The organism is Frankia torreyi (genome assembly GCF_000948395.1).
In the GTDB taxonomy this organism is placed as follows: Bacteria; Actinomycetota; Actinomycetes; order Frankiales; family Frankiaceae; genus Frankia; species Frankia torreyi.
The window spans coordinates 1-57671 of sequence record NZ_JYFN01000013.1 but is presented as its reverse complement, the minus strand read 5'-3'; the positions used below and the strand labels follow the sequence as shown (position 1 = coordinate 57671).

At 72.7% G+C, this 57671-nt stretch carries 52 protein-coding genes (1 of these 52 running past the window's edge); 26 read left to right on the top strand and 26 right to left on the bottom strand.

Annotated elements, in window-relative coordinates:
* The 6 genes from FF36_RS10525 to FF36_RS10500 form a co-directional block, all read right to left on the bottom strand.
* A protein-coding gene (locus tag FF36_RS10525) for an acyl-CoA dehydrogenase family protein (RefSeq protein ID WP_044884829.1) crosses the window boundary here: on the bottom strand, positions 1-217 show its 5' portion. Its footprint begins 1013 nt before the window's first position; the window shows 217 of its 1230 coding nt (coding positions 1-217); its start codon is at positions 215-217; the stop codon falls past the left edge of the window.
* A gap of 148 nt (positions 218-365) precedes the next feature.
* Positions 366-1577, bottom strand: coding sequence for a phosphotransferase family protein (locus FF36_RS10520; protein ID WP_044884828.1), 1212 nt, complete (start codon positions 1575-1577; stop codon positions 366-368).
* The gene (locus FF36_RS10515; RefSeq protein WP_063870381.1) at positions 1574-2482 is read right to left on the bottom strand and encodes an enoyl-CoA hydratase; all 909 of its coding nucleotides are present in this window, start codon (positions 2480-2482) and stop codon (positions 1574-1576) included. Before FF36_RS10515 ends, FF36_RS10520 begins: the two co-directional genes overlap by 4 nt.
* 49 nt (positions 2483-2531) lie before the next feature.
* Positions 2532-3362 carry an enoyl-CoA hydratase-related protein gene (locus FF36_RS10510; protein ID WP_044884827.1) on the bottom strand — a complete coding sequence of 277 codons (831 nt, stop codon included), beginning with the start codon at positions 3360-3362 and terminating at the stop codon, positions 2532-2534.
* A gap of 331 nt (positions 3363-3693) precedes the next feature.
* Positions 3694-4503: an SDR family NAD(P)-dependent oxidoreductase gene (locus tag FF36_RS10505; protein WP_044884826.1), complete on the bottom strand. Its 810-nt coding sequence runs from the start codon at positions 4501-4503 to the stop codon at positions 3694-3696.
* Positions 4500-5507, bottom strand: coding sequence for a TIGR03617 family F420-dependent LLM class oxidoreductase (locus tag FF36_RS10500; RefSeq protein WP_044884825.1), 1008 nt, complete (start codon positions 5505-5507; stop codon positions 4500-4502). The genes FF36_RS10505 and FF36_RS10500 overlap by 4 nt, the downstream gene beginning before the upstream one ends.
* A gap of 905 nt (positions 5508-6412) precedes the next feature.
* On the opposite strand from FF36_RS10500, the gene FF36_RS10495 reads away from it, so the two are divergent.
* Positions 6413-7087: a nuclear transport factor 2 family protein gene (locus FF36_RS10495; protein WP_044884824.1), complete on the top strand. Its 675-nt coding sequence runs from the start codon at positions 6413-6415 to the stop codon at positions 7085-7087.
* Positions 7088-7182: 95 nt separating this feature from the next.
* Here FF36_RS10495 and FF36_RS10490 read toward each other — a convergent pair whose 3' ends face one another.
* Positions 7183-8136 (bottom strand): aldo/keto reductase, encoded by a 954-nt coding sequence (locus tag FF36_RS10490; protein ID WP_044884823.1) that lies wholly within the window; start codon positions 8134-8136, stop codon positions 7183-7185.
* 439 nt (positions 8137-8575) lie between these two features.
* Between FF36_RS10490 and FF36_RS10485 the strand changes: the two genes are divergently transcribed.
* A complete protein-coding gene (locus FF36_RS10485) occupies positions 8576-9337 on the top strand; it encodes a 3-hydroxyacyl-CoA dehydrogenase (RefSeq protein ID WP_044884822.1) in 762 nt (253 codons plus the stop codon).
* Between the two features lie 116 nt (positions 9338-9453).
* Here FF36_RS10485 and FF36_RS10480 read toward each other — a convergent pair whose 3' ends face one another.
* Positions 9454-10587, bottom strand: coding sequence for an acyltransferase family protein (locus FF36_RS10480; protein ID WP_242422424.1), 1134 nt, complete (start codon positions 10585-10587; stop codon positions 9454-9456).
* A gap of 458 nt (positions 10588-11045) precedes the next feature.
* Between FF36_RS10480 and FF36_RS10475 the strand changes: the two genes are divergently transcribed.
* The 3 genes from FF36_RS10475 (at position 11046) to FF36_RS10465 (ending at position 13632) form a co-directional block, all read left to right on the top strand.
* Positions 11046-11651: a PaaI family thioesterase gene (locus tag FF36_RS10475; RefSeq protein WP_044884897.1), complete on the top strand. Its 606-nt coding sequence runs from the start codon at positions 11046-11048 to the stop codon at positions 11649-11651.
* Positions 11652-11739: 88 nt separating this feature from the next.
* Positions 11740-12345, top strand: coding sequence for a PaaI family thioesterase (locus FF36_RS10470; RefSeq protein ID WP_236705370.1), 606 nt, complete (start codon positions 11740-11742; stop codon positions 12343-12345).
* Positions 12346-12510: 165 nt separating this feature from the next.
* Complete coding sequence (locus tag FF36_RS10465; protein ID WP_082121814.1) at positions 12511-13632, top strand: PP2C family protein-serine/threonine phosphatase; 1122 nt, start codon at positions 12511-12513, stop codon at positions 13630-13632.
* A 48-nt stretch (positions 13633-13680) separates the two neighbouring features.
* On the opposite strand, the gene FF36_RS10460 is transcribed toward FF36_RS10465, so the two are convergent.
* Positions 13681-14217, bottom strand: a complete 537-nt coding sequence (locus tag FF36_RS10460; protein WP_044884818.1) for a MerR family transcriptional regulator — start codon at positions 14215-14217, stop codon at positions 13681-13683.
* Positions 14218-14301: 84 nt separating this feature from the next.
* On the bottom strand, positions 14302-16143 hold the full coding sequence (locus FF36_RS10455; protein ID WP_044884817.1) for an MFS transporter: 1842 nt from the start codon (positions 16141-16143) through the stop codon (positions 14302-14304).
* A 165-nt stretch (positions 16144-16308) separates the two neighbouring features.
* Here FF36_RS10455 and FF36_RS10450 point away from each other — a divergent pair, with 165 nt between their 5' ends.
* Positions 16309-16968, top strand: a complete 660-nt coding sequence (locus FF36_RS10450; RefSeq protein ID WP_339325602.1) for a TetR family transcriptional regulator — start codon at positions 16309-16311, stop codon at positions 16966-16968.
* 243 nt (positions 16969-17211) lie between these two features.
* Complete coding sequence (locus FF36_RS40360; RefSeq protein ID WP_044884815.1) at positions 17212-18573, top strand: nucleotide disphospho-sugar-binding domain-containing protein; 1362 nt, start codon at positions 17212-17214, stop codon at positions 18571-18573.
* A 43-nt stretch (positions 18574-18616) separates the two neighbouring features.
* Here FF36_RS40360 and FF36_RS10440 read toward each other — a convergent pair whose 3' ends face one another.
* From FF36_RS10440 to FF36_RS10400, 9 genes are all read right to left on the bottom strand, one after another.
* Positions 18617-19720, bottom strand: a complete 1104-nt coding sequence (locus FF36_RS10440) for an LLM class flavin-dependent oxidoreductase (protein ID WP_044884814.1) — start codon at positions 19718-19720, stop codon at positions 18617-18619.
* 11 nt (positions 19721-19731) lie between these two features.
* Positions 19732-21570 carry an FAD-dependent oxidoreductase gene (locus FF36_RS10435; RefSeq protein WP_082121813.1) on the bottom strand — a complete coding sequence of 613 codons (1839 nt, stop codon included), beginning with the start codon at positions 21568-21570 and terminating at the stop codon, positions 19732-19734.
* Positions 21571-21581: 11 nt separating this feature from the next.
* On the bottom strand, positions 21582-22928 hold the full coding sequence (locus tag FF36_RS10430) for an NtaA/DmoA family FMN-dependent monooxygenase (RefSeq protein ID WP_044884813.1): 1347 nt from the start codon (positions 22926-22928) through the stop codon (positions 21582-21584).
* Positions 22929-22987: 59 nt separating this feature from the next.
* Positions 22988-23821 carry an ABC transporter ATP-binding protein gene (locus tag FF36_RS10425; protein WP_044884812.1) on the bottom strand — a complete coding sequence of 278 codons (834 nt, stop codon included), beginning with the start codon at positions 23819-23821 and terminating at the stop codon, positions 22988-22990.
* Entirely contained in the window at positions 23811-24821 is a 1011-nt protein-coding gene (locus tag FF36_RS10420; protein ID WP_095212130.1) for an ABC transporter ATP-binding protein, read from the bottom strand. The genes FF36_RS10425 and FF36_RS10420 overlap by 11 nt, the downstream gene beginning before the upstream one ends.
* Positions 24818-25711, bottom strand: a complete 894-nt coding sequence (locus FF36_RS10415) for an ABC transporter permease (protein WP_044884811.1) — start codon at positions 25709-25711, stop codon at positions 24818-24820. The genes FF36_RS10420 and FF36_RS10415 overlap by 4 nt, the downstream gene beginning before the upstream one ends.
* A 1-nt stretch (position 25712) precedes the next feature.
* Positions 25713-26747 carry an ABC transporter permease gene (locus tag FF36_RS10410; protein ID WP_044884810.1) on the bottom strand — a complete coding sequence of 345 codons (1035 nt, stop codon included), beginning with the start codon at positions 26745-26747 and terminating at the stop codon, positions 25713-25715.
* A 103-nt stretch (positions 26748-26850) separates the two neighbouring features.
* Positions 26851-28425: an ABC transporter substrate-binding protein gene (locus tag FF36_RS10405; RefSeq protein ID WP_044884809.1), complete on the bottom strand. Its 1575-nt coding sequence runs from the start codon at positions 28423-28425 to the stop codon at positions 26851-26853.
* Positions 28426-28486: 61 nt separating this feature from the next.
* Positions 28487-29908, bottom strand: a complete 1422-nt coding sequence (locus FF36_RS10400) for an NtaA/DmoA family FMN-dependent monooxygenase (protein WP_044884894.1) — start codon at positions 29906-29908, stop codon at positions 28487-28489.
* Between the two features lie 373 nt (positions 29909-30281).
* Here FF36_RS10400 and FF36_RS10395 point away from each other — a divergent pair, with 373 nt between their 5' ends.
* Positions 30282-31202 carry a LysR family transcriptional regulator gene (locus FF36_RS10395; protein ID WP_082121812.1) on the top strand — a complete coding sequence of 307 codons (921 nt, stop codon included), beginning with the start codon at positions 30282-30284 and terminating at the stop codon, positions 31200-31202.
* Positions 31203-31248: 46 nt separating this feature from the next.
* Here the strand turns inward: FF36_RS10395 and FF36_RS10390 are convergent, their stop codons facing one another.
* The gene (locus tag FF36_RS10390) at positions 31249-32184 is read right to left on the bottom strand and encodes an LLM class F420-dependent oxidoreductase (RefSeq protein ID WP_044884808.1); all 936 of its coding nucleotides are present in this window, start codon (positions 32182-32184) and stop codon (positions 31249-31251) included.
* Positions 32185-32370: 186 nt separating this feature from the next.
* On the opposite strand from FF36_RS10390, the gene FF36_RS10385 reads away from it, so the two are divergent.
* Both FF36_RS10385 and FF36_RS10380 read left to right on the top strand, forming a co-directional pair.
* Positions 32371-32994 (top strand): TetR/AcrR family transcriptional regulator, encoded by a 624-nt coding sequence (locus FF36_RS10385; protein WP_082121811.1) that lies wholly within the window; start codon positions 32371-32373, stop codon positions 32992-32994.
* 220 nt (positions 32995-33214) lie between these two features.
* A complete protein-coding gene (locus FF36_RS10380) occupies positions 33215-34294 on the top strand; it encodes a DUF2889 domain-containing protein (protein ID WP_044884891.1) in 1080 nt (359 codons plus the stop codon).
* Positions 34295-34438: 144 nt separating this feature from the next.
* Here the strand turns inward: FF36_RS10380 and FF36_RS10375 are convergent, their stop codons facing one another.
* Positions 34439-36988 (bottom strand): CaiB/BaiF CoA transferase family protein, encoded by a 2550-nt coding sequence (locus tag FF36_RS10375; RefSeq protein WP_044884807.1) that lies wholly within the window; start codon positions 36986-36988, stop codon positions 34439-34441.
* A 185-nt stretch (positions 36989-37173) separates the two neighbouring features.
* Between FF36_RS10375 and FF36_RS10370 the strand changes: the two genes are divergently transcribed.
* The 8 genes from FF36_RS10370 to mctP all read left to right on the top strand — a co-directional run bounded on the left by FF36_RS10370 (position 37174) and on the right by mctP (position 46734).
* The gene (locus FF36_RS10370) at positions 37174-38133 is read left to right on the top strand and encodes an ABC transporter ATP-binding protein (protein WP_044884806.1); all 960 of its coding nucleotides are present in this window, start codon (positions 37174-37176) and stop codon (positions 38131-38133) included.
* Positions 38130-39026 (top strand): ABC transporter permease, encoded by an 897-nt coding sequence (locus FF36_RS10365; protein WP_082121810.1) that lies wholly within the window; start codon positions 38130-38132, stop codon positions 39024-39026. Before FF36_RS10370 ends, FF36_RS10365 begins: the two co-directional genes overlap by 4 nt.
* Before the next feature lie 218 nt (positions 39027-39244).
* A complete protein-coding gene (gene helR / locus FF36_RS10360; protein ID WP_044884805.1) occupies positions 39245-41551 on the top strand; it encodes an RNA polymerase recycling motor ATPase HelR in 2307 nt (768 codons plus the stop codon).
* Positions 41548-42924, top strand: a complete 1377-nt coding sequence (locus tag FF36_RS10355; protein ID WP_052681038.1) for a sensor histidine kinase — start codon at positions 41548-41550, stop codon at positions 42922-42924. The genes helR and FF36_RS10355 overlap by 4 nt, the downstream gene beginning before the upstream one ends.
* Positions 42921-43526: a response regulator transcription factor gene (locus FF36_RS10350; RefSeq protein ID WP_044884804.1), complete on the top strand. Its 606-nt coding sequence runs from the start codon at positions 42921-42923 to the stop codon at positions 43524-43526. Before FF36_RS10355 ends, FF36_RS10350 begins: the two co-directional genes overlap by 4 nt.
* 170 nt (positions 43527-43696) lie before the next feature.
* Positions 43697-44359 carry a GOLPH3/VPS74 family protein gene (locus FF36_RS10345; RefSeq protein ID WP_044884803.1) on the top strand — a complete coding sequence of 221 codons (663 nt, stop codon included), beginning with the start codon at positions 43697-43699 and terminating at the stop codon, positions 44357-44359.
* A gap of 159 nt (positions 44360-44518) precedes the next feature.
* A complete protein-coding gene (locus FF36_RS10340) occupies positions 44519-44959 on the top strand; it encodes a DUF3311 domain-containing protein (protein WP_082121809.1) in 441 nt (146 codons plus the stop codon).
* Complete coding sequence (gene mctP, locus FF36_RS10335) at positions 44956-46734, top strand: monocarboxylate uptake permease MctP (RefSeq protein ID WP_052681037.1); 1779 nt, start codon at positions 44956-44958, stop codon at positions 46732-46734. Before FF36_RS10340 ends, mctP begins: the two co-directional genes overlap by 4 nt.
* A gap of 102 nt (positions 46735-46836) precedes the next feature.
* Here mctP and FF36_RS10330 read toward each other — a convergent pair whose 3' ends face one another.
* Both FF36_RS10330 and FF36_RS10325 read right to left on the bottom strand, forming a co-directional pair.
* On the bottom strand, positions 46837-47232 hold the full coding sequence (locus tag FF36_RS10330; RefSeq protein ID WP_044884801.1) for a type II toxin-antitoxin system VapC family toxin: 396 nt from the start codon (positions 47230-47232) through the stop codon (positions 46837-46839).
* An 11-nt stretch (positions 47233-47243) separates the two neighbouring features.
* On the bottom strand, positions 47244-47474 hold the full coding sequence (locus FF36_RS10325) for a FitA-like ribbon-helix-helix domain-containing protein (RefSeq protein WP_044884887.1): 231 nt from the start codon (positions 47472-47474) through the stop codon (positions 47244-47246).
* A gap of 253 nt (positions 47475-47727) precedes the next feature.
* On the opposite strand from FF36_RS10325, the gene FF36_RS10320 reads away from it, so the two are divergent.
* From FF36_RS10320 to FF36_RS10310, 3 genes are all read left to right on the top strand, one after another.
* Positions 47728-48984 (top strand): M20 metallopeptidase family protein, encoded by a 1257-nt coding sequence (locus tag FF36_RS10320; protein WP_044884800.1) that lies wholly within the window; start codon positions 47728-47730, stop codon positions 48982-48984.
* Between the two features lie 130 nt (positions 48985-49114).
* Complete coding sequence (locus FF36_RS10315; RefSeq protein ID WP_044884886.1) at positions 49115-49732, top strand: helix-turn-helix domain-containing protein; 618 nt, start codon at positions 49115-49117, stop codon at positions 49730-49732.
* 267 nt (positions 49733-49999) lie between these two features.
* Positions 50000-50566, top strand: a complete 567-nt coding sequence (locus FF36_RS10310) for an NUDIX hydrolase (protein WP_242422419.1) — start codon at positions 50000-50002, stop codon at positions 50564-50566.
* A gap of 1 nt (position 50567) precedes the next feature.
* Here the strand turns inward: FF36_RS10310 and FF36_RS10305 are convergent, their stop codons facing one another.
* Positions 50568-51305, bottom strand: a complete 738-nt coding sequence (locus FF36_RS10305) for a DedA family protein (protein WP_236705376.1) — start codon at positions 51303-51305, stop codon at positions 50568-50570.
* Between the two features lie 51 nt (positions 51306-51356).
* Positions 51357-52211: an NAD(P)H-binding protein gene (locus FF36_RS10300; RefSeq protein ID WP_044884799.1), complete on the bottom strand. Its 855-nt coding sequence runs from the start codon at positions 52209-52211 to the stop codon at positions 51357-51359.
* Between the two features lie 206 nt (positions 52212-52417).
* Between FF36_RS10300 and FF36_RS10295 the strand changes: the two genes are divergently transcribed.
* A complete protein-coding gene (locus tag FF36_RS10295) occupies positions 52418-52690 on the top strand; it encodes a hypothetical protein (protein ID WP_052681036.1) in 273 nt (90 codons plus the stop codon).
* 94 nt (positions 52691-52784) lie between these two features.
* Complete coding sequence (locus FF36_RS10290; protein WP_242418657.1) at positions 52785-53075, top strand: cupin domain-containing protein; 291 nt, start codon at positions 52785-52787, stop codon at positions 53073-53075.
* Between the two features lie 29 nt (positions 53076-53104).
* On the opposite strand, the gene FF36_RS10285 is transcribed toward FF36_RS10290, so the two are convergent.
* Positions 53105-53692, bottom strand: a complete 588-nt coding sequence (locus FF36_RS10285; protein ID WP_044884797.1) for a pyridoxamine 5'-phosphate oxidase family protein — start codon at positions 53690-53692, stop codon at positions 53105-53107.
* Between the two features lie 158 nt (positions 53693-53850).
* Here FF36_RS10285 and FF36_RS10280 point away from each other — a divergent pair, with 158 nt between their 5' ends.
* The 3 genes from FF36_RS10280 to FF36_RS10270 all read left to right on the top strand — a co-directional run bounded on the left by FF36_RS10280 (position 53851) and on the right by FF36_RS10270 (position 57461).
* Positions 53851-54891 (top strand): zinc-dependent alcohol dehydrogenase family protein, encoded by a 1041-nt coding sequence (locus FF36_RS10280; RefSeq protein ID WP_044884796.1) that lies wholly within the window; start codon positions 53851-53853, stop codon positions 54889-54891.
* A 398-nt stretch (positions 54892-55289) separates the two neighbouring features.
* Positions 55290-56423, top strand: coding sequence for an LLM class flavin-dependent oxidoreductase (locus FF36_RS10275; protein ID WP_044884795.1), 1134 nt, complete (start codon positions 55290-55292; stop codon positions 56421-56423).
* Between the two features lie 129 nt (positions 56424-56552).
* Positions 56553-57461, top strand: coding sequence for an SAM-dependent methyltransferase (locus tag FF36_RS10270; RefSeq protein WP_044884794.1), 909 nt, complete (start codon positions 56553-56555; stop codon positions 57459-57461).
* Positions 57462-57671 lie beyond the last annotated feature (210 nt).

Genomic DNA, 57671 nt, shown 5'->3' with positions numbered 1-57671 from the left:
CGTGGGTGAGCTCCCGGCCGCCGAACCTCCTTGGTGCCTGGATGGTCAGCAGGCCGGCCTTGCGCGCCAGCCCCACGAGGTCCTGGCGCAGCTCGTCGGTGGGGCCGTGCGCGGTCAGCCGCGGATCGCGCTCGAACGGCACGATCTCGTTGTCGACGAACGACCGCACCCGCTCGCGGAGATCCACCAGTTCCTGCGGCAGACTGAAATCGATCATGATTCTTCCCTGCGGTCTCGTCGGAATGTTCCTGGTGCGCCAGGACGGCCGGGGCCAGGCGCGGCGGGGCAGGCCCCGGGCGGCTCAGGTGCAAGGCAGGTCAGGTGCAAGGCGGCTCAGGTGCAAGGCAGGTCAGGTGCAAGGCGGCTCAGGTGCGGGTGGCGGTGAGGTCCGCAGTCCAGCCGAGCACGGCGTCGGCGATCCGCGCGAACCCGGCGTAGCGCGGGCCGGCCACCGGATCGTCGGCGAAGCGCCGGTGGAGCTGCATCCAGGCGATCGCCAGCCGCAGCCGGGCCAGCGCCAGGTGGAAGCCGAGGTCGGCCGGCGGTCGGCCCGCCGCGGCGAAGTAGGCCGCGGCGACCTGCTCGCGCCGCGGGAAGCCGGGTTCGAGCGAGGGCACCTGGCGCAGCTCGTGCAGGGCCGGTGGGTCATCCGGCTCGATCCAGTAGGACAGCAGCACCGCCAGGTCGAACAGGGGGTCGCCGCGGGTCGCCATGTCCCAGTCGAGGACGGCGACCGGGGCGAGGGTCACCGGGTCGACGAGCATGTTGTCGAACTTGAGGTCGCAGTGGATCAGCCGCACCTCGCCCGCCGGCACGTCGGCGACGGCGTCGCGCAGCCAGCCGATCACCGCCGTGGCGGCGGCCGGCAGGCCCTCGGGGTACACCGCGGCCGCCCGCCGCGCCCAGCCCTCCACCTGCCGGCCGAGGAACCCCCCGGGCCGACCGAGCTCCCCAAGCCCGACCGACGCCGGGTCCAGGGCATGCAGGGCGGCCATCGCCGCCAGCAGGGTCGCGGTCAGCCGCCCGGGGACCGAGCCGGCGCCGGGCGGGCCGAGCCCATCGGGCCGCACAGGCGACGCGGGCCGCACAGGCGACGCGGGCGGTCGGGACGACGCGGGCGGCATGGACGGCTCGGACGGCATGGACGGCATGGACGGCATGGGCGGCATGGGCGGCTCGGCCGCGGCGAGCGCGGGCGGCACGGTGGCGCCGACGGTGACGCCGTCGCGGTACTCCAGCAACTGGAACTGGGCGCCGAGGACGCCGGTGTCGGTGCAGAAGTGCACCCCGCGCGGGGCGAGCGGGTAGCCCGCGCCGAGCTGGCGCAGCACCCGCCACTCGCGCGCCATGTCGTTGGCGCCCTCCGCCGACGGCCCGGGCGGCGGGCAGCGCAGCACGGTTGGGCTGCCGTCCACGGACACCAGGTAGTTGAGGTTCGCCAGGCCGCCGGCGAACTGCCGGGGGGCGACGTCGGTGTCCAGGTGCAGCCCGTGGCGGGCCAGCTCGGCGGCGACCCGGTCCCAGGGCTGGGCGACGGTGGCCTCGGGTGGGCGGAACCGCGGGTCGGCGTCGGTCACCCCGCGTCTCCCGAGCCGAACGCGGCGGGGGTGGCGGACGCGGCGGGGGTGGCGGAGGTGGCGGAGGTGGCGGAGGTGCCGTCCGCGGCGGGGGTGGCGGCGAGCTGGCCCCGGTTCCCGGCGACGATGCCGGCGCGGCGACCGGCGACGCCGCCGGCGTCGAAGCCGCGGTCCAGCCACGCGGCGGCGGCGCGCGACTCGGCGGCCAGCGCGTCGGCGGTGCCCAGCGCCGCGATGGCCCGCGCGGAGGCGAGGAACGCCACCCGGGTCGCCGGGTCCGACGCACGGATGCGCTGGCCGAGGCGGTGGGCGGCGGGCAGCAGGTCGTCGTGCGGGACGACCTCACTGACCAGACCCGCGTCCCGGGCGGCCACCGGGTCGAGGAATTCTCCGGACAGGCTCATCCGCAGCGCCCGACGCTCGCCGACCGCCCGCGCAAGAAGGACACTCATTCCCCAGCTCGGCAGGACGCCGACCCGGGTATGGGTGTCGGCGAACGCCGCCTTCTCCGAGGCGATGAGGATGTCGCAGTGCAGCGCCAGCTCGAAGCCGCCGGTGATCGCCGGGCCGTTGATCGCGCCGATCAGCGGCTTGCCGGTCGGCTCCCAGGGCAGACCGGGCGGCAGGCCGCCGTCGCCCGGGCGGGTCAGGGCCATGCGCAGGTTCTCGCCGCTGCCAGCGACCTCGCCGAGGTCGAGGCCGGCGCAGAACGCCGGATCGGCGCCGGTGAGGACGATGACGTCGACCGCGTCGTCGGCGTCCGCCGCGGCGAGCGCCGCCCGCAGGGCGCGGATCAGCCGGGCGGTCAGGGCGTTGCGCGCCTTCGGCCGGTGCAGGGTGAGGACGGCGGCCCCGTCCACCCGCTCGACCAGGAGATCATCGGTACCGGGATCGGCGTCGACCATGACGGCTCCTCGTTCGGAAGGGTTCGGATGTCGGGCGACGACGCGCCGGTCACAGCGGGGGAACCGCCGGCAGGTCCGGGTAGTCGGGGGCGCGCCCGCCCGCGCGCCCGCGCAGCGCCTCGGCGACCTCCTCGGCCTGGAAGGCCCCGGTCTGCCAGGTCGCGATCTGGTCGAGCCCGGCAGCGACGCCGTGGTCGCGGGCGTAGAGCAGGCTCTCCTTGCTGCCCCACACCGCCAGCGGGCTGCGTTCGGCGATCTCGGCGGCGACGGTGCGGACTCCCGCGAGCAGCGCGTCGTGGTCGGCGAACACCTCGTTGACGAGGCCGAGCTCGCGGGCCCGCGCGGCCGGCAGGCGCCGTCCGGTGTAGGCCAGTTCCCGGGCCACCCCGGCCGGGATGAGGGTCGGCAGGCGCTGCAGGGTGCCCAGGTCGGCGGTGATGCCGATGTTGGTCTCCTGGACGACGAAGAAGGCGTCGGCGGTGGCGTACCGCAGGTCGCAGGCGGTGATCAGGTCGAGGCCGCCGCCGAGGCAGCCGCCCTGCACGGCCGCGAGCACCGGCATCCGGGCCCGCTCCAGCGCGGTGAAGGCGTCCTGCATCCGGGCGATCAGCCGCTTGCGGCCGGCGTTGGCGCGCGCCGGGTCGCCGCCGGGCAGCAGGTCGGTGTGCTCGAAGGAGGACAGGTCCATCCCGGCGCAGAAGTGCCGGCCGGTCGAGGAGATGATCAGCGCCCGCACGTCACCGGCGTCGCTGAGCCGCGCGACGGCGTCGGGGAACTCCCGCCAGAACTCCGGCAACAGGGTGTTGAGCGCGGCCGGCCGGTTGAGCACGAGCTGGGCGACCCGACCGGCGACGTCGACCTCGAAGCAGCGGTGGCCCACGGCAGACTCCTTCTCTGTGCAGCACAGCTCCTCGGCGGTCCGACAACGACCAGCCCTCGGGTCTCCCGACCCCAGTCCCGATAAGAGTAAACTAAGTACACTAACTTGGCGACAACCGCCGGGGGTTCGCGCGGGCCCGTCGACCTGCCGTGGCCGGCCCGCGCGGGTCCACGGTCGACCGACTCCGGGGGCGCGGCGAGCGGGCACGACCGCCCTGCCGTGAGGTGGCCGATACCGGCGGCCGCGTCCCCGGGCCACCCGCCCCCCCCGGCGGAGATGTGCCGCGGGGGGCGAGCGGGGTCGGGGCCCGGTGGGTCGGGGCCCGGTGTGGTCAGGACAGGATGTAGCCGCCGTCGACAACGATCTGCTCGCCGGTCTGGTAGCGGGACGCCTCCGAGGCCAGGTAGACGGCGATGCCGCCCAGGTCCGCGGGGGTGCCCCAGCGCCGGCCCAGCAGCCGCGGCAGCGAGCGGGCGGCGAACTTCTCGTCGTCGAGCAGGTCGTCGGCCAGGGCGGTGCGGATGTAGCCGGGCAGAATCGCGTTGACCCGGATGCCGTCGCGGCCCAGCTCCACCGCGCAGCTTCGGACCAGGCCGGACAGCGCCGCCTTCGCCGTGCCGTACGCCTGGGTCCGCGCGAAGCCCCGGTTGGTCCCGATGATGCTCGACACCGCGACGAGGCTGCCACCCGCGCCGGCGGCGACCATGTGCCGCGCCGCGGTGCGGAAGGTGAGGAACACCCCGTCCAGATTGATCCGCAGGACCTGGTGCCACTGGTCAAGGGTCAGGTCCGTGAAGCGCATCGGCTCCCCGCCGATACCGGCGTTCGCGAAGCAGGAGTCGATCCGCCCGAACGCGCCCACCGCCTGCTCGAACGCGTCGATGACCTGCGCCTCGTCGCCGACATCGCAACGCAGCGCGAGCACCTTGCCGCCGTGGGCGGCAAGGGTCTGCTCCGCGGCGGCGTTCTTGCGCTCGTTCGTACCGAGAACGACGACGTCCGCCCCGGCGGCGGCCAGCGCCTCGGCGATGCCGAGGCCGATCCCACCGTTGCCCCCGGTGACGAGCGAGACCCGACCTCGCAGGTCGAAGGATGCGACGGCCGCCTCGGCGGGACGGTCCGTCGTGGCCGGCTGGCTCATCGTGTCGCGTCGAGCAGCAGCGGCCACAGCGCCGGGTCGGCCTTCCAGGTGTCGTAGAAGGCCGTCCGGGTGTAGATGCCGCTGATCTTCGCGATGAGGCCCTTGCCGACCTCCGCCGGCGTGCCGACGACCGAGAAGGTGTGCAGGATCTCGTCGGTGATGAGGTCGGCCATGCCGTCCCACTCGCCGCGCTTGGACAGGTTGGTCAGCTCCGGCTGCAGGTCGCCCCAGCCGTGCACGTCGAGGACGGCCTTGTAGGCCGGGGTGGAGGCGTAGAAGGCGATCTGCTTCTTGGTCCCGAAGACCGCCGCCGCCAGCTCCTCCTCGGTGCGCCCGACCGTCACGAACGACGGCCCGGCGATCGCGAAACCATCCAGATCGGCCTTGCCGGCCTTGGCCCGCCCGCGCAGCAGCGCCGGGACGGTGACCTCCTCCAGGTACTTCTTCGTGCTGAACGGGTGGACGAAGAAGCCGTCGGCCACCTCGCCGGCGACCTCGGTCATGCCCTCGCCGACGCCGGCGAGGTACACCGGCGGCGGGCCGTAGGGGTGCGGCGACGGCGCGAAGAACGGCGTCATGAGGGTGTGGGTGTAGAAGTCGCCGCGGAAGGCGAGCTTGGTGCCGTTCTGCCAGGCGTCCCAGATCGCCCGGGTGGCCAGGACCAGCTCGCGCATCCGGGCGGCCGGGTGCGACCAGGTCATCGAGAACCGCTTCTCGATGTGCGGCTTGATCTGCGAGCCCAGGCCCAGGATGAACCGGCCCTCGCTGTACTGGGCCAGGTCGTAGCCGAGGTAGGCCAGCGTCATCGGAGTCCGCGCGAAGGCGATCGCGATCGACGTGCCGACGCTCGCGGTCGAGGTCGCGTTGGTCGCCTGCAGCGTCTGCAGGAACGGGTCGTGGCGGGTCTCCCCCACCCAGATGCCGGCGTAGCCCTCCTTCTCGATGCGCGCCGCGCCCGCCGGCGTCGCCGCGAGGTCGTCCGACAGGTTTGCGTCGATCTTCATCCGCTCTCCTCCTGATGGCGGGGCCTGTCGACGACCGCCGCGCCCGTCTCATCATGCCGCCAGGCGCCGGCAGATGACCTGCCGACGTAGTTAACAAAGTATTCTTTGATGATGCCGGGCCGCGGCGCGACGCGCACACCCCCGGCCCACCGCGGCGATCGATACGGACAGCATCCGGACGATTCCGGGAGGTGCCTCCGACTCGGGAACCATGCGCCGCACCGCCAGGCCGATCGCGACCGCCTCGCCCGACGATCCTCAGCCCCTAGAAGGTTGACATAGTTTACTAGGTATTCGATGACGAGTGCCACGTGGCCGTGAGGCGCGGCGTCATCGACCGTCGGCGAGGATGTGGACGGGGGCGGACCGCCCGGCCGGGGCGGGCCGGACCGCCTCCCGACAGGGGCCGGACCGCCTCCCGACAGGGGCCGGACCGCCTCCCGGCGGGGGGCCAGCCGGCCCGCCGCGGCACCCGCAACCACGCCGCATTACCTGATTCGCGGGTAGGACGAAGGTGCCACCGTGGGCGACCTTCGACACGCGCGGTGCCCGTCTGGTTCTGCATCGGCGCGGCCGGACGCTGCCCGGCGCACTGTCCGCGGATGGCGACATAGCCGCCTGAGCAGGGAATATGCCAGACATCAAGAGCGGATCTCGGTGAACCGCCCGGCGAAGCACGGGATGCTAGCCCGCACCTGGATTACCGCGGGTAGCTGCCCCCGACCGGACTTTCGCCCCTATTACTGGCCACTCATCCATAAATGTAGGATGTTCATGTCGATCAGTCATCGACGCCCAGGCCGGGGCGATTACCGGCCTCAATCTTCTCCGCAGAGTGGCCGCGAGATGTCCGCGCGGCCACAGATCCCATAATTCCGCGGTTCCGACAATCGGAGGACGACGGCGTGACCGACAACGCCGCGGCGGCTCAGCCGCTGCACGTGCAGGGTCGAGATGCGGTGATCGCCGCCTCGCAGGGCGTGACCTGGCGCGACGGGGAGCCCCCGGACTACCACCTGTCTCACCAGACCATGCCGGCGGAACGCACCGTGCACCACGAGCCCGGTTCGCTCGCCGACATCGTGGAGCGGGTCGTCCAGGTCTTCGAGATGGAGCTGTCCCACAAGAAGAACCCGTCCGAGTGGGTCAGCATGGTCGCCGACAAGGTCAAGGTCAGCGTCAACGGCGGGCCCAAGGTGGGCAGCGCCGAGCTGGCCGAGCGGGGCAGCTACAACGTCCTGATCGGGGAGAACCCGTACTACTCGGCCAACGAAGAGTCCTTCGAATCGTCGCACCACGTGTTTCACGAGGCATTCCCCGGTGGCTTCTTCTGGGAGGTCCTGGAAGTTTACTCACCGCCGCCCGTGATCACCTTCAAGTGGCGACACTGGGGTACCTTCAGCGGCCCCTACAAGGGAGTCGAGCCCACCGGCGAGCGCATTGAGATGTACGGCGTGACGGTGGCCCATGTGACCGACGACCTGCGCCTCACCGATACCCAGCACTTCTACGACAACACCGATTTCCTGGGCCAGCTCGCCCGCGGTCAGCTCGCGCCCAACCCGCACGCCCACCAGTAGGAACCGCACTACCGGCCCCGGCCGGGCGCCGGCGACGGCGTTCTACCCGCGGGCGGATCAGTCGGCGGCGCCGCCGCGTGCGGCGGCGCCGCCGATCATTGCCGTGGACCGGCCCCGCGCCCCGCCGGGGCGCCGGCACCGGCGGTGGTGGAGGAGTCTGCGCTGGTGGAGGAGTCGGCGGCGGTCGCGGCGCCGATTGCGGCGACCTCGTCGTCGGTGAGCTCCACCCAGGCGGCGTCGACGTTGGCGTCGAGATGGCGAATCTTCGACGTGCCGGGGATCGGCAGCAGCACCGGGGAACGACGCAGCAGCCAGGCGAGCGCGACCTGCGCGGCGATCGCGTCGTGCGCGGCGGCGATGGTGTCGAGCACCGTGCCGAGGCGCGCGCCGACCAGCACCGGCGCCCACGGCAGGAACGCGAGTCCGTCGCGCTCGCAGACGGCCAGCACCGCCTCCGCCGTGCGGTCCCCGGCGTTGTAGCGGTTCTGGACGCTGACCACCTCGCCGAGCGAGCGGGCGAGCGCGAGCTGCTCGGGCGTCACGTTCGACACGCCGATGTGGCGGACCTTCCCCTCCCGCTGGAGGTCGAGGAAGGCCCCGACGGTGTCCTCGTAGGGCACCTGCGGGTCGGGGACGTGTACCTGGTAAAGATCGATGGCCTCGACCCGCAGCCGGCGCAGGCTCTTGTCGCACTCGGCCCGGATGTGCTCGGGGCGGCCCAGCGGCGGCAGGCTCGTCGCCCCCGGGGCGACCTTTCCCGGCCGGAAGCCCGCCTTCGTGGTGATGAGCAGGTCGTCGGGATAGGGGTGCAGTGCCTCGGCGATGATCTCCTCGGACTCGCCGTAGCCGTAGATGTTGGCGGTGTCGATGAGGTTGACGCCGCGCTCGTACACCCGGCGGGTGAGCGCGACGGCCTCCGCGCGGTCGCGGACCCCCTCGGCGTTGCGGGCGCCGGAGATCCGCATCGCGCCGAAGCCGAGGCGGCGCACGGTGTGGCCGGCCAGGGGGAAGGTGCCGGTCGTGGTGTCGTCGAGGGTGCGGTGTGCCATGTCTCGATCACAAGCCTTTCGCTGGCGGGATGGTGGCGGATCCCGGGGCTGTTCGCCCGACAGCGGCATCAAACGAGGCGATGTGGGACCGTACGTCAGGTGGTCGACGGTCCGTTCGCCAGCCCGCGCGGCCCGTCCGGGACGGCGTGTCGGCGGGTGCCGCCGCGGCCGTGGGGCGATCCGTCGCGGCGCGCCGCGACGGATCGATGACCACGGTGCACACCCCGCCATTAGAGCACTAAGTTAACTACCAGAACGCGGATTCCGGCCCGCCCACCCGGCCGGCCGCCCTCCGGGGCAACCGCAGCCGAAGCAATACAGTTTACTGTTTATACTTTTAGTCGGTCCCTTCGTCGCGAGTCCCACCTGCCGACGATCGGGCCGCCGCACCAGCTGGCCTGGCCGGCCCCGGGCCACCGTCCTTCCGAGAGGAACTCACGTGCAGATCGCGGATTCAGTCGCAGTGGTGACCGGCGGGGCGTCCGGCCTCGGCCTCGCCACCGCCACCCGGCTCGTCGACGCCGGCGCGAGCGTCGTCCTGCTCGACCTCCCGAGCTCCAACGGCGCCGCGGTCGCGGAGAAGTTCGGCAGCGCCGTGCGCTTCAGCCCCGGCGACGTCACCTCGCCCGCGGACGTCACCGCCGCGTTGGACGCGGCCGCCGAGCTCGGCCCGCTGCGGATCGCCGTCAACTGCGCGGGCATCGGCAACGCCGCCAAGACGCTGGGCAAGCAGGGGCCGTTCCCGCTCGACCTCTTCGAGCGGGTCGTGCGGGTGAACCTGATCGGCTCGTTCAATGTCATCCGGCTCGCGGCGGAGCGGATCAGCCAGGTTGAGGAGATCGAGGGCGAGCGCGGCGTCATCATCAACACCGCGTCGGTGGCGGCGTTCGACGGTCAGATCGGCCAGGCGGCCTACTCCGCCTCCAAGGGCGGCATCGTCGGCATGACCCTGCCGATCGCCCGCGACCTGGCCAACCTGAAGATCCGCGTGGTCACCATCGCCCCCGGCCTGTTCGACACCCCGCTGCTCGCCTCCCTGCCGGAGCCGGCCCGCATCTCCCTCGGCCAGCAGGTGCCGCACCCCTCCCGGCTGGGCTCTCCCGACGAGTACGGACTGCTCGCCACCCAGATCATCGTCAACCCGATGCTCAACGGCGAGACGATCCGCCTCGACGGCGCGATCCGGATGGCACCCAAGTAAATCGGCGCACCCCGCAGATCGGCGACCCCGGCGCGGCACGTCCATGACGGCGACCCGCGCCGGGAACCGCCGGCCGCACGAACATCCAGGTTCGTTCTAAGTTCGTCTAGATCCGTCTAGGTTGCCTGCCCCGGGGCGGGGACAGCCTGGCCGGGACTGCGCTGGGCGGGGACCGCAGGGCTCGCCGCCCAACTCGGCCGCCGCCGCTGCGCCGGGCGTTCGACCAGGTAGTAGGAGCCGGCGGCGAGCGCCGTGCTCAACACGATCGCGATCAGGACCTGCGGCAGGCTGCCCACCCGGTCGCCGAGCCTGTCCCGGACGGTGCCGGCGACCGGGAAGTGCCACAGGTAGAACGCGTAAGAAATCCGGCCGAACCAGGCCATCGGCGCGCTGCCGAGCACGACCGCGAGCGGCGCGTCGCGGCGCCGGTCGATGGAGCAGATGACCAGCCCGGCGAGCAGCGCGACACCGGTGAAGCCACCCAGGTCCATCGCGGTGATCCCGTCTCCGGGCTCGGGAGCGGTGACGGCGAGCACCACCAGGGCAGCCAGCGCCACCGGCCCGCCCACCGCCAGCAGCGTCCCGGACGAGGCACGCAGGCGGGCGGCGAGACCGGCCATCCGTACCGCGCCGGCGAACCGCCGCAGCCGGGTGCCCCGTGCACCCGCCGACGTGGGTAGCTTCGCGCCGGCCCAGCCCCAGGCGGCGAGACCGGCTCCCACCAGCAGCGCATCGGCCCGGGTGTCCAGGCCGAAGTAGATCCGGGGGTCGCCCACCCCGGCGGCGATGAGGATCTCCCGCCAGGCGAACACGGCGACGGCCGCGGCCCCGAGGATCGCCGGCAGCCGCCGCCGCGCCGCCGGGCGCCGGCACAGCAGGACCAGCACCGCGGGCCAGATCAGGTAGAACTGCTCCTCCAGCGACAGCGACCAGGTGTGGCCGAACCACGCGCCGCCGGAGTCCGGCCGGAACACCCGGTAGTAGTTGTTGACGTAGAGCAGCGAGGTGAGCGCGTTGTCGAGGAAGTCCCACTGGTCCGCACGGGTCTTCACCGCGACGACGAGCACTGCCCCGACCGCGACGAAGACCCCGAACGCCGGCAGCAGCCGGAAGGCCCGCCGCACGTAGAACCGACCCAGCGAGACGGCGCCGGTGCGGTCCCGCTCGGCCAGCAGCAGGCCGGTGATGAGGAAACCGCTGAGCACGAGGAACACGTCGACGCCGAGGTAGCCGCCGGACAGGGCGTTCATGTGGAAGCAGAGCACCGCGAGGACCGCGAGCGCCCGCAGCCCGTCGAGCGCCGGGTTGTACCCCACGGCCGCCCGCGGGACGCGGCGCCGACCGAATCCCCCATCGGCTTCGCCGACCGCCGGACCGACGCCGACGGATTCAGACGTCATTCTCCCNCCCCCACGACAGAACGATCTGGTTCGCGCGGGGCCCGCCGACACGGGGCGCCACGCCGACACGTCCACATCCGGGCAGCTCACTCGGCCCTGTGCTACGCGACACCTGCGGACTCTAGTGCGACGTCGCCACGGAACGTGGACGGCTCGGACGGAACACGTCCGAAGGGCCCGGGCAGGCTCCCGCAGCCGTGCTGTGCCGGACATCTCGCCCCGAGTGCGGGCATCGGGCGTCCAGGCAGGCAAAAGTGGAACGGAAGGTCGTGCCGCGGGGCGCGCGGCCCGACGACGGGAGGGACACGGTGGCAGACGGGAGAGATGCCGGCGGCGCCGAGAAGTCGGCCGCGGAGCACCGCGAGTTCGTCGACCTCATCGAGGCGCTGCGCGCGGCCCAGGACACGATCACCGGCGCCAGCCCGCCCGAGGACGTCGCCCGCAAGGCCCGGGAGGGGCTGGAGGAGGTGATCCGGTTGCTCGCTCCGTTCACCGTGAGCGAGGCCGAGCAGCTCGCCGGCTACCTGATCACCGAGCCCGGCCACGCCCAGGCGCTCGCGCCGGTGCTCCACGTCGACGAGAGCAGCACCGAGCATGTCCGGGGCCGCCTGGTGCTCGGGCGTTACTACCTGGGCGGCAACGGCGCCGCGCACGGCGGCAGCATCCCGCTGTTCTTCGACGACGTGCTGGGCCGGCTGGCGAACGACGGCGGGCGGGGCACCTCCCGCACCGCCTACCTGCACGTCAACTATCGCAAGATCACGCCGGTCGGCCCCGAGCTGCTCGTCGAGGCCCACGTCGACCGGGTGGAGGGTCGCAAGCGCTTCGTGGTCGGGACGATCCACGACCCCGAGGGCGACCTCACCGTCGACGCCGAGGGACTGTTCATCGCGTTGCGCCCCGGCCAGCCCTGATCGCCCTCGCGACCGGGCCGGCGGGACGGACACCGACAACGACAACGACAGCGAGCCCTCGCGGGCGGCCCGAGGATTGGAGGAAGCGGTGGCAAGGGCGGGACATGCCTGGGGCCATGACGTGTCGCCCGCGGAGCACCCCGAGTTCGTCGGGCTGATCGAGGCGCTGCGCGCGGCGCAGGAGACGATCACCGGCGCCCGGCCACCGGAGGACGTCGCCCGCACGGCCCGGGAGAACCTGGCGGAGATCACCCGGCTGCTCACCCCGTTCACCGTGGGCGAGTCCGAGCAGCTCACCGGCCAGATGCGCGGCATTCCGGGCCGGGCGCAGGCACTGGCGCCGGCCTTCCACGTCGACGTCGAGGGCGACGGCCGGATAGCGGGCCGGGTCGTGTTCGGTCGCTTCTACCTGGGCGGCAACGGCGCGGCGCACGGTGGCAGCCTCCCGCTGCTGTTCGACGAGGTGCTCGGCCGGCTGGCGAACACCGGCGGTCGCAGCCCCTCCCGGACCGCCTACCTGCACGTCAACTACCGCAAGATCACCCCTGTCGGCCCGGAGTTGCGGGTGGAAGCCCACTTCGACCGGGAGGAAGGCCGCAAGCGTTACCTCGTCGGGACGATCCGCGATCCCGAGGGCGACGTCACCGCGGACGCCGAGGGACTGTTCGTCGCGTTGCGCCCCGGCCAGCCCTGACCGCCCCCGCTCGCCGCGTTCACCCCGGCTGAGCTGGGATTCTGCTTCAGCCCCACAGCGAGGGGGTAGTTGAGGCAGCATGAGGCTCGACCGCGACACGTGGCCCCCTCACCTGCTCGGCCCAGGTTGGATGCGGCCCGTCCTCGGGCTCGGCGGTGCCCCACGTTGACGGCACTGTCATCTCGGCCGGGGCGTTGGTTCACCGCACTGCTGCCACTGCTCATGTTGGCCGGGGTCGCCGCGTTGGAACTGAGCAACCGGGAGTGGACCGTCCTGGAACTGGCGGTGCTGAGCCCGATGCTCGCCGCCACGTTCGGTGGCCCTCGGTTGACCGCGCTGTACGGGGTGCTGGCGATCGGCGTGGGCGTCATGCTCGGCATTTACGATCATCTGTTCGGCCAGAGCGATGGCGGCCCGACCGCCCAGGCGGTACGCCTGGGCGGGGTTGCCGTGGGCGGTGTGCTGGCAGTGCTGGTCAGCCGGTACAACACCCGGCGGGAGACGAAACTGCAGAACGTCACCCGGGTGGCGGAGGTGGCCCAGCAGTCGATCCTCGCCGCGGTGCCGCGCTCGTCCGGGGGCCTGCACTTCGCGGTGCGCTACGAGAGCGCCGCGGCCGAGGCGCGGATCGGCGGGGATCTGTACGAGGTCGTCGACACCGCGTGGGGCACCCGCCTGCTCGTCGGCGACGTGCGCGGCAAGGGCCTCGACGCGGTGCGCATCGCCAGCCGGGTGCTCGGCTGCTTCCGGTTCGTCGGCCGGGCCGCGGACAACCTGCCCGCGGTGCTGGCGGGTCTGAACGCCGAGGTCGCCGAGGTCTGCGAGCTCGACGACTTCGTCACCGCGGTGGTCGGGCAGATCGACGGCCGGCGGCTGTGGCTGGCCAACGCGGGCCATCCCGATCCGGTGTTGGTGCGCGCCGGGCGGGCGAGCCTGCTCTGCGTCCCCACCCGGCTGCCGCCGTTGGGCCTGCTCGCCGATGCCACGGGCGCCATCGGGGGCGCCACCGAGAACACTGTCGAGGTCACGCTGCGGCCCGGGGATCGTCTGCTGCTCTACACCGACGGCATCACCGAGGCCCGCGACCCGACGACTGGCCGCTTCTTCCCGCTGCTGCCCGCGGCGCAGGCGGCGCTGTCCCGCGGCACGCTGGAGGAGTCCGTCGCCGACCTGGTGGACCGGGTGCGGGCGTGGAGCCGCTCGACCCTGAACGACGACGTGGCCCTGCTCGCCGCCGAACTGCCCCGCCCGGCGGGCCGGCAGCGCCGCGGCCCGCCGGGTGGCTGAACCTCCGCCGGGTGGCTGATCCCCGCCGGGTGGCCGGTGACGGCCGAGTCAGGAGGAGCGGGCGACGGCGCCGTCGCGGAACCGGTTCATCCGTTCGAGCCGCTCGTCGATCTCGTCGCGGAAGGCCGCCAGCCGGCTGATCTTCTCGTCGATCTCCGCGCGGAGCTTGACATACGCGGTCTCGCCCTCGGACAGCAGCCGCAGCCGGTCGCCGTCGTCGGAGGCGGCGTGGAACTCCACCCGGACCTGGGCGAGCCGGTCCTCGTAGGCGAGGATGGTCCCGATCTCATCCAGGTTGAAGCCGAGCAGGGTCTGCAGCTCCCGGATCCGGCGGACCCGGGCGAGGTCGGAGTCGGCGTAGAGTCGGTTGCCGCCGGAGGTCCGCCCGGACGGGGTGAGCAGGCCCACCTCCTGGTAGTACCGCAGCGCCCGCACCGAGACTCCGAGCTCCTGCGCGGCCTGGCCGATGCCGCACAGCTCGCGCGCCGTCTTCTTCACCTCGTCCTTGTCACGCACCCCACGATTGTTTCTCACGCCTGCGCCGCGGGCGGGTGGCGCCTCCTCGTCGTCGGCGGTATCGCCCATCGGCTGTCAGGACCTCTCTGGGCTGGGACGTGCCGGGTCAGGGGCCGCCCTCATCGTTCGGCGGCCCTTACCGTTCGGCGGCCCTTACCGTTCGGCGGCCAGTGTGTCACTGTCCGCCGTGGGCAGGGCGCTGCCCGCGCCATCCTCCATCGCCGCGATGTCGCCGGCGCCGGCCAGGCCCTCACCGACATCCTCGCGCAGCGAGTGGCGCACGTGCGGGGCGTCCTTGCCACGCAGCCAGGACAGCACCGCGCCGAGCGCGCAGGCGATGGCGGCGAAGTAGAAGGCCAGGTGCAGGCCGTCACCGAACGGACTGGCGATGAGGTTCGGGAAGAACGTGTGCCCCGTGAGGAACTGGGCCTTGCTCGGGGCGAGGGCGTGCAGCGTGTCCGGACCGAGGAGCTGCTCGGTCGGGTTGATCCCGAGGAACGCGGAGAACAGGCTGCCGATCGGCGGCAGGTTCGCCAGCTCGTGGGCCTTGGCCGGGTTGACGCCCTGCGCGGTGAGGCCGGAGAACATGGCGTCCGGCAGGCTGGAGGCGAGACCCAGCGCGATGACGGTGAAGAACACGCCGATGGACAGCACGCTGGCCGAGTTCTGGAACGTGTTGAGCATCCCGGCGCCGGCACCGCGCTGGTTCGGCGGCAGGGTGTTCATCACGGCGCTGGTGTTCGGCGCGGCGAACAGGCCCATGGACAGGCCCATCAGCAGCAGGATGGCCGCGAACGCCACGTAGTTGAAGTCGATCGGGATCACGTTGAACAGCAGGAACGCGACGGCCGTGGCGACCAGTCCGAGGGTGGCGAACGGGCGCGCGCCGTAGCGGTCGGCGAGCCGGCCGGCCACCGGTCCGGAGAGCAGGAAGCCGACGGTGAGCGGGATCATGTAGATGCCGGCCCACAGCGGCGTCCGCTCGAAGCTGTAGCCGTGCAGCGGCAGCCAGATCCCCTGCAACCAGATGATGATCATGAACTGCAGACCACCACGGGCGAGCGCGCCGAGCAGTGCGGCGAGGCTACCCATGGTGAAGGCGCGGTTCTTGAACAGCTCCAGCTTGAACATCGGGTCCGACGAGCGCAGCTCGATGAGGACGAATCCGATCAGCACGGCGAGCCCGCCGAACAGGCAGACCAGCACGAACGGCTTGGTCCAGCCCATCGTGTGGCCGCCGTAGGGCTGCAGCCCATAGACGATGCCGGTCAGGATCGCGATGAGCCCGATGGCGAAGGTGATGTTGCCGGCCCAGTCGATCCGGGCCTGGGTGCGCACGCCGTTGTCGCGCAGCTTCAGGTAGGCCCAGACCGTCCCGAAGATCCCGAACGGCACCGACACCAGGAACACCAGGTGCCACTCGACCGGGGCGAGCAGGCCGCCCACCAGCAGGCCGAGGAACGACCCGGCGATGGCCGCCACACCGTTGATGCCCAGGGCCAGTCCACGCTCGTTCTCCGGGAACGCGTCGGCGATGATCGCGCTGGAGTTGGCGAACAGGAACGCGCCGCCGACGCCCTGCCCGACCCGCATGATGATGATCCACAACGCGGCGGTCGTGCCGTGCATCCAGGTGACGGCCAGCAGGATCGAGAACGCGGTGAAGACCGCGAAGCCGAGGTTGTACATCCGCACCCGGCCGAACATGTCGCCGACCCGGCCGAGGCTCACCACGAGCACCGACGTGACCAGCATGAATCCCATCAGGGTCCACAGGAAGTACGAGGTGTTCCCCGGGGCGAGCGGGTCGACCTTGATGCCCCGGAAGATGTCCGGGAGCGCGATGATCAGGATCGAACTGTTGATCGTCGCCATCAGGATGCCGATGGTCGTGTTCGACAGGGCGATCCACTTGTAGTTGTCCGAACCGGACACGGTGGGGACGTCATCGGCCCCGGGCGGCGAGGTGCCGGCGGTGGTGTCGGAAGTCGTCACGGCTGGAAGGCTAGTGCCTCCATCTCACGTCAGCGGTAGATGTGATGCGGCTCATAGTGGCCGGGAGCACAAACGGGAACCTTCCACGCACCACCACCTCCGTTCCACCACCTCTGACGTGCATACGACACCCTTGGGCGGCAATTTCGCGGTATGGTTCATACCGTGAATACGGAGCCGAGCCGGACGTACCGGCAGCGCCGGCGGGCCGAGACCACCGACGCGAACACCGAGCGGATCCTGCGCGCGGCCACCGAGCTCTTCGTCGATCGTTCGTTCGAGCACATCACCCTGCCGGCGGTCGCCGAGCGGGCCGGCGTCGGCCTGCAGACCGTCATCCGCCGCGTCGGGACCAAGGACGGCCTCGTCCGAGCCGTCAACGGCTGGATCGTGCCGCAGATCGCCGCCACCCGCGGCGACCCGGGCGACATCCGCCCGGCCGGCGACGACCTCGCCGGGGTGACCGACCGGCTGGCCCGGCACTACGAGCAGTGGGGGCGGATCACCGAACGCGCCCTGCACCAGCAGGACGCCTCCCCGGCGCTGAAGGAGAGCGCCGACGCCGGCCGACGGGCCCACCGGGAGTGGATCGAGGCGGTCTTCGCCGCCGACCTCGATCCCCTGCCCCCCGCCGCCCGGGACGACCTCGCCGGCCGCCTCGCCGCCGTCTGCGGCGTCGAACTCTGGCTCGTCCTACGCCGCGACCAGGACCTGTCGGTGGCCGCCGCGCGCGCGGCCGTCGCCGACCTCGTCTCGGCCTGCCGCCACCATGCCCGCCTTCCCGCCCACTCGCCCGCCCACCGTCCCGCTCATCCAGAGGGATAGATCGGGCCCGGAAGCCTCTGGATAACCGGGGGCTCGTCCGTCAGACCGCGCGGCGACGACGTCCGCGCCGACGCCCGCCAGCGATCCCGATGCCCGCCGCAGGCCCGATGCCCGCCGCAGGCCCGACAGCCGCCGCAGCCCGGCACAGGTCGGGAGTCGGCGGTGGATGTCGCACGCCCTCCTCCGCTCCCCCNCCCCGCCAGACCCCTGCAACGCCAGACCCCGCCACGCCAGGAGACCGCCATGACGCGTTACCTCGTCCACTGCTCAACCGCCGCCGGGCACCTGTTTCCCCTCGTCCCCGGCCTGCTCGCGCTCCAGGAACGCGGCCACGACGTCCGGCTGCGCGTCGGTGCCGCGCTCGTCGACACCGCCCGGCGCGCCGGTCTCGACGCCGAACCTCTCGATCCGCGCATCGACGAGATCGTCGTGCGCGACGACGCCGCCGGCAGCGGCGCCGACCAGCTCCGGCTGGCGCTGGCCGGGCTGATGGCCCGAGGACCGCTCGAACGGGCCGACCTGACCGCGGCGATCGACGCCGTCGACCCCGATGTCGTCCTCGTCGACACCAACGCCTACGGCGCCGCGGTGGCCGCGCAGGCGTCCGGCCGGCCGTGGGCGATCACGCTGCCGTCCCTCATCGCGCTGCCCGGACGCGGCATCCCGCCGTACGGGCTGGGCCTCGCCCCGGCCCGCGGGCCCCTCGGCTGGGTGCGGGACCGGGCGCTGTGGCCGCTGGTGATCCGCCAGTACGGCAAGGCGATGCTGCCGCCGCTCAACGCGCTGCGCGCCGGGGCGGGCCTGCCCGCGCTGACGAACCCGCTGGACCACTTCCTCAGCGCCGACCGGCTGCTGGTCCTCGCCGGCGACCCGCTGGAGTACCCGCGGGTGGACGCGCCGGCGAACGTCTGCTTCGTCGGCGCCCAGGTCTGGGACCCGCCGGCCGCGGTGCCCGACTGGCTGGCCGAGCCCGGCGACCCCTGGGTGCTCGTCACGATGTCCACCGACTACCAGGGCGACGAGCGGCTCGCCGAGGTGGCCGTCGAGGCGCTGCGCGACGAACCGGTACGGGTGCTCGTCACCCTCGCCGACGCCCACGGCCGGGTCGACCTGCCGGCGGCGGCCAACGTGCGCGCCGAGCGGTTCGTCCCGCACGGTCCGGTGCTCGAGCGGGCGGCGGCGGTCGTCTGCCACGGCGGGATGGGCATCGTCCACAAGGCGGTGGCGGCGGGGGTGCCGATCGTCGCGGTGCCGTTCGGCCGCGACCAGCCGGAGGTCGCCCGCCGGGTGGTCCAGGCCGGCGCCGGGGTCAGCCTGCCGGCGAAGCGGCTGACCCCCGACCGGCTGCGCGCCGCCCTGCACGCGGCGATGGCCGGCCGGGCCGGCAGCGCCGAGGCGTCCCGCCGGCTGCGGGCCCTCGCCGCGACCTCGGCCGTCCCGAGCGGCGACGTCGACCGCGCCGGCGACGTCGAGGATGTCGACGGGTTCGATCCGGCCCGTGGACCGGCCGGGCTGGGCGGGGCACGCTTCGCCGCCGCCGCGCAGGAGCTCGCCCTGCTCGCCCCGGCGGCCGGCGACACTCGGGCGACGATCACGGCGAGGTGAGCGGTGGACGTCCAAGCAGCGGCGTCGGCCCCAGTGATCGGGGTCAGGCTCCGGCCAGTGCGGGCGCGGCAGGGGAGGCGGGTTTCCAGCCCAGGGCGGGTGCGACCTCGGTGGCGATGAGTTCGAGCGCCCGGATCGCCACATCGTGGTCGAGGACCGCCGGGTTGAACTGGGCGATCAGATCCGTGGCGACCGGCAGGACCCGCTCCTGCCGCAGCTGCGCGACGATCTCCTCCGGATGGCCGTAGAAGGAGTGGAACCGGCGCAGCGCCTCGTCGGTGTCGATTCCCTTCGGGAAGGCGCTGTGTCCGTTCGGGAAGGCGTCGTGCTCGGAGAACCGTCGTGCGGCCGCGAGCACGTGCGGCCCGATCTGGGCCAGTGCGGTCCGCCGGTCGGCCGCGGGAAAGATGAACCGCGACAGTCCGATGCGCGGCGGGCGCGGCCGGTTCCACGCGGCGAGGTAAGCGTCGGCCCAGGGCCGCTGCACGGTGTCGGTGGGCTCGTCGTAGCCGTAGGCGGCGCGGTTGAGCAGCAGGTTCGAACCCGAGGCCGCGGCGTACTCGGCACCCGGACCGCTGAAGACGCCCTGCCAGATCCGGTCGGTGAAGTCCCGAGCGGGTGGCTGGATGGTGAAGCCGGGCGCGCCGACCTCCTCGTTCGCAAGCGCCTTGCGCAGCACCGCCAGCCCCTCGCTGGTCAGCTCGCGCCGGCGACCCACGTCCCGGCCGAAGGCGGCGTACTCCAGCTCGCTGCCACCGCTGCCGACGCCGATCTCGACCCGGCCGCCGCTGAGCGTGTCGACGACCGACACGTCCTCGGCCAACCGGACCGGGTCCTCCAGCGGCAGGATCGTGATCGCGGTGGCGAGCCGGATGCGCCGGGTGCGCGCGGCGGCGTAGGCCAGGAACGTCCAGGGTGAGGGCAGCCCACCGCCGCCCAGGGAGACGTGGTGCTGGGCCACCCAGCCGACGTCGAAGCCGAGTTCGTCGGCGGCGACGAACAGCTCCTGCGCGTGGTCGTAGGTGGCTGCCAGGTCGCCCGGACCCTGGACGTGGGTGAGGAAGCCGAGCCGGAAGCGCGGCGAAGCGGATCCGCCGGTGGCGGACTCGGCAGTGGCGGACTCGGCAGTGGCGGACTCAGCGGTCATACCGACGCCTTTCAGGATCGAGCGGATGCGGTCGCGCCGGCAGGGACGGCGACCTGCTCGACGCCGACGACCTGCTCGACGCCGATCACCTGGCCGGCACCGATCACCTGGCCGGCACCGAGGACGAGGTCGAGGACGGCGCCGGCGCCGGCGGTGGGAAGCTCGGCGCCGCGCCAGGCCACGTGCTGGTCGGGGCGGACCAGCACGTTGTCGGCGCCGTACAGCGCGCGCACCGCCGGGTCGGTGAGGTGGACGACCGTGAACGGCAGCGATCGGACGAGCGCCTCGGCGACGAGGGCCCGTTCCACCTCCCGGTCCGCGGACAGCACGAGCAGCGCGAAGCCGTTGCCGATGCGGTCGTAGAGGGTGCCGCCGTAGGGGTCGACGAAGCCGTCCGGTGCGCGGTGTCCCGGCCGCGGGTCGTCCTGGTAGACGTCCGCACGCCACGGTGGTTCGGCGTCGAGCTGGCCGTCCTCGTACCAGATCGCCGACGACGCGTCGTAGCGCTCGTCGAAGGTCACGCCGGGCGCGCCGAGAGCGCCCTGGCTGATCCGGGCGCGGATCTCGGCGCGGCGCGCCTCGGCCTGCGGGCTGTCGTCGGCGTCGTCGGGGATGCCGAGCCGGCGCAGTTCCGCCAGCAGTGCGTGCGAGTGCCGCGAACGCTCCAGCGCGTGCTCGGCGATCCGCCAGTTGTGCCGGCGGCGCTCCTGGTCGTAGGAGTCCAGCAGCTCCTCGGGGGCCTGACCGGCGAGCACGGCGGCGAGCTTCCAGCCGAGGTTGACCACATCGCCGAAGCCCTCGCCGAGGTTGCCGCCGGGGGTGCGCACGTGCGCGGCGTCGCCGGCCAGCAGCACCCGCCCGCGGCGGAACGTCCGCGCGATCCGGGTGGCGTCGTAGAAGGTCGTCGACGAGACCAGTTCCAGGTCGAGATCGAACCCGAAGGCGGCCCGGGCGGAGTCGAGCAGTTCCGCCTCGGTGGGGGTGTGGTCGAGCGGGTACGGCCCGGCGTACACGCGCCACTCGCGGGTGCTCACCGCGGCGAGGAAGCCGGCGGCCCGCTGGTTGAACACGATGTTGGTACCGCTGGGCGCCGGGCCGACCCGGTCGGAGATGTCCTGCGTGCGCACGATGAGCCGCAGCCGCTTCTCGGTGGCGTGGGCGCCGTCGCGTTCGATGCCGGCGAGCCGGCGGACGGTGCTGCTGCCACCGTCCGCGCCGAGCAGGTAGCGCGCCCGGATGGTGCGCCGCGCGCCGGACTCACCATCCTCGGGGAGCACGTCGGCCTCGATCCGGTCGACGCTCTCCCGCAGCGCCACCAGCCGCCAGCCGCCGGCCACCCCGACGCCGCGCCGGTCGAGGTGGTCGAGGAAGACCCGCTGCAGCGCGCTCTGCGGACGGCGCAGCGCCTCCGCGGCCGAGTGGCCACCGCCGGCCGAACCCGCGAAGGACGGGCGGCGGGGGGCGAGGAGCTCGTGACCGACGAGCGAGGTGACCAGCCGGATGCCCTGGTTCCACTCCGGCGGGAAGGTCCACTCGTCGCGGATCCGTTGCAGCAGCCCCCAGCGGCGGAAGTGCTCCACCGTGCGCGGGCTGTGGCCCATCGCGCCGGCCCGGACCAGCGTCGCGGTGCGGGCGCGGTCGACGACGGCGACCCGCACCCCCCGGGCGGTGAGCTCCACGGCCGCCGACAGGCCCACCGGGCCGGCGCCGACGATCAGCACGTCGACCTCGGTCGGCGGCGTGGCGGTGGGGAAGTGCACGGTGTGGACGTCGCGCCCACCCGTGGCCGAGTAGGCCAGGTCCGAGTCGGCCAGGCCCGCGGGAGCCTGGTCCGCCGAATACTCCGTCATGGTGGTCCTCCTCAGGCCTGTGCGGCCGCGGTCTCGCGCTCGCGCGCGTAGCGGTTGACCGGGATCGGCAGGCCGAGGTTGTCCCGCAGCGTGTCGCCGGTGTACTCGGTGCGGAACAGGCCGCGCTTCTGCAGCGACGGGACGACGTCGGCGACGAAGCGCTCGAGGTCGTCGTGGGTGCGGAAGCGGAGGTTCAGCCCGTCGGCCGCGCCGGTGGTGAACCACTGCTCGATCGCGTCGACGACGGTGTCCGGCGCGCCGGTGAACGGCGACGGCGCGTACTCGGTGACCGTCTCGACGACCTGCCGCAGGGTGAGCCCCTCGTCGCGGGCCTGCCGGACGATCTCCAGGCCGCGGGTGCGCCCGCCCTTCTCGGCCAGGTGCGCGAGGTCGGGGAACGGCGCGTCGAGGTCGTGCCCGCTGAAGTCGTAGGCACCGAAGCTGCGGCCGAGGAAGCCGAGCTTGCGGTCGAAGTCGTTGTCGGCCTCGAAGATGTCGCGCGAGAGCCGGTGCGCGTCGGCGTCGGTGGCGGCGACGACGGGGCTGGCGCCGACGAGGATGACGACGTGGTCGGGATCGCGCCCGAGCGCCGCGGCCCGCCGCTTGATGTCGGCGTAGTAGTCCTGCGATTCCGCCAGCGACCCCCCGGGGGCGTAGATGCCCTCCGCGACGTGGGCGGCCAGGGTGCGGCCCTCCTCGGAGACGCCCGCCTGGAAGATGACCGGCTGACCCTGCGGCGACCGGTCGAGGTTGAGCGGCCCGGCGACCTTGAAGTGCTCGCCGACGTGATCGAGGGCGTGCAGCTTCGTCGGGTCGAGGAAGAGGTTGCGTTCGACGTCAGCGGGGAAGGCATCGGGCTCGTAGGAGTCCCACAACCCGCGCACGACCTCGACCGCCTCGAGCGCCCGGCCGTAGCGGGTGCCGTAGTCGAGGTGCTCGTCGAGCCCGTAGTTACGCGAGGTGCCGGTGTCGAAGCTGGTCACGACGTTCCAGCCGGCGCGCCCGCCGCTGATGTGATCCAGCGAGGCGAACCGGCGGGCGAGGTTGAACGGCGAGTTGTACGTCGAACTCGCCGTACCGATCAGGCCGATGTGGCGGGTGTGGGTCGCGACCGCCGACAGCAGCGTCAGCGGTTCGAGCCGGCTGAGGTAGTGCGCCGGGTAGCCGGCGTTGATGAACTGGCTGTCGACGATGAAGTACGCGTCGAACAGCGCCTGCTCGGCGGTCTGCGCCTGGCGGATGTAGTAGTTGATGTCGACGCTGGCGTTGTTCGGGACGCGCGGGTCCTTCCACAGGCCGTGCTGGCCGGGGCCGCCGACGCCGTAGGCGCTCAGGGCGAGATGGAGCGTGCGGGCCATGTCGGGTTCCCTTCTGACGGATGACGTCCGGCCTGGTCAGGGGTCAGGCCGGACCGGGGTCAGGCGTGCAGCAGGGCGCGCAGCGCGTCGCGCTCGGCCCGGCTGGCGGCGGCGGAGCGCAGCGTCGGCGCCGAACCGACGAGCAGCCGGGCGTAGGGGTGTCGGGGGGCGCTGATGACCGCGCGGGCGTCCCCCACCTCGACGAACTCGCCCTGGTAGAGCACCGCGACGCGGTCGGCGACGCCGGCGACGGAGCCGAGGTCGTGCGAGATGAAGATCAGTGCGACGCCGGCGTCGCGTAGTTCCTTGAGGATCTCCAGGATTCCGACCCGGTTGGCGGAGTCCAGGGCGCTCACCGGCTCGTCCAGGATGATCAGCGCGGGCTCGGTGACCAGGGCGCGGGCCACCGCGACGCGCTGGCGCTGGCCGCCGGAGAGCTCCCCGGGCAGGCGGCCGAACAGCTCGCTGTCCAGGCGGACGCGCGCGAGGTAGGCGCGCCCGCGCTCGATCGCCTCCTTGCGGCCCACGCCCTGGACGAGCAACGGCTCGATGAGGGACTCCTCGATGGGCAGGTCGGGATCGAGGCTGCGCAGCGGATCCTGGAACACGTACTGGACGACGCCGCGGCGACGCAGCGCGCGCCACTGCCGGGGGGAGTACCGGGACACGTCCTCGCCGTCGATGAGGATCCGGCCGCCGGAGGCCCGCACCAGGCCGAGCACCGCACGGGCGAAGGTCGACTTGCCCGAGCCGGTCTCGCCGATCACGCCCACGGTCTCGCCGCAGGCCACCGACAGCGAGACACCCTGCAGCACCCGACGCCGGCGCCGCCGCAGTCCGTAATGGACCTCGAGATCGGCGACTTCCAGGACCGGCCGGCCGTCAGCGGACACCGTCCAGCTCCTTCCGCTGCTCGCCGCCGCCGCCGGCGCCGGTGTCGGTGTCGGTGTCGGCCAGGTAGCGGTCCAGGCCGTACTGCTCGTGTTCGGCGATCAGCAGGCGGGTGTACTCGTGGCGCGGGTGGTAGAGCACGTCCGCGGTCGCCCCGTGCTCGACGACCTCGCCCGCGCGCATCACCAGCACCTCGTCGCAGACCTGCGCGACGACGGCGAGGTCGTGGGACACGACGACGAGCGCGAGGCCGCGGCGCTCCCGCAGGTCGGCGAGCAGGTCGAGGATCTCGGCCTGCACGGTCACGTCCAGGGCGGTGGTCGCCTCGTCGGCGATGAGCACCTGCGGGTCGGCGGCGATCGCGGTGGCGATGAGGACGCGCTGGAGCATCCCGCCGGACAGCTCGTAGGTGTACTGGTCGTAGACGAGCTCGGGGTCGCGCAGGTGCACCGCGGTCAGCAGCTCGAGCGCGCGGCGACGCGCGTCGCGCCGCCGCAGCCCGGACTTGACCTGGATGACCTCCGCGATCTGCACTCCCACCTTGAGGGACGGGTTGAGGTAGGAGGCGGGGTCCTGGAACACCGCGCTGATCGTCGATCCGCGCAGGTCCGTCCACTGCGGGGTCGTCAGCCGGGCGATGTCGCGCCCGGCGATCTCGATCGACCCACCGGCCACGGCGAAGTGCGCCGGCAGGATGCCGAGGATCGCGCGGCAGGTCAGCGTCTTGCCGCTGCCCGACTCCCCCACGATGCCGACGGCCCGGCCGGGCCTGAGTTCGAACGAGACGCCGTGCACGATCTCGCGGTCGTTGACGTCGTCGCGGATCCGCACGTCGCGGACCGCCAGCACGGCGGCCTGGGCGGCCGGCGGATCCCCCGAGCCCACGGCCGGTGGGTCCACGGCAGGCACGTCCACTGCGGGCGAGTGCGCGGCGGGAGGGTCCGCCGGACGCGCCGCGGGCACCGTGGCGGTGACCGTGGCATTGGAACGGGTTCTCGTCATGGGGCGACGCCTCCGGCGGGAATCGGTTCGGCTGGGTCGAGGCGGCGGGCGCGCGCCCGGCGGCTGTGCAGCAGCGCGCGGCCCGCCTCCCCGGACACGTCACGGATCGCGTCGGCCAGCAGGTTGCTGCCCCACACCGTCGCCATGATCAGCAGGGCGGGGACAGCCGGGGCCCACGGCTGGTAGGACAGGTAGCCGAGGTCGGAGGCGAGCAGGCCACCCCAGGTCGGCGCCGGCGGCTGCACCCCGATGCCGAGGAAACTCAGGCTGGAGACGACGACGAAGCCGACGCCGATCGTCTGGGCCAGCGCCACCGCGACGGGCGGCAGCACCTTCCCCCACACGTGCCGGCGCGCGATCCAGCCGATCGACGCGCCGGAGATCAGCGCCGCCTCGACGTACTGCGAGCGGGCGACCGCCAGCGTCGCCGCCCGCGCGACCCGGTAGAACAGCGGGGAGACGAGCACGCCGACGGTGAACATCGCCTGCGGAATCCCGTTGCCGAGCAGCGCGGTGACGGCCACGGCGTAGATGAGGAACGGCAGCGCGATGAGCGTGTCGGCGATCCGCAGCGTGAGCCACTCGAACACCCGGCCGAAGTACACCGACAGGATGCCCGGGACGACGCCGACGGTCAGCGCGATCAGCGCGACCTCGACCGAGCCGAGCACGCTGGTGCGTGACCCGGCGAGCAGCCGGCTGAAGACGTCCCGGCCGAGGTAGTCCGTCCCGAGCCAGTGCTCCCAGGAGGGGCCGGTCAGGGTCAGTGCACTCGTCCCCAGCGGGTTGTGGGGAGCCAGGGTCGGGCCGAGGATCGCCAGCAGGACGATCAGGGACAGAATGCCGACGGCGAGCCGGCCGGTCGGCAGCGCCAGGACGCGACGGACCATGTCACACCCCCCGCTGCGAGGCCGGGGTGACCCGGCCCAGGACGATGTTGACGATCAGGTTGAAGGTGACGACCAGCACGATCGAGACGACGAGCACGCCCTGGACCGCCGGTACGTCCCCGGCCTGTGCGGAGTCGTTGGCGAACCGGCCGAAGCCCTGCAGCCCGAAGATCCACTCGGTGACCACGGAGCCGCCGATGAGCGTGGGGAACCGCCAGCCCAGCACGCTCAGGGCCGGCCCCACCCCGTTGCGCAGCACGTGCCGGAAGAAGATCCGCCGCGGGCTGAGCCCGCGCACGATCGCGCCGGTCACGTAGTTCTCCTGATAGGACGCGATGAGACCGGAGCGCAACTGGCGGGCGACGTCGGCCATCGGGTCGAGGCTGAGCGCCAGCGCCGGCAGCAGGATGTGGGTGAACCACGGCCACGTCCCCACGCTCGCCGGCACGTAGCCCGCGGCCGGCAGCCAGCCGAGCCCGACGGCGAAGACGGTCACCAGGACGATGCCGACCACGAAGGGCGGCATCACCGAGAAGACCGTCAGGAAGCCCGTGATCGCCCGGTCGATCCAGGTCGTGCGGCGCACCGCCGCCAGGGTGCCGAGCCCGAAGCCGAAGACCACGCCGATGATCAGTGCCAGCGTCACCACCGACAGGCTGATGGCCAGGCCGTTGCTGATCAGCTCGGCGATGTTCGTGCCGTTGGACCAGCTCGCGCCGAGCTGGCCGTGCAGGATGTCGGTGAACCAGCTCCAGTACTGGGCGAGGAACGGGCGGTCCAGGCCCCACTGGTGCTCGATGCGGGCGACCGCGTCCGGGGTGGCGCTCTCCCCGAGCTGGATGCTGGCGGGGCTCAGGCCGCTGAGCGCCCGCAGGGCGAAGGTCAGGAAGGTCGCCACCAGGAAGACCGGGACGAAGATCGCGACCGAGCGGGCGAGGGTGACCAGGACGCGGCCGGCGGCCCGCCGCGCCCTGGCGGCGGCGAGCGCGACGCCCGGGTCGGCAACGGCCGCGTGGTCAGCCGTGCTCACCGCCATGGGTTGCCTCCTCTCTTCAGGCCTGATGGGCGTGCGTGGATGATCGGCTAGATGCGTGGATCGGCGAGATGCGTGGATCGGCGAGATGCGTGGATCGGCGAGATCAGTTGCCGATGGTCACGCCGGTCCAGTCGATGTGGGCCGGGTTGGCGGGCAGCGCGGAGATCGCCTTGTTCTTGACGAACAGGTTCGGGCTGGAGTAGGTGAAGACGAGCGCCTTGCTCTGCAGGCCCACGCGGGTGGCCGCCTGCAGGATCTGCGGGTAGTCCGGCGCGTCCAGCGGCGTCTGGCGGACCTTGGCGATCGCGGCCTCGAAGCCGTCCGGCTCGTAGGGCGAGCTGAGGTTCAACGGGCCGTCCGGCCCGAAGTGCGCCGTGAGCGTCTGAGCGGCCGAGTCACGCCCGGTCGTGCCGTACAGCGAGAGCGTCAGATCCTTGGCGAAGAAGGGCGTCGCCCAGTTCTTGTTGATCTTGATGGTGATGGTGATCCCAACCGCCGCGAGCTGCGACTGCACGATCTCCGCCGCCGGGTCCTCCTTCGAGATGACCAGGTCCAGCTTGATCTGGCCCGGCTTGAAGCCGGCCTGCTCGAGCAGCTGCTTCGCCTTCGCCGGGTCGTAGGGGTACAGGTTCGCCGACTTCTCGTCGTAGGCGATGTACCCGGGCGGGAAGGGCTGGTTGGTCGGCTTGCCGTACCCGAAGGTGAGCTTGTCGACGAACTCCTGCCGGTTGGTGGCGTAGCGAACCGCGTCGACGACCTTGGGGTTGTTGAACGGCTCCTTGTTGATGTTCAGGCTGATGTTCGAGGCGTTGAAGCCCGGCTGCACGAAGACGTCGAGGCCGGCCGCCTTGGCGGCCTTCGCCTGGCTCGGGGCGAGGTCGGCGAAGTTGTAGACGCCCGTCTGCAGGCCGGAGACGACCGTCGACACGTCGGGCGCCGAAACCAGCTCCACGTTGTCGATGTGGATGTTCTTGGCGTCCCAGTAGTTCGGGTTCTTCTTCAGCAGGACCTTCGTGCCCGGAATCAACTGCGTGACGACGAACGGTCCGGCGCCGACCGGATTCTGGTCGAGCTTCGCCGGATCCGCCGCGGCTTTGGGACTCGCGATCTGCAGCACGCGCTCACCGAGCAGCAGCGGGATCTGGTGATCGACCTGGGTGAGGTGGACGACCACGTCCAGGTCGCCGCTGGTGGTGACCGACTTGATCGAGGTGAGGTCGCCGAACAGCGCCGAGTTCTTCTGCGACTTGGCCCGGTCGATGGCGTTCTTGACCGCCGCGGCATTCACCGGAGTGCCGTCGCTGAAGGTCAGCTTCGGGCGCAGGTGGAACGTGATCTCGTCGCCGGCGCTGTTGTAGGTCCAGCTCTGCGCCAGATCCGGGACCGCGTCGCCCTTCGCGTCCGTCCTCGTCAGCGCGGCATACGGCAGAGCGAGGATGCGGAACTGGGCACCGCTGCCCCCGACCACCGGATCCCAGTGCGCCGGGAAGAAGGAGGAGGCCCACTTCAGGGTGGCAGTCTTGCCGCCTCCGCCGCCGCCGCCGGCGGCGGCGGCGGCACCGGCACCGGAACCGGAACCGCAGGCGCTGAGAACGAGGGCCGCGAGGGCCAGCAGGGCCCCGAGGACGGCGCCGCGTCTCGTACGGCGGGCGGATGGCAGGTGTCGCTCGGAGGTCATCGTCTTCTTTCTCTGTTCGGGTTCGTGCTGTGTTCGGATTTCGACGGGAATGTGCGGCGGCTCAGGAGACGAGCGCCGGAGGCGCACTGTCGGCCTCCACCTCGCCGGCGACCTCCACCTCGCCGGCGGACTGCGCGTCGCCGGCGGACTGCGCCTGGCGGCGGGCCGCCGTGTATCTGTTCTCCGGAATCGGCAGGCCGAGATTGCCGCGCAGGGTGGTCGACTCGTATTCGCTGCGCACGACGCCCCGCTCACGCAGGATCGGCAGGACCTGGTCGGTGAAGCGCGCGAACTCGCTCGGCGCGTTCACGGTGATGTTGACGCCGTCGAAGCCGCCGGCGGTGAACCACCGCTCGATCTCGTTCGCGACGGTCAGGGGCGAGCCGACGAACGGCGAGCGGCGCGCCCGCAACTGGTGCTCGACCACCTGGCGAAGCGTCAGGCTGTTGTCCCGCGCCAGCTTCGTGATCGCCTCCGCGTGGGTGCGGAAGCTGCGCTCGGCGACATCTCCGACCTCGGGGAACGGCGCGTCCAGGTCGTACTGCGAGAAGTCGTGCCAGCCGAAGGGCCGGCCGAGCTCGGCCAGGGCCCGGTCGAAGCTTCCCTCGCCGAGGATCGCGTCCTCCTTGGCGCGGGCCTGCTCATCGGTGTCGGCGATGATCGGGGAAATCCCCGGAACGATGAGCAGGTTCTCCGGGTCGCGGCCCTTGGCGGCCGCCCGAGCCCGCAGCTCGGTCCGGAATGCCTGCGCCTGCTCGAGCGTCTGCGAGTGCGTGAAGATTGCGTCGGCGATAGTCGCGCCGAGATCACGGCCCTCCTCCGAGTCGCCCGCCTGGAAGATGACCGGCTGACCCTGGGGAGTGCGCTCCAGGTTCAGTGGTCCGACCACGGAGAAGTATTCGCCGGCGTGATTGAGCGCATGCTGACGGCTACGATCGAAGAACACTCCCCGCTCTTTGTCGCGGGGGAAGGCGTCTGCCTCGTAGGAATCCCACAGCCCCTGCGCGACTCGCACGTGTTCGATCGCTCGTCCGTATCGGGTCGGATAGTCGAAGTGTTCGTCGCGGCTGTAGTTGCCCGCCGTTCCGGAGTCGCCACTGGTGACGACGTTCCAGCCGGCCCGGCCGCCGCTGATGTGATCGAGCGAGGCGAGGCGGCGGGCGACGTTGAAGGGCTCGTTGTAGGACGTCGTGATCGTTCCGACCAGGCCGATGTGGTGGGTGTGAACGGCGATCGCGGACAGTAGCGTCAACGGCTCGAGCCGGCTGAGGTAGTGGTTCGGCGAGTCCGCGGTGATGAACTGGCTGTCGACGATGAAGACGTGATCGAACCTTGCCGCCTCCGCCTCCTGGGCGCGGGCGATGTACCAGCGGACATCCACGCTGGCGTCGCCCGGGATCTCGGGGTTCAGCCACGTGTTGTGCTGCCCCGGACCGCCGACGCCGATGAGGACGGCGCCCAGTTTGAGCGTGCGAACAGGCATGGTGGAACCTTCCCGGTCTGGGGGCGAAGCGCGCACGACGACGGCGTCGTCCGGCGGACCGAATCCGGTTCCGGACACGGCACAATGACGCGCTGGACCACGGGACGCGCTGGACTACGGGGCGCGCCGAAGTACGCGAAAAAAGAAGGAGATAGCTACATAGCGTCGCCGGAACGGGCGACGGCTTTGGCTGCGGCGGCGCAGCGACCGATCAGGTCAGCGACAGAGTGCTGCCTGGCCACGGGCAAGATCCAGCCAACGACAACACGTGAGCATCACGGCCGTCGACTGGGTCATGGGGATGAGCATGCTGGTCCGGCGGCCGGATGTCCAACGACGCTTCGTTATGGCGATCAATCGCGTTCGGTTATGAATGTCCAGTACCCTGACCGACATGCGACGGATACTGGACATCGCCCCGCTGCGCAGCTTCGTCGCTGTCGCGGAGTGTGGCGGATTCCAGCGGGCCGCGACGTCGCTGCACCTCAGCCAGGCGGCGGTGAGCCAGCACGTGCGCCGGCTCGAGTCCGCCACCGGGCGCGTGCTCGTCGAACGCCAGGGACGCGGCTCCCGACTGACCCCCGACGGCGAGCACCTGCTCCGCCAGGCCCGCCGGATCCTCGCCATCCACGACGAGACGCTGCACGGCTTCGGCATGGAGACCGAGGAGACCGTCGTGATCGGCTCGACGGAGCATGCCGCGGCGCAACTGCTGCCCTTCCTCGCCGCGGCGCTGGAGCAGTCGTTGCCCCGCTACCGCATCCGCTTCCGCATCGACCGCGGCACCAACCTTCGCGAGGGGCTCGAGGCGGGGCGGATCGATCTGGCGCTGCTGCTCGGCCCGGCCACCGATCCCCGCGCGACCACGGTCGGCGACCTGGAGCTGACCTGGTACTCCTCGCCCCTGTGGCGACGGCCGGCGGCGACGCAGCCGATGCCCGTGGTCGCCTTCGACCATCCCTGCGCGCTGCGCACCTGCGCGTTGGAGGCCCTGTCGTCGCATGCGATCCCCGCGGTGATCGGCGCTGAGGCGATCCAGCTCGCCGGCGTCCAGGCGGCCGTGGGGGCCGGTCTCGGAGTCGCCCTGATGGCCACCCTGGGGCAGACGCCCGAGGGGCTCATCGCCCGCGACGACCTGCCGAAGCCCGCGTCCCTGCCGCTCGCCGTCTGGTCCCGGCACGGCCTGGCCTCGATCATCTCGGAGCGGGTCGCGGCGGCCCTGGGGGGGCTGCTCGCCGAGCCGGCGGCGGCCGAGACGGCCGTCGAGAGCCGCCAGCTCGCCAGGAGAGGCTGAGGCTCGCCGGTCCAGGCCGGGGGCCCGGCAGCCGCCGCCCGCCCGCTCAGACGTGCGGGAGCACCTCGGCGGCGATCAGGTCGAGGTGGTCGAGGTCCGCCAGGTCGAGGACCTGCAGGTAGATCCGGCTCGCCCCGGCGCCGTCGGGGCCGAAGGTCGCGAGCCTGGCCAGGATCTCCTCGGGGGTGCCGGCGAAGCCGTTGGTGCGCAGCTCGTCGACCTCGCGGCCGATGCGCTCGGCCCGCCGGGCGAGTTCCGCGTCCGACTTCGCGCAGACGACGACGTTCGCGGTGGAGTAGACGAGGTCCGCCGGATCGCGGCCGGCCGCCGCGGCCACCTCCCGGACCCGGGCGAACCGCTGCCCGACCACCTCGGCGGGGGCGAAGGCGGCGTTGAACTCGGCCGCGTAGGTGGCGGCGAGCTGCGGGGTGCGCCGCGGCCCGGCTCCCCCGATGATGATCGGCGGCCGGGGCCGCTGTACCGGCTTCGGCAACGCCGGGCTGTCGGCGAGCTGGTAGTACCGGCCGTCGTGGGAGAACGTCTCGCCGGGCGGGGTTCCCCACAGCCCGGTGATGATCGCGAGCTGCTCGGTCAGCCGGTCGAACCGCTCCTCGACCGGGGGGAACGGGATGCCGTAGTCGGTGTGTTCCGCCTCGAACCAGCCGGCGCCGAGGCCCAGCTCCACGCGACCGCCGCTCATCGCGTCCACCTGCGCGACGGCGATGGCCAGCGGCCCGGGCAACCGGAAGGTCGCCGAGGTGACGAGCGTGCCCAGCCGGATCCGCGAGGTCTCGCGGGCCAGGGCCGCCAGCGTCACCCAGGAGTCCGAGGGCCCCGGCGACGGATCGCCCGGCCCCATCCGCAGGTAGTGGTCGGAACGGAAGAATCCGTCGAAGCCGGCGTCCTCGGCCGCCCTCGCCACGGCGAGCTGCTGCTCGTAGGAGGCGCCCTGTTGGGGCTCGATGAAGATGCGCAGGTCCATTCGTCCACCCTGGCAAACGGGCGCCCGACCCGCGCGACGGCCCCCGGCCGGGAGGTGGGGTCGGACCCGGGCGGGCGGCCCGACGGTCGGTAGGGTGATCGTCCAGGTCTTCCGGGAGGCGGTGGGGCCGGGAGGGGCATGACCCGCGACTGGACGCGACGAGGGCGACGGCGAGGAGGTGGCGCGGTGGCGGTCCCGGACGACCAGGACGACGAGCGAGAACTGATCATGGACGCCGCGTACCGGTGCCTGCTCGCGAGCGGCGGGGTCTCCGTGTCGATCACCGACATCCTGCACGCGGCGGGCCTGTCGACCCGCGCCTTCTACCGCCACTTCGCGTCCAAGGACAGCCTGCTGCTGGCGCTGTTCCGCCGCGACTGCGAGCGCGTCACCGCCGAGCTGACCGCGTCGATCGCCACGGCCACGACCGCCCGCGAGGCGTTGCGCCGCTGGATCGACGGCGTGCTGCACCTGATGTCCGCGGAACCCCGCCGGCGCCGCGCGCTGATCCTGAGCTCCGAGGAGACCCGCCGGGCCCGCGGTTTCGCCGCGGAGCGGGAACGGTTCCAGACCGACCAGGAGGCGGCCCTCGCGGCGATCCTGCGCCGGGGCGTCGAGGACGGCTCCTTTCCCTGGGCGGATGCGCGGGCCGACGCCGAGCAGATCCAGGCGGTGCTCGGCCGGGCCCTGGACCGCCAGCTCCTGTGCCCGCCGGTCGAGCGCCCCACCGAGACGGCGGACCGGGTCGCCGACTTCGTCTTCCGCGCCCTCGGCGCGTCCACCGGTCGGCCCGCCACCGGCGTGAGCTGAGCCCGCCACCACCCACGGCTCCCGTGCGACGGACTCCGTCCCGGGTTCGGCACCCGGTTGACAGCCGGGCCGACGGGAACAACTCTCCGAAAAAGACGTTTTCATTTGGATAGCCCCGGGCACGGCCACCAGCCGGGACGCGGCGGGCCCGGCGGATCATCCGGCGGGCGGGTCTCGTCGGGACTCGGGAACGCACATCGAGAGGGAGGTGCAGCCGCCGATGACGACAGTTCCCCTGCGGATCCTGCATCCGCGACACGGCATCCACGAACCGACCAGCGGCACGCCCGCCCGCGTGGCCGGCTCGGTCCGCCGCACCACCACGATCGACATGCTGCGCCCCGAGGGGTTCGGCGGCCCGCTGCACCTCGTCGCGCGGGGCCGCGACCTGCGCACCGCCGACGCCCGACCGGGCAGCGACGGCGCGGGCGGCACTGCCGCGGGCGCCGAGGTGCTGGGTGAGGCGATGGTGCACGCCGTGGTGGACTTCACCGCCGGGCGGGAGCTACGGCAGATCACCAGCGACCCGGCGCGCCCGGCGCTGGCCGGGCTGATCGGATACTCGGTCGCCGCGGGCTTCCGCGCCCGGCTCGACGAGGCCGACCCGGCCGTGGCCGCCGAGGAGGACCTGCTCTACCTGCTGCTGGACGACCTGCCCGGCGCGGCGCTCGTCTCCGGCCACGCCTACAGCGCGGCCGCGCAGGACGCGCGGGAGACCGGCACCCCGGCGATCCCGCCGATGCGCCAGGGCGACTACCGGTACGTCACGGACCTGTGCGCGGGTTTCGCCACGGGCGGGACGATCATGAACGAGGTCGAGGCGTTCGGCCGCTCACCCGTAGTGACCGGTCCGGTCGCCCCGTCGCTCGAACGCCCCGGTGACCCGCTGGCCTGGCACGACACGCCGCCGCTGCCCCCGCGCGGCATGCGCCGGGCGCGCCGGGTCGACGTCCGTCTCGACGGCTCCGCCGCCCGCGCCCACGTGGACGCCCTGTTCCGGGACTCCTACGTCCTGCCCGAGGGCGTGGCGACCGTCATCCACGAGTACACCGTGACCGCCGAGGTCGACACGGCCACGTCGACGTTCCTGAGCTGCGAGGCCACGCCCCGCGCGCTGCCGTTCGTCGAGTGCCCGGCCGCCGCCGCGAGCGCCACCCGGCTCGCCGGGATGCCGCTGGCCGGGCTGCGCCCGTTCGTACGCCGGACCTTCCTCGGGACGTCGACCTGCACCCATCTCAACGACACGCTGCGCGTGCTGGAGGACGTCCAGGCGCTGCTCGGCCCGCTGCGGGCCGGCTGAACGCGTTGGCCTCGACGAAAGACGGAGAAGGATTGATGAGCGACAACGTGATGTACGACTCGCCCACGTCCCACCAGCGGCTGTGGCGCCCTCAGCAAGATTGGTCTGCTGTCTCCGGGGCCTGGTCGTCCCTCGGTCGGAGGGTCAGCCGATGACGGCACGGGCCCGCAGGTCCTTGATCTCCTCGTCGCCGTAGCCGAGCTCGCGCAGGATGGCCTCGGTGTGCTCGCCTGCCAGGCAGCCGCCCGGGCTGCGGGTGGCCGACCGGGAAAAGCGCACCGGTGGGCCCATACGCAGGTGGTCGTCGAAGATGGGGCTCACGGCCGGCGAGGCGTACTCGGCGGCGAGCGCCGGGTCGGTCTGCAGCTGCAGCTCCGCGTCCATCTCGGTGACCTCGACGCAGCCCACGTCGGCGGCAGTCAGCCGCTGTTCCCACTCGGCGGCGGGGCGGGTGGCGAAGATCCGGCCGAGTTCGACGGCCAGCTCGTGATCGTGCTCGGCGCGGGCGGCGGCCGTGGCGAACCGAGGGTCAGCGGCAAGGGGGTCGACGGCAAGGGGGTCGGCGGCCAGCTCTACGGCCGGATCCGCCGCGAGGGTGGCGACGAGCGCCGCCCACTCCCGCGGTGTGGGCGAGGCGAGGAACACCCAGCCCCGCGCGGCCGGGTACATCCGGTAGAGCGCGGTCAGGCCGTGACCACCCTCGTCGACGACGGGCCGCGCCGGCCGGCCCGCGTACTCGACGACCTGCTCCAGCAGCGCGTGCATGCCCGTCGCGATCATGGTGACGGTCATCGGGCCGAGGGGGTGGCCACGGGTGCGGGCCAACAGGCCGAGCGAGATCGCCGAGGCCACGCCGAGCGCGGCGAGCCCGTCGGCCTGCAAGCTGGTCACCGCCGCGGCCGACCTGATCCGCACGGAGGCGGACTTGATCTCCGCGAGCGAGGTGGCGTTCGCCGCGCTCGGCGCCTCGGTCAGCGCGATTCCGGTGGCCGCGCCGATCGACGGCGCGTAGGCGGGCCTGTCCCCGCAGGGGCCGTCGGTGCCGTATCCCGGCGCGTTGACGTAGATCAGGTCCGGGTTGACCGCCCGCAGCGTGGCCGCGTCGACGCCGGCCCGCGCGGCGGCGCCGGCGCGGAACGCCTGCAGCACCACGTCGCTGCGGCGGGCCAGCTCGTGCACGATGCACCGGCCCTCGTCGGTGTCGAGATCGAGGGCGATGCTCTCCTTGCCCTGCATGACCCGCACCGCGCCGAGCTCCGGGAAGGGCAGGATCCGGCGGATGGTGTCGCCCGCCAGCGTCTCGACCTTGATCACGCGGGCGCCGAGGTCGGCCAGCATGGTCGTGCCGAACGGGGCCGCGAACATCAGCCCGAACTCCAGGATGGTGACGCCGGCCAGCGGCGGACCGACCGGCGCCGACACGGCGGGATCGGCAGCCGGGACGGCCGCAGGCGGGTCAGCGGCAGGCGGGCCGGCGGAGCGGGCGGCGGCCTCGGCGCGCAGGTCGGCGCCGTGCTCGTCCAGCCGGGGGGCGGGGCGCGGCGGCGTCAGCGGGGCGCCGTCGACGTGCACGAGGGTGGTGGGGCGGCGGACCGGGCCGTGCTCGGCGGTGTCGAGGACGACGACGCGGCCGTCATGACGGATCTGCGGATGGTCCAGCACGCCCGAGCCGACGGTGAACACCTCGGCGTTGATGTCCGGGTTGGTCGCGAAGACCTGCTGCCAGTCCGCGAGGGTGCGCTCCCCGACCTTGCGGATCATGATCTCCCAGAGCTCGGTGCGTAACTCCTGGGTCTCCAGGACGGGTAGTCCCGCCCACTTCGGGTCGGCGAGCAGCGGCGTGAGGCCGAACTCCGCCAGCATCGCCGCGAACAGGCGGGGCTCGACCTGGGCGAACTGCAACCAGTGACCGTCCCTGGTGGGCGCCACGAGCAGCGGGTAGACCAGCGCGCTGACCGGGTCGCCCGCCGGGGTGGTGGCATCGACGGTCCGGTAGGCGTCGGGAAAGCGCACCGCGACGAGGTGCTCGAACCAGCTCCAGGTGTCGATCATGCTGACGCCGCGGACCAGGTCGGCCTCCACGTGCTGGCCGCGCCCGCTCGACTCCCGCTCGACCAGCGCGGCCACGATCCCCTGCACGGCGGTGTGGGCGGCGCCCCAGGTGGCGAAGGCGACCGAGCTGTATGCCGGGCCGGGCCGGGAGACCAGCCGCCGCTTGGCGTGGAACATGCCGAGCTTGGCCATGACCAGGGCCTCGTAGCCCTTCAGGTCCGCCCAGGGTCCGGCCGAACCCCAGCCCGTGATCGCCACGCTGACCAGGCGCGGACTGTGCCGGGCGAGGTCGTCGGGGCCGAGGCCGAGGCGGCGGGCGGTCCTTGGGCGCAGCGTGGTCACCACGACGTCGGCACCGGCGAGCAGCCCGTCGAGCACGTCCCGGTCGGCCGGATGGTGCAGGTCCACGACGACGCTGCGCCGGCCGCCGCCGACAGCCGGCCAGGCCGGCGAGCGGCGCAGCGGGCTGCCCCCCGGCGGCTCGACCCCGACGACGTCGGCGCCGGCGTCGGCCAGGAACTGCGTCGCCAGCGCCCCCGGCATCGTCGTCGACAGGTCGATCACCCGCAGTCCGGCGAGCGGCGGACTCGACACGGGCACCGGGCCGTTCGGTCCCGGCCCGGAAAGGGAGGCAGTGCTCATGTCGACTCCAGACGCAGCCGCGGATCCGGGGAGGATTACCTAGAACACGTAGTTCTACATGTTAGGTAGATCACAGCAAGTGTCAAGAATCGAGATCGGCGGCCGGCGGCACCATGACTGTTGTCATGCGGGAGCGGTGACGGTCATGACTGGGACCGTCGGCGCGCGGCGGGGATCCTTGATCCATGACGAGGAACCCACCGCCGCCTGGCGCGCCGCCACACAGCGTGCATCTCGCCGGCCTACGCAAGCGGTACGGCGGCGTGCGGGCCGTCGACGGCGTCGATCTGGTCGTGGCCCCGGGCGAGGTGGTCGCCCTGCTGGGCCCGAACGGCGCCGGCAAGTCGACGACGATCGACATGCTGCTGGGCCTGACCCGCCCCGACTCCGGCGAGGTCCGGCTGTTCGGCCGCTCCCCCCGCCAGGCGTGCACCGCCGGGCTGGTCGGCGCGATGCTGCAGAACGGCGGGCTGCTGCCGGAGATCACCGTGGGGAAGATGCTGGCGGCCGTGCGCGCCCTGTACCCCCGCGCGCTGCCGACCCGGGAGGTGCTGGCCCGCGCCGGGGTCGGCGATCTCGCCGACACCCGCACCGACCGGCTCTCCGGCGGGCAGCGCCAGCGGGTCCGCTTCGCCCTGGCCCTGCTCCCCGACCCCGACCTGATCGTCCTCGACGAGCCGACGGCCGCGATGGACGTGGCGAGCCGCCGGGCGTTCTGGGCATCGATGCGGGCCTGGGCGGCCGGCGGGCGGACCGTGCTGTTCGCCACCCACTACCTGGAGGAGGCCGACGCCTTCGCCGACCGGATCGTCCTGCTGCGCCGCGGCCGGGTCATCGCCGACGGCCCGACCACGGAGGTCAAGGCGCTCGTCGGCGGCCGGACGATCCGGGCCACGCTGCGCGGGTTAAACGCGGCCGGGCTCGCCGGGCTCGGCCGGCTGCCGGGGGTGGCCCGGGTCGAGGGCCGCGGCGACGCGGTCACGCTCACCTGCCCCGACAGCGACGCGGCCCTGCGTGCGCTGCTCGCCGCCCACCCGGCCGCCGAGGACATCGAGGTCGTCGGCGCCGGCCTGGAAGACGCCTTCGTGGCGCTGACCACTGACGACGCCACCGACCCCAGCGCCCGACAGGAGATCACCCGGTGACCGGCAACCCCACAATCGCCTCCACCACGGCGGGCAGCTCCATGGCGGCAGACCCCACGGCCGCCTCCGCCACGGCCGCCTCCACCCCGGCCGCCACCTTCGCCGGCCCCCTGACCGGCGGCACCCGGGCCGGCGGCAACGGCACCGCGGACGCGGTGCTGACCTACGTCCGCTACGTCCGGTCCGAGATCACCCGGGTCTGGCGCAACACCCGACTGCTGATCTTCACCCTGCTTCTGCCGATCATCCTGTTCGGCGCGTTCAGTGCCGGGAGCGAGGGCGACCGCCTCGGCGACCTCGCCGTCGCCCCCTACATCATGATCAGCATGGCGTCGTTCGGGGCGATGAACGCCGTCCTCGGCAGCGCCGGGCGGATCGCGACCGAGCGGTCCATCGGCTGGAACCGGCAGCTACGGCTGACCGCCCTGACCGGGCCGCAGTACGTGCTGGCCAAGGCGACCACCGGCTTCACCCTGGCCGTGCTGCCGATCGTCGCGGTGTTCGTGGCCGGCGACGCGATGCGCGGGGTCCGGCTGTCGGCCGGGACGTACCTCGGCGCGGGCGCGTCGATCCTGCTCGGCCTGGTTCCGCTCGCGGCGTTCGCGATCTGGCTCGGCTACCTCGTGCGCCCCGAGAACATGCAGGCGATCACCGGTGGGGTGTTCAGCCTGCTGGCGCTGGCCGGCGGGATCTGGGTGCCCGTGGAGAACTTCCCGGGCTGGCTCGCCGACGTCGTGAAGCTGCTGCCCATGTACTGGTCGGCGCAGGCCGGGCGGGCGGTGCTCGCCGGCGGCTGGATCGGCGGGCGCGGCCTGGTGACCCTGGCGGTGTGGACCGTCGTGCTCGGCGCGGCCGCCGGCCGGGCCTATCTGCGAGACCAGCTCCGCACCTGACCGACGCGCACCTAGGAGAGGCAGTACTCACTCTCCTCCATTTTTAATCTATAGCACACTGGGGGGCTTGCGGCAAGACCCGGGTCGTGCCGCAGAATCGCTGGCCGAGGCCAGAAGCTGCGGCCAGAAGCTGCGGAAGAGGAGAGTCGCGGAATGCGGGTGTTGTCGTCGACGACGAGGTCGCGCGGGGTCACGAGCCCCAGATCGGACCTGATGCCGTGAACCCCCTGGCCACCAGCGCGTTCGACCTTCCCGACCACCTCGGTCCCAAGGCCGACCCGAAGCTGATCGCCGGCGACGAGCGGCACTTCGCGGCCATCGCGGAAAGCCTTGAGCAGTCGATCGCCGACCTGTCCGGCCGCCTCGACGCCGAGCGGATGGCACCCGGCGGCATCGGCCAGGCGGCGATGGACCGGGACCTGGAGATCCACCGGCTGAGCGCTCGGCTGCGCACCCTGCGGCGGTTCGGGTTGGACCTGTGCCTCGGCCACATCGTCCGTGTGGACGACCCCGAGCCCCTGTATATCGGACGACTCGGCCTCACGGACAGCGCGGGTCGTCGGCTGCTGCTCGACTGGCGTTCCCCCGCGGCGGAGCCGTTCTTCGGCGCGACCCACGCCAACCCGATGGGTCTGGCCAGCCGCCGCAGGTATCGCTGGACCCGCGGTCTGATCAGCGACTACTGGGACGAGGTGTTCAGCACCCAGGCCATCGCTGCGCGAGTGGCCCGGGGCCCCGCGTCGGACGGGTTCGACGGGCGCGCCGCGCTCGACGACCAGTCCGCCTTCATCGCCAGCCTTGGCGGCCACCGCTCGCCCCGGATGCGCGACGTGCTCGGCACCATCCAGGCCGATCAGGACGCCATCATCCGCGCGGGATCCGACGGCGCTCTCGTCGTCGACGGCGGTCCGGGGACGGGGAAGACCGTCGTCGCGCTGCACCGCTCCGCCTACCTGCTCTACTCCGATCCTCGGCTCGGTCACCGCCGGGGCGGCGTGCTGTTCGTCGGTCCGCACCGGCCCTACCTGGCCTACGTCGCCGACGTCCTGCCCGGCCTCGGCGAGGAGGGCGTGCAGACCTGCACCCTGCGGGATCTCGTCGCCGAGGGAGCCGCGGCGGAGATCGAGACCGACCCGGACGTGGCCGCGCTGAAGTCGTCCGCGAGCCTGGTGAAGGCGATCGAGACGGCCGTCCGGTTCTACGAGGAGCCGCCCACCAAGCCGATGACGGTCACGACCCACTGGTCCGACCTCCAGCTGAGCGCCGACGACTGGGCTGAGGCGTTCGACGTACCGACGCCCGGTACCGCACACAACGAAGCGCGCCAGGAGGTCTGGGCGGAGCTTCTCACGATCCTGCTGGACTCCCACGAGGCCGCTCACGGCAACGACGTCCCGGCCGACCAGCTCCGCAGGTCGCTGCTGCAGAACAGGCAGCTGCGGGCGGCCTTCAACCGGGCGTGGCCGCTGCTCGACGCGGCCGACCTCGTCGCGGACCTGTGGTCGGTGCCCGCCTACCTGCACAGATGCGCTCCCTGGCTCAGCCGCGGCGAGGTGCGGCAGCTACAGCGCGGCGACGCCCGCGCCTGGACGGTGTCCGACCTGCCGCTGCTGGACGCGGCGCGGCAGCGGCTCGGCGACCCGGCGGCGGCGCGGCACAAGCGTCAGCGGGACGCCGCCGTCGCCGCCGAACGTGAACAGAAGGCCAGGGTCGTCGACAACCTGCGCGAGGCCGACGACGAGTACGGCATGGGCCTGGTGACGATGCTGCGGGGAGAGGACTTCCACGACGTCCTGGTCGACGAATCCGCACTGGCCAGCGCCGACCCGGACCTGCTCGCCGGCCCGTTCGCGCACGTCGTCGTGGACGAGGCCCAGGAACTGACCGACGCGCAGTGGCAGATGCTGCTGCTGCGCTGCCCGTCGCGGAGCTTCACCATCGTCGGGGACCGGGCCCAGGCCAGGCACGGGTTCACCGAGTCGTGGCAGGAGCGGCTCAAGCGGATCGGGCTCGACCGGATCACGCTGGCCCCCCTGAGCATCAACTACCGGACGCCGGCGGAGGTCATGGCGCAGGCCGAGCCGGTCATCCGGGCCGCGCTCCCGGATGCCAACGTGCCGACCTCCATCCGCAGCAGCGGCGTCCCCGTCGTGTACGGATCCGTCGCCGAGCTGGGCTCGATCCTCGACACCTGGCTCGCCGCGCAGGCCGACGGGATCGCCTGCGTCATCAGCGTCGGCGACGACGGTGCGGCGATCCCGGCGACGCCCCGCGTCCGGTCACTGACCCCAGAGCTGTCGAAGGGGCTCGAGTTCGACCTGGTCATCCTCGTCGACCCGGAGGCGTTCGGCGACGGCATCGAAGGAGCGGTCGACCGCTACGTCGCGATGACCCGGGCGACCCAGCAACTCGTCATCCTCCGGCGGACCGAGCAGCCTGAGCGGACCGAACAGGCCAAGCAGCCTGAGCGGACCGTGCGGGCCGTGCGGGCCGTGGGGACCGGGACCGGGCGGGTCGGGGGGTGAGGACGACGGCCGGGTTGTCCGGCTCGGCCGCGGGCCGGGCGGCCACGGCTGGGGCGCTGCGCCGCTGGCTGTTGCAGCCGGCGCTGCCACAGCCGGGGCCGCCGGATCAGCGGGGCCGCATCGGCATGGACCCCTGGCGCTGGCGCCGGGTCGCCGGCGTGTTCCTGATCTATCTCGGCTACGCCGTCTCGGACATGTTCGCCCTGCACGACGGCGCCGGCATCATCGTGATCGGTTTCGCCGTGCTCGCCGCGTTCAGCCTGCTCTACCTGTGGGTGGTCCCGCTGGTCGCCTTCCGCGGCCGGCGGGAACTGCGGGTGCCGGTGCTGGCCGCCATGACGGCCTGCATCATCGTGTATCTGCCGGTCGTCGGCGGCGGTGGTCTGGTGATGACGGCCTACCTGGCCGTCGCCCTGGTCCTGCTGCTGCGCCCGGTCGTGTCCCTTCCGCTGGTCCTCGTGATCGCGACCGTGGACACCTGGCTGCCCGAGCACATCGCGTGGTGGCAGACGCGCGGCGCGCTGTGGTCGCTGTCCGGACCGGTGCTGTTCGCCGCGCTGATCGTGTTCGGGGTCCGGGCCGGCGCGCGGAACCAGGTCGAGCTGTCCCGCGCCCATCGGGAGATCGAACGGCTGGCCAAGGAACAGGAGCGGCTGCGGATCGCCCGCGACCTGCACGACCTGCTCGGCCACGCACTCACCACGATCACGGTGAAGGCGGAGCTCGCCTCAAAGCTCGCGGCCCGGGACCCGGCGCGCGCAGCCGGCGAAATGGCCGAGGTCGCCGCGCTCGGCCGGCAGGGCCTGGCCGACGTGCGGGCCACCGTCGCCGGCTACCGGGAGGTGAGCCTGGTCACCGAGCTCGCCGCGGCCCGTCAGGTGCTCGCTGCGGCGGGCATCCGGGCCGAGCTGCCCGCGTCCGTCGACGAGGTGCCCGGGGGCCTGCGGGAGCTGTTCGGTTGGGTGGTGCGCGAGGGCGTGACCAACGCGGTGCGCCACAGCGGCGCGAAGCACCTGCGCGTCACCGTCGACGACCGCAGCATCGAGGTGGTCGACGACGGCATCGGCCCCGCCGACGCCGCAGGCCATGGCGACGCGGCGATTTCTGCCGTCGGCGCGGGCCCTGGCGTCGGCGCAGGTCCTGGCGGGGGCGCGGGCCTCGCGGGGCTCTCCGAGCGGGTCGCGGCGGCGAGGGGCCGGCTCGAAACCGGGCCCGCGACCGCGACCGACCTCGCGTCCGGGGCGATCGGCCCCACGCCCGGCTTCCGGCTGCGGGTCGTCGTCGCGCCACCGGCCCCCGCGGCTCCCCCGAACCTCCAGGTCACGCAGGCGATCGGCGGCCCTACGGACCCGACGGCGACGGCACGCCGATGATCAGGGTGCTGCTGGCCGACGACCAGCATCTCGTCCGCGGCGCGCTCGCCGCGCTGCTCTCCCTGGAGGACGACATCGAGGTCGTCGGCCAGGTCGGCCGCGGCGACGAGGTGGTCGCCGAGGTCGGCGCGCTGCGCCCGGACGTCGTGCTGATGGACGTCGAGATGCCCGGCATCGACGGCCTGGCCGCCGCGGCGGCGGTGCGCGCCACCGCGCCGGCGACCCAGGTCCTGATCGTGACCACCTTCGGCCGCACCGGCTACCTGCGCCGGGCGATGGAGGCCGGCGCGCTCGGCTTCGTCGTCAAGGACGCGCCCGCCGAGGCCCTCGCCGCCGCGATCCGACGGGTCGCCCGCGGGGAGCGGGTCGTCGACCCGACCCTCGCCGCCGCCACCCTCGCCGGCGGGGCGAGCCCGCTCACCGGCCGGGAGCGGGACGTCCTCGTCGCGGCCCGCGACGGCGCGACCGTCGCCGACATCGCCAGGCGGCTGTTCCTCTCCGAGGGCACCGTGCGCAACTACCTGTCGTCCGTGATCGCGAAGACCGGCACCCGCAACCGGATGGAGGCCCTGCGCGCCGCCGAGGAGTCCGGCTGGCTCTAACGCCCGACTCGGGTGCAGCCGGAACGGTTCGGTTGTCGGCCGGGCGACGGATGATTGCGCTCACGACAGCGAGGGCATGATCCTCGCCTGCGGAGTGGGACCTCGATCCCACCTCGTTCGATCTGGGGTTCGATCCCGGAGAGGCTTGATCCTGGAGGGGGACGACGGCCGTGCTGCTCGCCGAGGACCTGCTGCTACTCGCGCTCGACCCGGACCGCGGGACTCCGGTGAACTCCTCCCGCCAGCCGCTGGGCGTGGCGCTGTGCGGCGCGCTCGTCGCCGAGCTGGGGCTCGCGGGGCTGGTCACGGAGGACGGTCGGCGGCTCGCGCCGATCGGTGCCCGTCCCGCGCACCCGCTGCTCGCCGACGTCCACGCGGCGCTCGGCACGGTCCGCGGGCGGCGGGCGGCCGACCAGTTCCGTCGCCTGGACGGGGCGGTCGGCGGAGTCTGGTCCCGGGTCGTCGACGGGCTCGTCGACACCGGGGTGCTCGGGCGCCGGCGTGACCGGGTCCTGGTGGTGCGGATCACTCACCACCCCGTGCTGCGCGGCGAGGTGCGCGACGAGGTCGTGAAGCGGGTGCAGGCGGCCGCGGTCGGCGACGGGCCGCTGGACCCGCGCACGGGCACCGTGCTCGCTCTGTCCGGGCCGTCCCGCCTGCTGGAGGTGGTCGCTCCGCAGCGCGCCGACCGCCGCCACGCCAAGGCCCGCATCGCCGCGGCGACCGAGCAGACGCCGGTCGCGCCGATCGTCCGGAAGGTCATCCAGGAGGCGCAACAGGCGGCGGCCGCCGCCGCGACCACCGCGGCCGTCGCCAGCACAGCGTCGAACTGATCGGGATCCGATCGGGACGGGAACTCTCCCCCGTTCGCCCTGTGCAGTACCCCACGAAGGCCACACTCCCTACGGCCGCCTCCCCTCCACCCCGCAAGAATCTCACTTAAAGTCGTCATCTAACTCCCCTGCGCAATCTCTCTTCAGGAGTGACGCCGGATGACGCATGCCCGTGGCGCAGCCGATCCCGGCGGACGCCCCCGCCGATCCCGGGCCGCCCGCCGACCCCAGGCCGCCCGTCGTTCGGGGCAGCCGCCCGCCCGGGCGGACCGCGAGCCGGCGCCGGGCGGGGCAATCGGAGTGGGCGGGACAAACCGGGCCGGCGGGCTCGTCGCACGGACCGTCGCCGCGGCCGTGCTCGCGGTGCAGGTCGTCGCCCTGCTGCTGGTCGGCACCTACGCGCGGCGCGGGCCGCGGCTGTGGGGATTCCCGTTCTTCTACTGGTACACGCTGCTGTGGCTCCTGCTCGGCGCCACCGGGATGGCCGGCTGCACGTGGCTGCTGGGCCGAGCCACTCGGCCCCCCGCCGCGGCGGGCGCCCAGGCCAATCAGGCCAATCAGGCTCGACGGGACGCCGCCGGCGGCCGGGAGGACCGGTGACGCGGGGCGGCGCCAGGCTGGCGCCGACCGGCGGTGCTCCGCTCGCCGCGCAGCCGCTTCACACCCCCTTCCACGGGGTGGAGTTCGCGGTGTTCACCGTCCTGTTCGCCGCGGTGGCCATCCTCGGGTTCGGCGCGGTCCGCTGGCGGCGCACCGAGCCCGGACCGCTGGCCAGCCTCGACGAGTGGGGGCTCGGCGGGCGCGGATTCGGCTCGTTCGTCGCCTGGTTCCTCATCGGCGGCGACATCTTCACCGCGTACACGTTCGTCGCCGTGCCCGGCGCGATGTACGCGGCGGGCGCCGTGTCCGGCTGGTTCGCCGTCGCCTACACCACCATCGTCTGGCCGATGGTCTTCGTCCTGATGCCGCGGCTGTGGACGGTGTCGCACCGGCACGGCTACGTCACCCCGGCCGACCTCGTCCGCGGCCGGTACGGCTCGCGTGCGCTGGCCCTCGCGGTCGCCGTCACCGGCATCGTCGCGACCATGCCCTACATCGCCCTGCAGCTCGTCGGCATGCAGGCGGTGCTGGAGGTGATGGGCGTCGGGACGAACAGCGGCAACCCGATCGTCCGAGACCTGCCGATCATCGTGGCGTTCGGCATCCTCGCCGTCTGCACCTACACCGCCGGGCTGCGGGCGCCGGCCCTCATCGCGTTCGCCAAGGACCTGCTCATCTACGCCGTCGTACTGGTCGCCGTCGTCGTCCTCCCGCACCGGCTCGGCGGCTTCAGCGCGATCTTCGACGCGGCCGAGCGGAAGTTCGACGCGGCGAACGCCGTCGCGGCCGGGTCGGGTCGCCCGGCGACGGCCGTGTTCATCCCCGGGCCGAAGGACTTCCTCGCCTACGGCACCCTCGCGCTCGGCTCGGCGATGGCGCTGTTCCTGTATCCGCACGCGATCACCGGCGTGCTGGCGACCCGCGGCCGGGAGGTCATCCGCCGCAACACCGCCGTCCTGCCGCTGTACTCGCTGCTGCTGGCCTTCCTCGCGCTGCTCGGCTACGTGGCGATCGCCGCCGGGGTGCACACCACGAACCCGCGGCTGGCGGTGCCGCTGCTGTTCGAGCGGGAGTTCCCGGCGTGGTTCACCGGCGTCGCGTTCGCCGCGGTCGCGATCGGCGCACTGGTTCCCGCCGCGATCATGTCGATTGCGGCGGCGAACCTGTTCACCCGCACCATCTACGTCGGGCACCTGCGGCCGGGCGCGACGGCGGCCGAGCAGACCGCCGTGTCGAAGGTCGCGTCGCTGCTGGTGAAGGCCGGGGCGCTGCTGTTCGTCCTCGATCTGGACACCCAGAACTCGATCAATCTGCAGTTGCTCGGCGGGGTCTGGATCCTGCAGACGTTCCCGGCGGTCGTCCTCGCCCTGTGGCGGCCTCGACTGCACCGGCGAGCGCTGCTCGCCGGCTGGCTGGTGGGCATGTGCTACGGCACCGCGGAGGCGTACGCGCAGCACAGCGCGGCCGCCCGCCACTTCGGCGGGTCGCTGGCGACCGTGCCGGGGCTCGGCCACGCCGGCTACATCGCGGTGACGGCGTTCGCGCTCAACCTCGCCGTCGCCCTGTTCGGCACCCTGGTGCTGCGCGCCGCCGGCGTCCCGAACGGACCCGACGAGACCGCCTCCGACTCCGACTCCGACGAACCGGCTACCAGCGAACGCGACGCGAACGAACCCGACGGGAACGCACCTGATGCCCACGCATCTGACGAGACCGTGCCCGATCAGGCCCGCCAGGCAGTGGAGGCTGACGGCCAGACGCCGTCACAGCGATGACTCGATGACCGGACCGATCGAGGCCGCATCATGCCAGCGTCCTGGCCACCGGCTCGTCTTTCCGCCGCGAACCGGCGAGCTGGCTGCGCCCCACTGACGACGTCAGGCGTACACCTCGATCGTGCAGGTGGCCACACCGCCGCGCGCGATTCGGGCGTCGCTGGCGATCGGAGGAAGCCCCAGTGTCTCGGCGAGCGCGACGTACTGCGCGTCGTGGGCGCTGAGGTTGTGATGCAGCTCACGGACGCGCCGCCACAGAACCAGGGTTTCGTGCCGCACCAGCGGCAGAAGCCGATAGTCGGCGACTGCCTTCGCCGTCTCCCGCTCGGTCAGCTTGCCTCCCCGGCGCATCCCGAACAGTGCTGAAATCATCTCGTAGTCGAGCAGGCCGGGTGCCAGAAGCGACGCGACACCGGTGAGCCGGCGGCGCCCGGCAACGCCGCCCGTGCCGTGATCTGTCAGCGTTCGCACCAACGCCGAACAGTCGATGACCGCCATCTCGCCGCCCCTCAACGGCGCTTTCTGCCCTCGTCGATCGCGGCGAGGATGTCCGAGGTATCGACGTCGGACTGCGTCTCGCGGTCGAGGCGGGCCATCATGTCCGCCAGGGTCGGCGTCCGTGCCTCACGGGTGACCAGGTCGAGCAGGTAGGCCTGCAGGCTCCGCCCGCTCTGGGCGGCCTTGACCTTCAACGCCGCGAGAGTCGAATCTGGCACGTCACGAATGGTGATCGCGGTCACGACTGCATTCGTGCTGCCACGCCTGCAATATGCAGGCATGGCGCGCACGAGGTGGTCGCTACTGTCGATGTGCATGTCGGTCTGCCTCCGCAGGCGCCTGATCTCCCGGCTACCGTAGGTCCGCTGATGGTGCCCGGCCGGATCATTGTCCGGCGCGGGTCACCACACTGGCGTACAGGCTGGAGTCAGGGGCACCGCCGCACCTCGCCGGCGTCCGAGTCCTTTCCCTCCCCGCCCACCGAGAGGACCAGCCATGTCCGTGCTCGACGACGCGCGTTCCCTGTCGGACGACCTCGTGCACCTGCGACGTCGCCTGCACCGCGAGCCGGAGATCGGCCTGGATCTGCCGCGGACGCAGGACAAGGTGCTCGCCGCCCTCGACGGCCTCCCCCTGGAGGTCACCACCGGCCGCGGCGCGAGCTCGGTGACCGCCGTCCTACGCGGCACCGGCTACCAGACGGTTCCGGGGCGCGCGCCGTCGGTACTGCTACGCGGGGACATGGACGCGCTGCCGGTGCAGGAGAGCGCCGGGTTCGACCACGCCTCCACCGTCGAGGGCGTGATGCACGCCTGTGGCCACGACCTGCACACCGCCATGCTGGTCGGCGCGGCACACCTGCTCAGCGCGCGCCGTGACCGGCTGCCCGGCGACGTCGTGTTCATGTTCCAGCCCGGAGAGGAGGGCTGGGAGGGCGCCCAGCAGATGATCGATGAAGGAGTGCTCGACGCCTCCGGGCGACGGGTCTCGGCGGCCTACGGGCTGCACGTGTTCTCCGCGGCGCTGCCCCACGGCCAGTTCGGCGGCCGGACGGGCGCGATCACCTCGGCGTCGGCGATGCTGCGCGTCACCGTGCGCGGCGAGGGCGGGCACGGCTCGATGCCGCACCGCGCCCACGACCCCGTCCTCGCCACCGCCGAGATGGTCCTCGCCCTGCAGACGATGGTGACCCGTCGGTTCGACGTGTTCGACCCGGTGGTGCTGACCGTCGGCGTCCTGCGGGCCGGCACCCGGCGCACCGTGATCCCCGACGAGGCGTATTTCGAGGCGACCGTGCGCACCTTCTCCCCCGACACCGCCACACTGGTCGAGCAGGCCGCTCGCCGGCTGCTGCGAGGCATCGCCGACGGCCACGGCCTCACCGCGGACGTCGAGTTCGTCCCCGAACGACCGGCGACCGTGAACCACCCGGCCGAGACGGCACTCGCCGCCCGCGCCATCGCGGAGACGTTCGGCGAACGCCGCTACACCGACCTCGCGCACCCGCTGGCCTGCTCGGAAGACTTCTCCCGCGTACTCGCGCAGGTGCCCGGCAGCTTCGTCGCCATCGGCGCGACCCCCCCGGACGCCGACCCGCACACCGCGCCGTTCAACCACAGCCCCCGCGCCCGCTTCGACGAGACCGTCCTGCCCGACGGCGCCGCGCTCTACGCCGAGCTCGCCACCCGCGCCCTCGCCGCCGCCGCCGGCGGCCCGGAGCCGGACCCACGCCCCGGCCCGACCCGGCGATGACCCGACCCGGCGATGACCCGGCCCGGCGACGACTCGGCCCGGCGACGACCCGGCCCGGCCCGTCAAGATCGGATATGCCGGCAACGATCGGACTTGACAACAGGGCTTGCCGGCACGGCAAATGGGCCGCATGACCGCCACCGACCCGCAGCCGCCGGCGCGCGAGGTCCTCGACCGGGTGGGTCCGCGGCTGCGGGCCCTGCGCCGCGCGCGCCAGACGACCCTCGCCCAGTTGTCCGCCGCAACCGGGATCTCGGTGAGCACGCTGTCGCGGCTGGAGTCCGGCGGGCGGCGGGCGACCCTGGAGCTGCTGCTCCCGCTCGCCCGGGCGCACCAGGTGACCCTCGACGAGCTGGTCGACGCCCCGGCGACCGGAGATCCCCGGATCCACCCGCGGCCGACGGTCCGCGACGGCGTCGTCTTCCTGCCGATGACGCGCCGCCCGGGCGGCCCCCGGGCCTACAAGATGATCTATCCGCCGTGCACCCCGACGTGCCCGCCCGACCAACGGGTGCACGAGGGTTACGAGTGGCTGTACGTGCTGTCCGGGCGGCTGCGGCTGGTGCTCGGCGAACACGACCTGGTCCTCGGGCCGGGCGAGGCGGCGGAGTTCGACACCCGCACGCCGCACTGGTTCGGCAATCCGGACCCCGCTCCGCTCGAGCTGCTCAGCCTGTTCGGTCCGCAGGGCGAGCGGATGCACGTCCGGGCCCGGCCCTCAGCGGCCGGCGGCCCCGCCGGCCGCTGAGGGCCTCGACCCGCGACGACGGAGACCACGCCTCTGCCCGGCATCTCTCCCCACGCGCTCGTTCTCAAGCGCCTCACCCCGAGCGCCTCACCCGGTGCGATGTCCGGGACCGATCGCCGACCCGTTGCCCGGCCGTCAACGCGGCGTGCCCGGCGGCCGCGCCGGGGAATGGCGCAGCCCGTGCCATCATGAGGCCGTGGGATTCGCGGGCCGCCCGACCGGCCGCCCCGCCCACGCGCCGACGACGAGTACCGATGATGAGTACTGATGATGAATGAGGATTACAGATTGAATGATCGGGTGATCTCCGTGGTTCGGGACTATCTGGTCGCGTACCCGGCGGAGGCCGAGGGGCTGATCCCGCTGCTCGACCTGGCGACCACCGCGGCGCCGGTCACCGCCCGCACCACCCTGCCAGGCCACGTGACCTGCGGGGCGGTCGCCGTGGACACGACCTTTCGCGTCCTGCAGGTCCGCCACCGTAGCCTCGATCGCTGGCTTTTCCCCGGCGGGCACGTCGACGACGCCGACGCCACCCTCGCGGCCACCGCCCTGCGGGAGCTCGCCGAGGAGACCGGCGTTCTCCCCTCGGCCGTCCGGCCCCTGCGGGATCTCCCGGTCGACATTGACGTCCACGCGATTCCCGAGAATCCGGAGAAGGGCGAGCCGGAACACACTCACTACGATTTCCGGTTCATTTTCCAGATTCTGCGGTCCACGGGTCCGGGCACGGTGGACCTGCGCCTCGACGAGGTCACCGACCACCGGTGGATCCCGGTGTCGGATCTGGACGGACCCACCGGGGCGCGCATCTCCGCCGTGCTTGCCGGCTGACCTACCGCGCCGCGGTCGTCCGCCCGCGCTCGTCCGCCCCGCGCTCGTCCATCCCGCCGTCGCCCAGCCCGCCGTCGCCCAGCCCGCCGTCGCCCGCCGCCCGGTCCTCCTGGGCATGCCGGGTCGGCTGGGGATGCTGGGTCGGCTGGGGATGCCGCCGCGACCACACCCACCGGCCGCCCTCAATCGCCACGGTGACCGTCCCCGCCAGCCCGAACGCGAGCAGGAAGCCCTTCCACGGCGCGTCGGTGAAGGTGGACCCGCCCACGAAACCGAGCAACGCGTTGTAGCCGCTCCAACCGACGGCGCCGGCGGCGGCCGCCGGCACGAACCGCCGATAGTCGAAGTGCGTGGTGCCCGCCACCAGGGTGGTGGCGGTCCGGCCGCCCGGCACGAACCTGGCAGCGATGATCAGGGTGACGCCGCGGCGATCTAGGGTTCGCCGGGCCCAGTCGAGCGTCCGTTCCCCGCGTGGTCCCCGGACGACCAGGCGGGCGACGCGCTCACCGAACAGGCGCCCCAGGCCGTAGGCAAGGTTGTCGCCCGCGAACGCCCCGACGGCCCCGACAATCATGATCAGTATGAGGTTGAGGTCGCCGGAACTCGCGAGCACCCCGCCGGTGATGACCATCGTCTCACTGGGGACGACCGGCAGGACCGCGTCGAGCAGGCAGATCCCCCAGACCAGCAGATAGGTCCACCAGGCACCGGACATCGCGTCCACAAGTTGGTCGAACACAGCACAGGTCGTTTCCCGCCTGAGCCCGCGCAATCCGGCTGTGCGGCATGGTTATTGCCCGGAACGAAAGGCCGGCGCGTGGTCCGCGGCCCAGGTGGCGAAGGTACGCGCCGGCCGGCCCGTCACCGCACCGACGGTGTCCGACACCGCGACCGGCCTGCCGTCGCTGTCCGCCTGGTACCGCAGCAGCGTGTCGGCGATCCCGGGCCAGGCGGAGGGGCCCAGCTGCGCCTGTAGCTGAGCCCGTGCCTGGTCGAGCGAAAGGGCCTCGAAGCGCAGGGGGCGGCCGATCGCCGCACCGATCAGCTCGACCTGCTCGCGCGCCGTCAACGACTCCGGGCCGGTGAGGGCGTAGCGCTTCCCCTCGTGGCCGGGTTCGAGCAGCGCGCGGGCGGCCACCGCGGCCATGTCCCGCTCGTGGATCGGCGCGGAGTGGGACTCGGGGTAGGCACCGCGCACCACGCCCTCGGCCCGGATCGATGGCGCCCAGCCCAGCGCGTTCGTGGCGAACGCTCCGGGCCGGACGAAGGTCCACGCCAGCCCGGACGCCGCGATCGCCTCCTCCACGACCACGTGACGGCGGGCGATCGGGGTCGAGGTGTCGGGATCCTCGGCCGACAGCGAGGACAGCAGCACGATCCGTTCGACCTTCGCCGCTGCGGCGGCGTCGAGAAAACCGTCGATGCCCGCCGGTTCCGCGTAGAGGAACACGGCGGTGACGCCGTCGAGCACCGCCGGGATCGACTCCGGCCGGGCCAGGTCGGCCGCTGCGACCTGCACCCCCGCCGGCACGTCCGCCCGGGCCGGATCCCGGCTCACCACCCGCACCGGTGCGTCCACGGCCAGCAGTTCGTCGATCAGCGCACGGGCGACCGACCCGCGCCCACCCGTCACCAGAATCGTCATTCGCCTTCAGCCTCCTCGCGATGCACGGACTGATCCATCCTGTCGGTCCGCCCCGATCCCGCATCCGGCATCACGCTCGGCGACCATCGCCACCTGACGCGCCGCCGGATCCGCGATGACCGCCAGCCGAGCCAGTCCTCGTCGTGTTCAGCCTTCACGATGAAGTCCGGTTCACGTCAATCCGACGCGCCGGATATCTTTGTCCGGTGGACACAGTCGAGTTCCACATCAAACCCGCGGCGTTCCCGACTGGCACGGACACCGCCGTCGAGCCGTGGATGGGCTGTCGCTGCGGAGACCCGGGTTGCTGGCCGCTGACCGCCGACATTGTGCTGACCCCCGAGACGGTCGGTTGGCAGCATTTCCGCAACGGCCATCGGTCCTGGGATCTTCCTGCTCTCGGGCCGTTCCGATTCGCCACCTCGGACTACCTGGCCGCCCTGGAACGGACCAGCGACGGGCCCGATTCGACCCGGTGACGGACGGGACGGCCGGCACCCGTCCGACGAGGTCGCCGCGTGGCAGGACGCGCCCCTGCGGTACTACCGTTCAGGCATGGTGCGGCCGGCTCCCGTGATCGTGTCGAACGGTGTGGTGGTGCCCGCGGAGGCGGAGACGGTGCTGCGCGGTCAGGGCCTCGACCCGCAGCGCTGGTCCGCCGGCCCCGACGCCTGGTTCGCCGCGCATGCCCACCCGGAACACAAGATCCTCGTGTGCGTGGCCGGGGAGATCACGTTCTTCGGCGGCGACGAGCGGTGGCCGATGGCTCCGGGCGACCGCCTCGACCTGCCGGCCGGGACGCGCCACGAGGCGTCAGCCGGCCCGGCAGGCGTGACCTGCGTCGAGGCGTTCCGAGCCGGGTAGCCGCATTGTCGACAGCGCCCCGGTCGGAGTCAGGGGGCGCGGTCGGGCGGCGTCGGCGTCCAGATTCCGGCACGGCGCTCGACGACGACGGGAACGAGGCCGAACGGATCCGGGTGCAGGCGGCGGGTGAAGTCCATCAGCTCCAGCCGCAGGGGGTCGAGCCTCAGCAGCACGAAGTCGTCCCCGAGCGGGCCGGCGGGGAAGAAGGCGGCCAGACCGTCCTCCCACTTCGCGGCGCGCTCGCGCTCGTCGTCGACCACGCTGACGGTCGCCGAGACGCTCAGGTACGCCAACGCCGCCCGGTCCTCGACCGCGTACGCCACCCGGCTCTCGGGGTTCGCGGCGATGTCGGCGACCTTGCGGGAGCGCGGGCTGGTGCCGATCCACACGGTGAGGTCGTCGGTCACGGCGAGATGCTGGACGAGCCGGGCGTGGGGAGTGGCCTGGTCGCGGGCGGCCTGGTCGTGGGTGACCCGGCCGGACGCGTCGCGGCGAGCCGCGGCGCCCACAGTGGTCAGGAAGCCGTAGGGATTGCGGCGCAGCAGGGCCTGCGCGGCCGCCAGGGCCTCCTCGACGGGCCCCGCCCCCGCCGCGGACTCGGCACCGACATCGGGCATGGGACGGACGATAGCGACCGGCCGGGGCGACCACCCCGGCGCCCCGATCATCCCGGATCGGATAGCGTCTGGTGACAGGTACGGTTCCGGCCGGGCCACGGTCGGATCGCACCGCGGTGGGCAACCGCCGGGACGATGCGTCAGGGAGGCATGGGACTGTGCGAGCGACCCTGCTGGAGGACGTCGGGAAGATCGCGCTACGGGAGTCTCCCGACCCGGTCGTCCAGCGCCCCACCGACGCGGTGGTGCGCGTGACCGCGAGCTGCATCTGCGGCTCCGACCTGCATCCCTACCGGGGGAAGGTGCCGACCGCGTTCCCCAAGCGGGTCGGGCACGAGTTCGTCGGCGTCGTCGAGGACATCGGCGACGAGGTCACGACCGTGCGGCCCGGCGACGTGGTCGTCGCCCCCTTCCTGATCAGCTGCGGCACCTGCCGGTACTGCCGCGCCGGCCTGCAGACCTCGTGCGAGAACGGCTCGGTCTGGGGAACCGACGACCGGTCCGGTGCCCGCTCCGACGCCTGCCAGGGCGACTGGATCCGGGCACCCTTGGCCGACGGGACCCTGGTGCGGGTCGGCACCGAGCTGCCCGACGCGTTGCTGCCCGACGTCCTGGCGCTGTCCGATGTGATGGGCACCGGTCATCACGCCGCGGTCAGCGCGGGGGTGGGTCCGGGCTCCACCGTCGTGGTCGTCGGCGACGGCGCCGTGGGCCTGTGCGCGGTGCTCGCCGCCCGCCGCCTCGGAGCGGAGCGCGTCGTCGCGATGTCGCGGACGCCGAGCCGGCAGAAGCTGGCGGCCGAGTTCGGTGCCACCGACATCGTCGCCGGTCGTGGAGCGGAGGGCATCGCGCAGGTGGCCGAGCTGCTCGGCGATGGAGCCGACGCCGTTCTGGAGTGCGTCGGTTCACAGGAGTCGCTGGAGCAGGCCGCCGCGGTCGCCCACCCCGGTGGACGGCTGGGCTGTGTCGGCGCCCCGCTGGGCAACCTGCCGCTGGGCCTGTTGTTCATGAAGAACGTGCGGCTGGCGGGCGGGGTCGCGCCGGTGCGTGCCTACCTGCCCGAGCTGCTCGACGACGTGCTCGCCGGCCGGGTGCGGCCGGGGCGGATCTTCGATCTGGAACTGCCGTTGGACGAGGTCGCCGAGGGCTATCGGGCGATGGACGAACGCCGGGCGATCAAGGTGCTGCTGCGTCCCTGAGCGCCGCCGCCCCTGAGCCGGTCTGGCTGTCCGGATCGCTTTCGTGCCCACGGAAGCGGCGACTCACCGGGGGCGGCGACTCACCGGGTGCGGCGTTTCACCGTGCGCGGCAATGGACTGGACCCCGGCAGGGGCTTACCGTTGGGCCATGCGCGGAGATCCCACCCTGGTCTGCCGCCTGCACGTGGATTTCGCCCGGGTGGCGAGTGCGCTGTGTTGCGCCCCGCACTGCCCGGTGTCCCGCTGATCGGTGCCGCGGCCGGCCCCTCGGGCGGCTGATTCGCCGGCAGAATCCCGGACCACGCGTCCACCGGTCCGGACGCACCGTCGATTCGAGGCTCAGGCCTCCGATCCGTCCCTCGCCCGCCCCTCGCCCTCCGGCCATCCGGGAGACTCGCGTGAGCGTGCACGCCCACTGGTTCCTGCCCACCTCGGGGGACAGCCGCAACCTCGACGCCGCCGCGGTGAGCGCCAAGGAAACCCCCCACCTGCAGCCCGCCGCCCAGCGGCCGCCGAGCATCGGCTACCTCGCCCAGATCGCCGCCGCGGCCGAGCATCTCGGCTACGAGGCCGTGCTCACCCCGACCGGCACCTGGTGTGAGGATGCCTGGCTCACCACCGCGGCCCTGCTGCGCGAGACCACGCGGCTGCGTTTCCTGGTGGCGTTCCGGCCCGGTTTCCTCAGCCCCACCCTCGCCGCGCAGATGGCGGCGACCTATCAGCGCATCTCCGGCGGACGGCTCCTGCTCAACGTGGTCACCGGCGGCGACGCCGACGAGCAGCAGCGCTTCGGCGACTGGCTGAACCACGACGCCCGCTACCGGCGCACCGAGGAGTTCCTGCAGGTCGTCCGGGGGGTGTGGACGGGCCGGCCGGTCAACTACGACGGCGAGCACTACGCGGTGCGGGGTGCCACCGTCCGCGAGCGTCCCGATCCGACGCCACCGATCTTCTTCGGCGGCGCCTCCCCCGCAGCCGAACTCGTCGCCGCCCGGCAGGCCGACGTCTACCTGCTGTGGGGCGAGCCGCCGGCCGCCGTCGCCGAACGGCTCGACCGGATGCGGGCACTGGCCAAGGATCAGGATCGCGAGCTGCAGTTCGGCATCCGGCTGCACGTCATCACCCGGGACACCGCCGGCGCCGCCTGGGCGGTCGCCGACGAGCTGCTCGCCCAGCTCGATCCGGCGGCGATCGCCGCGGCGCAGCGACGTTTCGCCAGAACCGAGTCGGTCGGGCAGCAACGGATGGCGGCCCTGCACCGCGGCAGCCTAGACGCGCTGGAGATCTCCCCGAACCTCTGGGCGGGTTTCGGCCTCGTCCGCGGCGGCGCCGGTACCGCGCTCGTCGGCAGCCACGCCGAGGTCGCGGACCGCATCGCCGAGTACCACGATCTCGGCATCGAGCACGTCATCCTCTCCGGCCACCCGCATCTGGAGGAGGCGTACTGGTTCGCCGAGGGCGTCCTGCCCCTGCTGCGACACCGAGGACTGCTCGCGCCGTCACCGGTGTCGGCGGACGCGATCCGGGCCTGACGGCGCGGCCGCCGCACCCGGCTCGTCGATCGATGACGTCGCCGCCGGGGCACCCATACGGGGCGAGCTACGTGCCGGATACGCCCGATCCCGCACCGCAGGCGCGCAGTCACCCACTATGGTGGTTCCGTGACAATCCGCCAAGACGAAGGGCACAACGCGCCGGAGGGCGCCGGCTTCGACCTGAAGGTCGACGTGCCGCATCCGGCCCGCATGTACGACTACTTCCTCGGCGGCAAGGACAACTTCCCCGCCGACCGGAAGACCGCGGAACAGGTCCTCGACGTGTTTCCGAACTCCCGGATCGTGGTCCGGCAGAACCGCCTGTTCATGACCCGGACGACCCGCTACCTGGCCGCCGAGCTCGGGGTACGCCAGTTCCTCGACATCGGCACGGGCATCCCGACCTCGCCGAACCTGCACGAGGTCGCCCAGGGCGTCGCCCCGGACGCGCGGATCGTCTACACCGACAACGACCCGATCGTGCTCGCCCACGCCCGCGCCCTGCTGGCCAGCACCCCGCAGGGACGCACCGCCTACATCGACGCGGACCTGCGGGACACCCGCCGCATCCTCACCGCCCCCGAGCTGCACGAGACCCTCGACCTGACCAGGCCGGTCGCGCTGTCACTCATCGCGATCTTCCATTTCATCCCGGACGGCGACGACCCGTACGGGATCATGCGTCACCTCGTCGACCTGCTCCCGTCGGGCAGCTACGTCTCGCTGACCCACCTGACCGCCGACTTCGACCCGGCGATGCGCGAGGTCGAGCGGGCCTACCTGGCCAGCGGCGTCCCCATGCACCTGCGCACCCGAGCCGAGGTCGAGCGGTTCTTCGACGGCCTGGATCTCGTCGAGCCCGGACTGCAGGTCGTCCACCGCTGGCGGCCCGAGCTCGCCGCCCCGGCCGAGACGGACCCGGCCGGCGACGGCGCGACCGCGACAGACCCGGCCGCCCGAGTGAAGGCCATCCCGCTGTCGGAGCTGACCGACGCCCAGGTGAGCATCTACGGCGCAGTCGCCTACAAGCCCTGAGGGCGGGCTGGTGAACACCTCACCCACACGGGCGCCGTCTTGCGAAACCTTACCGACAGGCTGACATAACGAGGAATTGTCAAGACCTGTGGATGGTGATCGTTAGGCGGCTTGGTTGACGGGTGTGGTGGTGGGTCGTTCGACGAGCTGGCCGGCTTCGAAGACGGCGCCGGCGCGGACGAGGGCGACGAGGTGGGGTGCGTTGACCGC

What these genes read in the sequence shown, in the direction of transcription:
- FF36_RS10515 (WP_063870381.1), bottom strand. Translation starts at nt 2,482, where the DNA reads ATGGTCGACGCCGATCCCGGTACCGATGATCTCCTGGTCGAGCGGGTG.
- FF36_RS10505 (WP_044884826.1), bottom strand. Translation starts at nt 4,503, where the DNA reads ATGAGCCAGCCGGCCACGACGGACCGTCCCGCCGAGGCGGCCGTCGCA.
- FF36_RS10500 (WP_044884825.1), bottom strand. Translation starts at nt 5,507, where the DNA reads ATGAAGATCGACGCAAACCTGTCGGACGACCTCGCGGCGACGCCGGCG.
- FF36_RS10490 (WP_044884823.1), bottom strand. Translation starts at nt 8,136, where the DNA reads ATGGCACACCGCACCCTCGACGACACCACGACCGGCACCTTCCCCCTG.
- FF36_RS10480 (WP_242422424.1), bottom strand. Translation starts at nt 10,587, where the DNA reads ATGAACGCCCTGTCCGGCGGCTACCTCGGCGTCGACGTGTTCCTCGTG.
- FF36_RS10460 (WP_044884818.1), bottom strand. Translation starts at nt 14,217, where the DNA reads ATGGGCGATACCGCCGACGACGAGGAGGCGCCACCCGCCCGCGGCGCA.
- FF36_RS40360 (WP_044884815.1), top strand. Translation starts at nt 17,212, where the DNA reads ATGACGCGTTACCTCGTCCACTGCTCAACCGCCGCCGGGCACCTGTTT.
- FF36_RS10440 (WP_044884814.1), bottom strand. Translation starts at nt 19,720, where the DNA reads ATGACCGCTGAGTCCGCCACTGCCGAGTCCGCCACTGCCGAGTCCGCC.
- FF36_RS10435 (WP_082121813.1), bottom strand. Translation starts at nt 21,570, where the DNA reads ATGACGGAGTATTCGGCGGACCAGGCTCCCGCGGGCCTGGCCGACTCG.
- FF36_RS10430 (WP_044884813.1), bottom strand. Translation starts at nt 22,928, where the DNA reads ATGGCCCGCACGCTCCATCTCGCCCTGAGCGCCTACGGCGTCGGCGGC.
- FF36_RS10420 (WP_095212130.1), bottom strand. Translation starts at nt 24,821, where the DNA reads ATGACGAGAACCCGTTCCAATGCCACGGTCACCGCCACGGTGCCCGCG.
- FF36_RS10415 (WP_044884811.1), bottom strand. Translation starts at nt 25,711, where the DNA reads ATGGTCCGTCGCGTCCTGGCGCTGCCGACCGGCCGGCTCGCCGTCGGC.
- FF36_RS10410 (WP_044884810.1), bottom strand. Translation starts at nt 26,747, where the DNA reads ATGGCGGTGAGCACGGCTGACCACGCGGCCGTTGCCGACCCGGGCGTC.
- FF36_RS10405 (WP_044884809.1), bottom strand. Translation starts at nt 28,425, where the DNA reads ATGACCTCCGAGCGACACCTGCCATCCGCCCGCCGTACGAGACGCGGC.
- FF36_RS10400 (WP_044884894.1), bottom strand. Translation starts at nt 29,908, where the DNA reads ATGCCTGTTCGCACGCTCAAACTGGGCGCCGTCCTCATCGGCGTCGGC.
- FF36_RS10395 (WP_082121812.1), top strand. Translation starts at nt 30,282, where the DNA reads ATGTCCAGTACCCTGACCGACATGCGACGGATACTGGACATCGCCCCG.
- FF36_RS10390 (WP_044884808.1), bottom strand. Translation starts at nt 32,184, where the DNA reads ATGGACCTGCGCATCTTCATCGAGCCCCAACAGGGCGCCTCCTACGAG.
- FF36_RS10380 (WP_044884891.1), top strand. Translation starts at nt 33,215, where the DNA reads ATGACGACAGTTCCCCTGCGGATCCTGCATCCGCGACACGGCATCCAC.
- FF36_RS10375 (WP_044884807.1), bottom strand. Translation starts at nt 36,988, where the DNA reads ATGAGCACTGCCTCCCTTTCCGGGCCGGGACCGAACGGCCCGGTGCCC.
- FF36_RS10370 (WP_044884806.1), top strand. Translation starts at nt 37,174, where the DNA reads ATGACGAGGAACCCACCGCCGCCTGGCGCGCCGCCACACAGCGTGCAT.
- FF36_RS10350 (WP_044884804.1), top strand. Translation starts at nt 42,921, where the DNA reads ATGATCAGGGTGCTGCTGGCCGACGACCAGCATCTCGTCCGCGGCGCG.
- FF36_RS10340 (WP_082121809.1), top strand. Translation starts at nt 44,519, where the DNA reads ATGACGCATGCCCGTGGCGCAGCCGATCCCGGCGGACGCCCCCGCCGA.
- FF36_RS10330 (WP_044884801.1), bottom strand. Translation starts at nt 47,232, where the DNA reads ATGGCGGTCATCGACTGTTCGGCGTTGGTGCGAACGCTGACAGATCAC.
- FF36_RS10320 (WP_044884800.1), top strand. Translation starts at nt 47,728, where the DNA reads ATGTCCGTGCTCGACGACGCGCGTTCCCTGTCGGACGACCTCGTGCAC.
- FF36_RS10315 (WP_044884886.1), top strand. Translation starts at nt 49,115, where the DNA reads ATGACCGCCACCGACCCGCAGCCGCCGGCGCGCGAGGTCCTCGACCGG.
- FF36_RS10310 (WP_242422419.1), top strand. Translation starts at nt 50,000, where the DNA reads ATGATGAATGAGGATTACAGATTGAATGATCGGGTGATCTCCGTGGTT.
- FF36_RS10300 (WP_044884799.1), bottom strand. Translation starts at nt 52,211, where the DNA reads ATGACGATTCTGGTGACGGGTGGGCGCGGGTCGGTCGCCCGTGCGCTG.
- FF36_RS10285 (WP_044884797.1), bottom strand. Translation starts at nt 53,692, where the DNA reads ATGCCCGATGTCGGTGCCGAGTCCGCGGCGGGGGCGGGGCCCGTCGAG.